The organism is Faecalibacterium hattorii (assembly GCF_003287455.1).
Classification (GTDB): domain Bacteria; phylum Bacillota; class Clostridia; order Oscillospirales; family Ruminococcaceae; genus Faecalibacterium; species Faecalibacterium hattorii.
Window position 1 is genome coordinate 1 of record NZ_PRLC01000020.1, and the last position, 51,251, is coordinate 51,251.

42 protein-coding genes, 4 tRNA genes and 1 other annotated feature are annotated in these 51,251 nt (G+C 61.0%); of the genes, 12 read left to right on the plus strand and 34 right to left on the minus strand.

What is annotated here, in order from left to right:
* Positions 1-144: 144 nt before the first annotated feature.
* The 8 genes from C4N23_RS12225 to C4N23_RS12260 all read right to left on the minus strand — a co-directional run bounded on the left by C4N23_RS12225 (position 145) and on the right by C4N23_RS12260 (position 10,186).
* The gene (locus C4N23_RS12225; protein WP_242983793.1) at positions 145-933 is read right to left on the minus strand and encodes a ComF family protein; all 789 of its coding nucleotides are present in this window, start codon (positions 931-933) and stop codon (positions 145-147) included.
* Positions 930-3,140 carry an S-layer homology domain-containing protein gene (locus C4N23_RS12230; protein ID WP_112146334.1) on the minus strand — a complete coding sequence of 737 codons (2,211 nt, stop codon included), beginning with the start codon at positions 3,138-3,140 and terminating at the stop codon, positions 930-932. The genes C4N23_RS12225 and C4N23_RS12230 overlap by 4 nt, the downstream gene beginning before the upstream one ends.
* 13 nt (positions 3,141-3,153) lie before the next feature.
* Positions 3,154-4,356, minus strand: coding sequence for an ABC transporter permease (locus C4N23_RS12235; RefSeq protein ID WP_112146336.1), 1,203 nt, complete (start codon positions 4,354-4,356; stop codon positions 3,154-3,156).
* On the minus strand, positions 4,353-5,108 hold the full coding sequence (locus C4N23_RS12240) for an ABC transporter ATP-binding protein (protein WP_112146338.1): 756 nt from the start codon (positions 5,106-5,108) through the stop codon (positions 4,353-4,355). Before C4N23_RS12240 ends, C4N23_RS12235 begins: the two co-directional genes overlap by 4 nt.
* Positions 5,109-5,119: 11 nt before the next feature.
* The gene (locus C4N23_RS12245; RefSeq protein WP_112146340.1) at positions 5,120-6,757 is read right to left on the minus strand and encodes an RND family efflux transporter; all 1,638 of its coding nucleotides are present in this window, start codon (positions 6,755-6,757) and stop codon (positions 5,120-5,122) included.
* A gap of 230 nt (positions 6,758-6,987) precedes the next feature.
* Positions 6,988-7,986, minus strand: coding sequence for a GGGtGRT protein (locus tag C4N23_RS12250; protein WP_055189925.1), 999 nt, complete (start codon positions 7,984-7,986; stop codon positions 6,988-6,990).
* A 17-nt stretch (positions 7,987-8,003) separates the two neighbouring features.
* On the minus strand, positions 8,004-8,705 hold the full coding sequence (locus C4N23_RS12255) for an iron-sulfur cluster assembly scaffold protein (protein WP_055189923.1): 702 nt from the start codon (positions 8,703-8,705) through the stop codon (positions 8,004-8,006).
* 260 nt (positions 8,706-8,965) lie between these two features.
* Positions 8,966-10,186 carry an MFS transporter gene (locus tag C4N23_RS12260; RefSeq protein WP_112146342.1) on the minus strand — a complete coding sequence of 407 codons (1,221 nt, stop codon included), beginning with the start codon at positions 10,184-10,186 and terminating at the stop codon, positions 8,966-8,968.
* A 110-nt stretch (positions 10,187-10,296) separates the two neighbouring features.
* On the opposite strand from C4N23_RS12260, the gene hisS reads away from it, so the two are divergent.
* Positions 10,297-11,538 carry a histidine--tRNA ligase gene (gene hisS / locus C4N23_RS12265; protein ID WP_055189919.1) on the plus strand — a complete coding sequence of 414 codons (1,242 nt, stop codon included), beginning with the start codon at positions 10,297-10,299 and terminating at the stop codon, positions 11,536-11,538.
* Positions 11,539-11,596: 58 nt separating this feature from the next.
* On the opposite strand, the gene C4N23_RS12270 is transcribed toward hisS, so the two are convergent.
* From C4N23_RS12270 to C4N23_RS12285, 4 genes are all read right to left on the minus strand, one after another.
* Positions 11,597-11,734 (minus strand): hypothetical protein, encoded by a 138-nt coding sequence (locus C4N23_RS12270; RefSeq protein WP_242983794.1) that lies wholly within the window; start codon positions 11,732-11,734, stop codon positions 11,597-11,599.
* Positions 11,735-11,782: 48 nt separating this feature from the next.
* Positions 11,783-13,081 carry a putative ABC transporter permease gene (locus C4N23_RS12275; protein ID WP_112146344.1) on the minus strand — a complete coding sequence of 433 codons (1,299 nt, stop codon included), beginning with the start codon at positions 13,079-13,081 and terminating at the stop codon, positions 11,783-11,785.
* A gap of 69 nt (positions 13,082-13,150) precedes the next feature.
* On the minus strand, positions 13,151-14,299 hold the full coding sequence (fucO, locus tag C4N23_RS12280; RefSeq protein ID WP_112146346.1) for a lactaldehyde reductase: 1,149 nt from the start codon (positions 14,297-14,299) through the stop codon (positions 13,151-13,153).
* A 324-nt stretch (positions 14,300-14,623) separates the two neighbouring features.
* Positions 14,624-15,283, minus strand: coding sequence for a GntR family transcriptional regulator (locus C4N23_RS12285; protein ID WP_112146348.1), 660 nt, complete (start codon positions 15,281-15,283; stop codon positions 14,624-14,626).
* A gap of 316 nt (positions 15,284-15,599) precedes the next feature.
* Between C4N23_RS12285 and C4N23_RS12290 the strand changes: the two genes are divergently transcribed.
* Positions 15,600-16,076, plus strand: a complete 477-nt coding sequence (locus C4N23_RS12290) for a Fur family transcriptional regulator (protein WP_055189910.1) — start codon at positions 15,600-15,602, stop codon at positions 16,074-16,076.
* A gap of 13 nt (positions 16,077-16,089) precedes the next feature.
* Positions 16,090-16,353 (plus strand) — a binding site (T-box leader).
* 59 nt (positions 16,354-16,412) lie between these two features.
* Positions 16,413-17,999 carry an asparagine synthase B gene (asnB, locus tag C4N23_RS12295; RefSeq protein WP_055189908.1) on the plus strand — a complete coding sequence of 529 codons (1,587 nt, stop codon included), beginning with the start codon at positions 16,413-16,415 and terminating at the stop codon, positions 17,997-17,999.
* A gap of 53 nt (positions 18,000-18,052) precedes the next feature.
* On the opposite strand, the gene C4N23_RS12300 is transcribed toward asnB, so the two are convergent.
* The 3 genes from C4N23_RS12300 to C4N23_RS12310 form a co-directional block, all read right to left on the minus strand.
* On the minus strand, positions 18,053-18,589 hold the full coding sequence (locus tag C4N23_RS12300; protein WP_055189901.1) for a TetR/AcrR family transcriptional regulator: 537 nt from the start codon (positions 18,587-18,589) through the stop codon (positions 18,053-18,055).
* 81 nt (positions 18,590-18,670) lie between these two features.
* Positions 18,671-19,189 carry a transcription repressor NadR gene (locus C4N23_RS12305; RefSeq protein WP_112146350.1) on the minus strand — a complete coding sequence of 173 codons (519 nt, stop codon included), beginning with the start codon at positions 19,187-19,189 and terminating at the stop codon, positions 18,671-18,673.
* 64 nt (positions 19,190-19,253) lie between these two features.
* Positions 19,254-20,612: an alpha-amylase family glycosyl hydrolase gene (locus C4N23_RS12310; protein ID WP_112146352.1), complete on the minus strand. Its 1,359-nt coding sequence runs from the start codon at positions 20,610-20,612 to the stop codon at positions 19,254-19,256.
* Positions 20,613-20,822: 210 nt separating this feature from the next.
* Between C4N23_RS12310 and glgB the strand changes: the two genes are divergently transcribed.
* The 5 genes from glgB (at position 20,823) to C4N23_RS12335 (ending at position 29,358) form a co-directional block, all read left to right on the plus strand.
* Positions 20,823-22,757 (plus strand): 1,4-alpha-glucan branching protein GlgB, encoded by a 1,935-nt coding sequence (gene glgB / locus C4N23_RS12315; protein WP_055189895.1) that lies wholly within the window; start codon positions 20,823-20,825, stop codon positions 22,755-22,757.
* Positions 22,758-22,896: 139 nt separating this feature from the next.
* Positions 22,897-24,828, plus strand: coding sequence for a hypothetical protein (locus tag C4N23_RS12320; RefSeq protein ID WP_112146354.1), 1,932 nt, complete (start codon positions 22,897-22,899; stop codon positions 24,826-24,828).
* Between the two features lie 26 nt (positions 24,829-24,854).
* Positions 24,855-25,835 carry a trigger factor gene (gene tig, locus C4N23_RS12325; protein WP_112146356.1) on the plus strand — a complete coding sequence of 327 codons (981 nt, stop codon included), beginning with the start codon at positions 24,855-24,857 and terminating at the stop codon, positions 25,833-25,835.
* 4 nt (positions 25,836-25,839) lie between these two features.
* Positions 25,840-27,105 (plus strand): 4Fe-4S dicluster domain-containing protein, encoded by a 1,266-nt coding sequence (locus C4N23_RS12330; RefSeq protein WP_112146358.1) that lies wholly within the window; start codon positions 25,840-25,842, stop codon positions 27,103-27,105.
* A gap of 213 nt (positions 27,106-27,318) precedes the next feature.
* Entirely contained in the window at positions 27,319-29,358 is a 2,040-nt protein-coding gene (locus C4N23_RS12335; protein ID WP_112146360.1) for an ABC transporter substrate-binding protein, read from the plus strand.
* Positions 29,359-29,413: 55 nt separating this feature from the next.
* Here C4N23_RS12335 and C4N23_RS12340 read toward each other — a convergent pair whose 3' ends face one another.
* From C4N23_RS12340 to C4N23_RS12430, 19 genes are all read right to left on the minus strand, one after another.
* Positions 29,414-30,277: a hypothetical protein gene (locus tag C4N23_RS12340; protein ID WP_112146362.1), complete on the minus strand. Its 864-nt coding sequence runs from the start codon at positions 30,275-30,277 to the stop codon at positions 29,414-29,416.
* Positions 30,271-30,999, minus strand: a complete 729-nt coding sequence (locus C4N23_RS12345; RefSeq protein WP_055189884.1) for an ABC transporter ATP-binding protein — start codon at positions 30,997-30,999, stop codon at positions 30,271-30,273. Before C4N23_RS12345 ends, C4N23_RS12340 begins: the two co-directional genes overlap by 7 nt.
* Positions 30,992-31,372: a GntR family transcriptional regulator gene (locus tag C4N23_RS12350; protein WP_055189882.1), complete on the minus strand. Its 381-nt coding sequence runs from the start codon at positions 31,370-31,372 to the stop codon at positions 30,992-30,994. Before C4N23_RS12350 ends, C4N23_RS12345 begins: the two co-directional genes overlap by 8 nt.
* A gap of 175 nt (positions 31,373-31,547) precedes the next feature.
* Positions 31,548-33,698 carry a polyribonucleotide nucleotidyltransferase gene (locus C4N23_RS12355; protein ID WP_112146364.1) on the minus strand — a complete coding sequence of 717 codons (2,151 nt, stop codon included), beginning with the start codon at positions 33,696-33,698 and terminating at the stop codon, positions 31,548-31,550.
* A 213-nt stretch (positions 33,699-33,911) separates the two neighbouring features.
* Positions 33,912-34,166, minus strand: coding sequence for a 30S ribosomal protein S15 (gene rpsO / locus C4N23_RS12360; protein WP_005933138.1), 255 nt, complete (start codon positions 34,164-34,166; stop codon positions 33,912-33,914).
* Between the two features lie 145 nt (positions 34,167-34,311).
* Positions 34,312-35,253, minus strand: coding sequence for a riboflavin biosynthesis protein RibF (ribF, locus tag C4N23_RS12365; protein WP_112146366.1), 942 nt, complete (start codon positions 35,251-35,253; stop codon positions 34,312-34,314).
* A gap of 22 nt (positions 35,254-35,275) precedes the next feature.
* On the minus strand, positions 35,276-36,160 hold the full coding sequence (gene truB, locus C4N23_RS12370; protein ID WP_055189875.1) for a tRNA pseudouridine(55) synthase TruB: 885 nt from the start codon (positions 36,158-36,160) through the stop codon (positions 35,276-35,278).
* Positions 36,160-37,137, minus strand: a complete 978-nt coding sequence (locus C4N23_RS12375) for a DHH family phosphoesterase (RefSeq protein ID WP_242983795.1) — start codon at positions 37,135-37,137, stop codon at positions 36,160-36,162. The genes truB and C4N23_RS12375 overlap by 1 nt, the downstream gene beginning before the upstream one ends.
* Positions 37,138-37,165: 28 nt before the next feature.
* On the minus strand, positions 37,166-37,543 hold the full coding sequence (gene rbfA / locus C4N23_RS12380; protein WP_055189871.1) for a 30S ribosome-binding factor RbfA: 378 nt from the start codon (positions 37,541-37,543) through the stop codon (positions 37,166-37,168).
* A 29-nt stretch (positions 37,544-37,572) separates the two neighbouring features.
* A complete protein-coding gene (gene infB, locus C4N23_RS12385) occupies positions 37,573-40,020 on the minus strand; it encodes a translation initiation factor IF-2 (protein ID WP_112146370.1) in 2,448 nt (815 codons plus the stop codon).
* Positions 40,017-40,397, minus strand: coding sequence for a L7Ae/L30e/S12e/Gadd45 family ribosomal protein (locus C4N23_RS12390; RefSeq protein WP_112146372.1), 381 nt, complete (start codon positions 40,395-40,397; stop codon positions 40,017-40,019). The genes infB and C4N23_RS12390 overlap by 4 nt, the downstream gene beginning before the upstream one ends.
* Positions 40,384-40,680: an RNase P modulator RnpM gene (gene rnpM / locus C4N23_RS12395; protein ID WP_055189867.1), complete on the minus strand. Its 297-nt coding sequence runs from the start codon at positions 40,678-40,680 to the stop codon at positions 40,384-40,386. The genes C4N23_RS12390 and rnpM overlap by 14 nt, the downstream gene beginning before the upstream one ends.
* Positions 40,681-40,712: 32 nt before the next feature.
* Positions 40,713-41,828, minus strand: coding sequence for a transcription termination factor NusA (gene nusA / locus C4N23_RS12400; RefSeq protein WP_055189866.1), 1,116 nt, complete (start codon positions 41,826-41,828; stop codon positions 40,713-40,715).
* A 31-nt stretch (positions 41,829-41,859) separates the two neighbouring features.
* A complete protein-coding gene (locus C4N23_RS12405; RefSeq protein ID WP_055189864.1) occupies positions 41,860-42,351 on the minus strand; it encodes a ribosome maturation factor RimP in 492 nt (163 codons plus the stop codon).
* A gap of 123 nt (positions 42,352-42,474) precedes the next feature.
* The gene (locus C4N23_RS12410) at positions 42,475-43,716 is read right to left on the minus strand and encodes an aminopeptidase (protein WP_055189862.1); all 1,242 of its coding nucleotides are present in this window, start codon (positions 43,714-43,716) and stop codon (positions 42,475-42,477) included.
* A 505-nt stretch (positions 43,717-44,221) separates the two neighbouring features.
* Positions 44,222-45,643, minus strand: a complete 1,422-nt coding sequence (locus C4N23_RS12415; protein WP_055189860.1) for a glycine--tRNA ligase — start codon at positions 45,641-45,643, stop codon at positions 44,222-44,224.
* A gap of 146 nt (positions 45,644-45,789) precedes the next feature.
* Complete coding sequence (gene rlmH, locus C4N23_RS12420) at positions 45,790-46,275, minus strand: 23S rRNA (pseudouridine(1915)-N(3))-methyltransferase RlmH (RefSeq protein WP_112146374.1); 486 nt, start codon at positions 46,273-46,275, stop codon at positions 45,790-45,792.
* Between the two features lie 7 nt (positions 46,276-46,282).
* Complete coding sequence (locus tag C4N23_RS12425; RefSeq protein ID WP_112146376.1) at positions 46,283-48,532, minus strand: DNA gyrase subunit A; 2,250 nt, start codon at positions 48,530-48,532, stop codon at positions 46,283-46,285.
* Between the two features lie 11 nt (positions 48,533-48,543).
* On the minus strand, positions 48,544-50,535 hold the full coding sequence (locus C4N23_RS12430) for a DNA gyrase/topoisomerase IV subunit B (RefSeq protein ID WP_112146378.1): 1,992 nt from the start codon (positions 50,533-50,535) through the stop codon (positions 48,544-48,546).
* Between the two features lie 208 nt (positions 50,536-50,743).
* Between C4N23_RS12430 and C4N23_RS12435 the strand changes: the two genes are divergently transcribed.
* The 4 genes from C4N23_RS12435 to C4N23_RS12450 all read left to right on the plus strand — a co-directional run bounded on the left by C4N23_RS12435 (position 50,744) and on the right by C4N23_RS12450 (position 51,250).
* A tRNA-Phe gene (locus C4N23_RS12435) sits at positions 50,744-50,819 on the plus strand.
* A 140-nt stretch (positions 50,820-50,959) separates the two neighbouring features.
* Positions 50,960-51,035: transfer RNA gene (locus C4N23_RS12440), tRNA-Gly, on the plus strand.
* A gap of 30 nt (positions 51,036-51,065) precedes the next feature.
* A tRNA-Asp gene (locus C4N23_RS12445) sits at positions 51,066-51,139 on the plus strand.
* 38 nt (positions 51,140-51,177) lie between these two features.
* Positions 51,178-51,250 (plus strand) — tRNA-Gly (locus C4N23_RS12450).
* The last annotated feature ends 1 nt before the right edge of the window (position 51,251 follow it).

The window sequence follows — 51,251 nt, forward strand, 5'->3', positions numbered from 1 at the left end:
GAGTGGCGAGAATCGAACTCACGGCCTCTTGAACCCCATTCAAGCGCGCTACCAAAACTGCGCTACACCCGGATATCTGTCAGCGTTCTGCCGCTCACAGCTCATTTAGTATACCCGACGAAGGCTGTTTTGTCAAGCACTTTTTCAATTTTCTTCCTCAGAATTTTCATGGATCTGCGCGGAGGGCTGCGGGCGGGCGTCGAACTCCACGGTGGCCAAGGCCACGGCAAAGATGCTCTGGGCACCGGCGGCCAGCAGAGCCTGTGCACACGCGGCGGCTGTTGCGCCGGTGGTGATGACATCGTCCACAAGGAGGACGCGCTTGCCCTCCACCTGCTCCGGGTCAGGCACGGCAAAGGCCCCGGCCACATTGGCCAGCCGCTCGTCGAGGGAAAGCCCCTCCTGCCGCCGGGCGGCATGGATCCGGACAAGGGCCTTGGGTTCCAGCGGAACCCCCACCGCGCGGGCGATGGGGCGGGCCATCCGCTCCGGGACGTTGTAGCCGCGTGCCCGGCTGGAAGCGGGCACCGGCACGATGCAGTCGTAACTCAGCGCAAGGCCCGGTACCGGCTGGACCTCCGGGCCGAAGGCACCCATCTTTGCTTCGCTGCCGAAGAGGAGCCGGGCCATCTCGGCCCCCAGCTCGTCGGCCGCCCACGGGGCCGCTTGGTACTTCGCCCGCAGCACGCCCCGCCGGACACAGCCCGCATAGCGGTAGGGAGCCGCCGCGCCCTCCAAACGGCCCAGATAGTGCAGCCCCGCCGAGAGGCGCATGGTCGGCTTGCGGCGCAGCGCATCCAGTTCCGCACAGCAATCGGGGCAGGGGCTCACCGTTCCCAGCACCCGGTCGCAAAAAGGGCAGCGGCGCGGGTAAAGCACCCAGCGCAGCTGCCGCAGTGTGCGGCAAACGCCGCTGTTCGATTTCAGGCTCAATCGTTCTTGACCGCGATGATGACGCGGACCTTCTTGCCCGCCGCACAGCCAAAGTTGTCGTACCAGCCGGTGAGCTTGTATTCGTCGGTGTTGACATAACTGAGCTTGGTGGGGTAATACTGGCCCTTGTACCACAGGTAGACCTGCGCGTCGTCGGCCATCTCATAGCGAGTGCCGCCCGACAGCACCGAGGCCGCGCCCACCCGGTCGATCTTCAGGGGCATCAACTGGACCATGGTCTTGATCGAGCCGGTGGTCTCCTGCCGGGCCGCAACGCCGCCCGCGATGACCGGGTACTTGATGGCCGTGGTGAAGCTGACCTGCGAACCGTTGACGTAGCAGACGTAAGTCGCGCCGCCGCCGATGAAGTTCAGGATCTGCTTGAAGGGGGTGCCGGTGATCTCCGCCACCTGTTTGAAGCCGATGCTCAGCAGCGAACCGGTGTTGCTGGTCAGCTTCTGCCACGAGGTCGAGAGGATATCGCCGGAGACGATGCCCCACAAGATCTCGCTGGTGGTGGGCACCAGCAGGTTCGACACCTGCCCGGCTACCGTGGCAGCGGTCGTGGTGGTTGTGGTTCCGGTCGTGCTGCCGGTGGTTCCCGCAGTACCTGTGGTGCCGGAAGCCGCACCGGTAGTGGTCTTCGTGGTAGTCGTCTTCGGGGTGGCAGCGGTACCGGAGGAATCGCCGCTGGTCTGGAAGCTGCCAATAAAGCTCTTGAGATCGGTGTAGTTGGCGGCGAGGTTCTTCACGTCGTCCAGCACGCCGTACTTCCACAGATCGCCGGTGACGTCGTTCAGGATCAGGCGGTCGATCTGGCCCGCCTCATTGACGGTGTAGTAGCGGACGTCGGAGCTGCTCAGTGTTACCCCCGATAGGCGGCTGGGACGAACCGTCCCAGCCACACCCTCCGAAGTCGTATCCAGAATTTCTACGTCGTCGGCAAGGGCGGCACTGCCCAGTGCCGTGGCTGCCTCGTTGATGGTGCCGCTGGTGGAGCGGCGGTCGATCCGCTCCACGTTCTCGCCGTCAGGGCTGACGGTGATCTCCACCAGCCAGCCCGCCGGGAAGTTCAGGCTCTTGTCCACATTCACGGTGCGGGTGATGCCGTCGGTGCAGTAGACAGCCACCTTCTGCAGCACGTCCGCTCCGTTTTCTTCGATCAGGCTGCGGGATGAGGACTGGACGACGCCATAGAAGACGCTGTCGGCCTCTTCGCCGGTCACGATACCGGCGGCCTCATTGTTCATGCCCAGCAGCAGGGTCACGACCTGACCCACGCCGCCGCCGTTCAGGGAGGACACCTGCGACGCCACGGCCGAGGAGCCGAGGGTGTAGGTGCTGCCCGCGACGGTCACCGAGGTGGGGGCGCTGGCGCTGGGGGAAACGGCCGTGATGCGGCCCGCCGCGCGGCGGGTGTAGATCCAGACGGTCTGTAAACTCTCGCTGTAGTAATACACATCGTATTGGTTCAACTCGGCAGAACCGGAGACCTTATCGTTGCGGTAGATGCTGGCCGGGGTGAAGGGAAGCTGGGTGGTGCCGTCCGCGATGAAGGGGCCCTTCAGGCTGCTCATCATGACGCTGGAGGTATCCACCTGACCGTTGGAGACGGTGAAGCCCAGCGAGGTGCCGTAGGCGCTGCCGCTGGCGGAGTTGGCCGTCAGGGTGTTGTACATCAGGATGGCGCACTCTTCATAGTTCAGCGCCTCGCCCTGCTGGCGGTCCAGCTGGTTGCGCAGCCCCAGCTCGCTGGCCTTGTTCAGCTGCGCTTGGGGGAAGGAGCCGCTCAGCTCGGTCATCTTATAGCCCAGCAGCTTGAGGACGGCTGTGACGGCCTCTTCCAGCGTCACGGCGTTGTCCGGGCGGAAGGTGCCGTCGGTGTAGCCGCTCAGCCAGCCCTGCTGCACTGCGATGCGGACATAGGGGGCGTAAGCGGAGGTGCCGGGAAGGTCCTTATACAGGGTGCCCACGGCCCCCTGCGAGCCGACGCTCTCCCGGAAGGTGGAGTAGGACACCAGCATCCGGGCAAAGGCCCCGCGGGTGACCACAGCGTTCAGGGCGGCGGTCTGGGTGGAGTCCATGCCGTTCAGGGTGATGGACAACTGGACGGCGGTGTTGGCATTGCCCGCAGCCGAAGCCGGGAGCGCCAGCATCGACACGGCAATGCTGACCGCGAGCAGGAATGCGAGAAGACGTTTTTTCATGAGGGAAACCTCCTTAATCGTAACGAAGGGCTTCGATGGGGTTGAGCCGGGCCGCCCGCTTGGCGGGCAGGTAGCCGAACAGCACGCCGATGAAGACCGAGATGCCGAAGGCCACTGCAATGGAGTTGAAGGACGGGCTGACCGTGACATCGATGTCCGACGAGATCATGGGCAGGACGTGGTTGGCTGCCATCGAGACGATGTAGCCCAGCACGATGCCCAGCACACCGCCCAGCGCGGAGGTGGTAGCCGCCTCCACAACGAACTGGGAAAGGATGACCCGCTCTTTCGCACCCAGCGCCTTGCGGATGCCGATCTCACGGGTGCGCTCGGTGACGGAGACGAGCATGATGTTCATGATGCCGATACCGCCCACCAGCAGCGAGATGCTGGCGATGCCGGTGAGGACGACGATGACCATGTTGATCATGTTGTTCATCTCTTCCAGCCACTCGCTCGCGCTGTAAACGTAGAAGGCGCTGTCGCTCTTGAACAGATCGGTCAGGTACGCTTCCACGACGGCTTTGGCCTCATTGGCCTTGCTTTCATCGCTCATGATGGCGATGTAGCTGCTGGCCATGGCCGTATTGGAAAGGCGCATTGCGATGGTGTAGGGCAGGTAGATGCAGTCATCGTCCGAGCCCTGCTGCATGGAGGTGTTGTTCACCTTGGCGTTCAGCACGCCCACGATGCGGAACTTGTAGGGCCCCAGCTTGATGGTCTGGCCCACGCCCCGCCCGCCGTAGGCCACGCGGTTGAGGTAATCGCCGATGACGCAGACCTGCTTGTTGTCCTTCATATCCATGTACTGCAAGCCGCGGCCTTGGGCGACGGTGTAGTTCTTCATGGAGGTGAAATTTTCGTCCACGCCGGCAACATTGCTGTAGCGGTAGGTCGTGGTACCCACCTTCGGGGTGTTGCTGCTGAAATCGATCTGGGGCGAGATGGACTGGATGAGGTCCGGGTTCTTGGTGCCGATGGCGTACACATCCTCCACCGTCACGGTGCGGGAGCCGTAGCCCCAGATGTTGATGGACAGGGTGTTGGTGCCCATGGCCGAGAAGCTGTCCCGCATACTCTGGGTCATGCCGTTGCCGAGGCCGACGATGACGATGACCGCCATGACGCCGATGATGATGCCCAGCATGGTCAAAAAGGTGCGGAGCTTGTTGCTCCAGACGTTCTGGATGGCCTGCCGGAAGGTCTCAACGATCATGCTTCCGCCTCCTTTTCTGCCGCCGGGGTCTCCGGCACCAGCGTCGGCTGGACGAAGGCCTCCGGCGCGTGGGAATCGCCGTCGTACACCACCCGGCCATCCTCCAAGCGGATGATGCGGTCGGCCTGTACGGCGATGGAATTGTCGTGGGTGATGAGGACGACGGTGTGGCCCTCCTCGTGCATCTGCTGGAGCATCGCCAGCACTTCGCGGCCGGTGTGGGAGTCCAGCGCACCGGTGGGTTCGTCGGCCAGAATGACCGCCGGGTTGCGCACCAGCGCCCGCGCGATGGAAACGCGCTGCTGCTGGCCGCCGGAAAGCTGGTTGGGCCTGTTCTTGACCTTATCGCCAAGGCCCACCCGCTCCAGCACCTCGCGGGCGCGGCGGTGGCGCACGGCGCGGGGGATGCCCGCATACACCAGCGGCACCTCCACGTTCTCCAGCAGGTTCAGCCGGGGCAGCAGGTTGTACTGCTGGAAGATGAAGCCCAGCATCTCGTTGCGGATGGCAGCCAGCTCGTTGCGGCTCATCTTGCCTACGTCCTTGCCGTTCAGCCGGTAGGTGCCGTGGGTGGGCACATCCAAACAGCCGATGATGTTCATGCAGGTGGATTTGCCGGAGCCAGACTGGCCGACGATGGCGACGAACTCGCCTTTGTCTATTTTCATGGTGATGTGGTCGGCCGCTTTTACCGTGGTGTCGCCCATCTGGTAATATTTGCAGACCTCATCAAATTCGATCAGAGCGCTCATCGTTCCTCCTATCAGAATATCATCATGCTGCTGCCGCTGCCGTCGTCATAGTAGTCGTCGGAACTGATGGAGTTGGGGTCGTAGCCAATGGTATCACCCTCCTGAATGCCGCTGACGATCTGGGTGTAGTCGTCATCGCTGACGCCGGTCTTAACGGCGACGTAGACGAAGCCCTCCGGGGCTTCCATCCCCTGCTCGGCGTTGGAAGCGCTGGGGGAATCCTGTGTGACGAGGACATAGCCGCCCCGCATCACCGCTGCGTTGGGCACGCAGAGGGCGTTGGTGGCCTCGGCCACCACGATCTCGGCGTTGGCGTTCATGCCGGGGCGCAGACCGTCGGTGTCGTCGATGCGGATGGTGACGGGATAGGTGGTGGTGCCGCCGTTGGCGGTGCCCTTCATGGAGACGCGGGTCACGGTGCCGACGTAGGTCTTATCCTGCACGGCGTCGGCGGTGATCTGGACCTTCTGGCCCACCGAGATGGAGCTGATCTGCAGCTCATCCACGTTGATACTCATTTCAAGGTAGCTCAGGTCGTAGACGATGCAAAGGGTATCGCCCGCCTTGGCCGCGTCGCCCGCCTTGGCATCCTTTTCGATGATGGTGCCGTTGATGGGGGCGGTGATGGTGTAGTTGTTCATGGCGTCCTGCAAATTCTGCATCGAGATCTCGGCGCTGCGCAGGGACTCGGATGCAGACTGGATGGACTCGGTCAGGTCATCGCCGGAAAGGCCGATGAGGATATCGTCCTTTGCGACCTCGGCACCCTCCTGCACGTTGATGGCAGTCACGGTACCGGCAGCCTGTGCGGTCAGGGTCCGCTCGGCCTGATAGCCGAAGACGGCGGAGCCGATGGAGCTGACGCCGTTGATGGAGGCGGTGGCTGCCTGTGCGGTGGTCAGGCCGCCCGCGTTGCGCACAGCAATGGTCACGGTACGGGTCAGCAGGTTGCCCGCGCTCAGCGCGTCGGTGCCGGTCACGGAGGTGACAGTGCCGGTCAACTGCTCAAAGGTGCCGTCCAGCGTCACGTCGGCGCTCTGCCCCACCGAGAAATTGGCGGCATCGGCGGCGGGGAACTCCAGCGTCAGCAGCATCTTGGAGCTGTCGCGGATGACAGCCACCTCCTGCCCGCTGGTCACCTCGTCGCCCTTGTTCACCTTCAGGCTGCTCACGGTGCCCGCCACTTCGGCGCGGACATACTGGCGGTCCACGACCTTATCGTAGCTGCGCTGGGCTTGCTGCATGGCGATCTCAGCCTTTTCGAAGTTGGTGGAAGCGTCCGAGCTGTCGATGGTGTAGAGCACGGTGCCCTCATCCACGGTGTCTCCCTCTTCTATGGTGCTGGTCAGCACCTTGCCGTCCACCAGAGACTTCACGGTGTAGGTGTTGGCCGGGTTCAGCGTACCGGTGCCGCTCAGGGTGTTGGAAACGTTCCGGTACTCCGGGGCCGCCTCCGTATAGCTGGCGTCCACGCTGGCGGGTTTGGCCTGTTTGGGCCAAAGCAAAAAGGCACCGCCCGCCACGATGACACAGACTGCCGGCACCAGCAATTTCCAATTCTTCTTCCAGAACGCGGCAGGGCCCTTGCCCGCTGCTGCGGCTTCGGGCGCTTGCGCTTCCGGGTTGTCCTTCTTCTTTTTCCAGTTCATGATCACTGTTCCTCCTATATTGGTCCGGGTCGGCCGTTCCGCCCGGCGGATTCCAGATATGTATAAGTGTAGTGTATCGCATTTTTTCAAGTTGCACAAGCGTCCAAATTTCATTTCACCATTTTTTCAACAAAAAAGTAAGGTTTTGTGGAATTTCTGCCCCATGAAACGCAAAAACGGCCTCCCGAAGTACTCCGGGAGGCCGCGAAAACGCTTATTTCAGGATGAACTTAGGCGTTTGCCTGAGCAGCAGCAACAGCGCAAGCGACGGTTGCACCGACCATGGGGTTGTTGCCCATGCCGATCAGACCCATCATCTCAACGTGTGCGGGCACAGAAGAAGAACCAGCAAACTGAGCATCGCCATGGACGCGGCCCAGAGAGTCGGTCAGGCCGTAGCTGGCAGGACCAGCGGCCACGTTATCGGGGTGCAGGGTACGGCCCGTGCCGCCGCCGGAAGCGACGGAGAAGTACTTCTTGCCGTTCTCGATGGCCCACTTCTTGTAGGTGCCGGCAACGAGGTGCTGGAAGCGGACGGGGTTGGTGGAGTTACCGGTGATGGAGCACTGGACGTCCTCCTTCTTCATGATGGCAACACCCTCCATGACGTCGTTGGCGCCATAGCACTTGACGGCTGCACGCTCGCCGGTGGAGAAGGGGATCTCCTTGACGACGGTCAGAGTCTGGGAGGGGATGTCATACTCGGTCTGCACATAAGTGAAGCCGTTGATACGGGAGATGATGTAAGCAGCATCCTTGCCGAGGCCGTTCAGGATGACGCGCAGGGGGGTCTTGCGGACCTTGTTTGCGGTGCGGGCGATGCCGATCGCACCCTCAGCGGCTGCGAAGGACTCGTGGCCGGCGAGGAAAGCGAAGCAGGTGGTGTCCTCGCTCAGCAGACGAGCGCCCAGATTGCCGTGGCCCAGACCGACCTGACGCTGCTCAGCGACAGAGCCGGGGATGGTGAAGGCTTCCAGACCCTCGCCGATGGCAGCAGCGCACTCGGCAGCATCGGTCAGGCCGCGCTTGACGGCGATGGCAGTGCCCAGAGTGTAGGCCCAGACTGCGTTATCGAAGCAGATGGGCTGCACGCCGCGGACGATCTTATCGCAGTCAATGCCCTTTGCGAGGAGCATCTCGTTGCAAGCGTCCAGAGATTCAAGGCCGTTGGCCTTCAGGCATGCCTCGATCTTCGGCATGCGGCGATCCATAGATTCAAAAGTTGCCATGAGTTGTTCCTCCTCTCTTATTCCTCACGCGGGTCGATGTACTTGACGGCGCCCTGATCTGCGCTGAAGCGGCCGTAAGTGCCCACGTTCTTCTCATAAGCCTCATTGGGGGTCTTGCCGTGACGGATGTCCTCCATCATCTTGCCCAGCTTGACGAACTGGTAGCCGATGACTTCGTCGTTCTCGTCCACAGCCAGCTTGTTGATGTAGCCCTCGGTCAGCTCCAGATAACGGACGCCCTTCTCCTTGGTGGAGAAGATGGTGCCGGTCATGGAACGCAGACCCTTGCCCAGATCGTCCAGACCTGCGCCGATGGGCAGACCGTCCTCAGAGAAAGCGGTCTGGCTGCGGCCGTAAACGATCTGCAGGAACAGCTCGCGCATTGCCACGTTGATGGCGTCGCAGACGAGGTCGGTGTTCAGGGCTTCCAGAATGGTCTTGCCGGGCAGGATCTCGCCAGCCATAGCGGCGGAGTGGGTCATGCCGGAGCAGCCGATGGTCTCGACCAGAGCCTCTTCGATGACGCCGTTCTTGATGTTCAGAGACAGCTTGCAGGTACCCTGCTGAGGTGCACACCAGCCAACACCGTGGGTGTAGCCGCTGATGTCCTTCACTTCATAGGCCTTGACCCATGCACCCTCTTCGGGGATGGGAGCCGGACCATGCTTAGGACCTTTGGTGATCGGGCACATATTCTGTACTTGCTGCGAATAGGTCATAATCATACTCTCCTTTTGACAAATTGATGCCATGCAGCAGGGGGGCTCCCCCGCTGTTTGCATTTGACCGGCTGCCGCTGCTCTCATCAGCGCCGCCGGTACTACCACGCATGATTTTATTATAGAGAACCTTGGCGCAATTTGCAAGACGTTTATGACAATTTTCCCGCAAACTTTTTGACGGTTATACGTAGCTAACCGCCACATTTTATGCTTTTGCCCTCTTGATTGATAATTTTTTGTCAGCTTTGCTCAAAGGCTTAATTTTCTTTAGGCGGGCGGGGCGGTTGGACGGGCTGCAGCGCCCAGATGGCCGCAAAGCCCGCCGCCGCACCGCCCATGGCCAGCCAGTGCCGCCCGGTTTCCAGCCCCCAGAGGTTTGCCGCAAAGGGGAAGGCAAGGCTGCCCACGCTCTGCCCCAGCGCCAGAAAGCCGTAGTTGACCCCCGCATGGGGCAGACCGAACAGGTCAGTGGAAAGGGCGGGCAGCACCGCCGCCAGCGCCGAATAGCAGAACGTCAGGCTGGCATACACCGCCACCACGGCCCAGCCCTGCGCGAACAGAAAGGCTGCGGACAGCCCCAGCGATGCCCCGAACAGGATCAGATCAGTGGGGCGGCGGCCGATCTTATCGCTGAGCATCGGCATCAGCAGCCGCCCCGCCGCGCTGCCCACGCTGCCCAGCACCACGCTCCAGAGCGCTGCCGTCTCGTCCAAGCCCCGCTCCATCCCCAGCTTCAGGATGATGGGGCTGAACAGCAGCACCGCCGGGGTGGAAAAGCAGACTGCCCCGGCGCAGAGCCAGTATTGCTTGGTGCGGAGCATCTGCAAAGGGGCCAAATCCAGCGGCGGAGCCGTTTTTCCTTTGCCCTGCTGTTCCGGCTTCGGCTTTTCGGGCGGCGGGTCCACCAGCAGCATGCTGCCCCCAAAGCAGACCGGCAGCGTCAGCGCCCCCAGCGCCCAGAAAGCCCCCCGGATGCCCTGCACCGGCCCGAAGCCCTTGAGCGCCGTTCGGACAAAGACAGTCAGGAACGCACCGGAAAGTCCCACCGCCCCGCCGATGACGCCGGTGGCGAGGCCCTTCCGGCCCTTGTACCACTTCTGGGCGCAGGACTGAATGGACGGGTACAAGAACGCCGTGCCCAGCCCCGCCGGGATGCTGAACACCCCAAAGAAAAAGCCGCCCTTCTCCCCCGGCAGGAGGGCCGCCGCAAAGAACCCGCCGCAGAGCAGGGCCGTGCCCCAGAGCGCCGCGCAGCGGGGGCCTTTCCGGTCCTGCAAAAAGCCGCCGATGACACACCCGACGCCGAAGGCCGCGATCAAAATGCCAAAGGCATACCCGGCCCCCTGTTCGCTCAGGCCATACACCTCCATCACCGGCTGCTGGAACACGCCCCACGCTGCGGGCAGACCCGTCAGCACCTGAATGGCCGCTCCTGCCGCCAGAATGGCCCACGAATGTTTTTGGGAAAGCTTCTGCATCTGTCTCACCTCACCCTTTAGTCTGCCCTTTTTGATTGACAAACGAACAGATTCTTTTATAATTAGAGTGATTGGGAAGAATTTGAACCGTAAAGAGAGGAATTGCAACCATGAAAACACAAGCATTGAAAGGGATGCGTGACCTGCTCCCCGCCGAGCAGACCCTGCGCGACTACATTCAGGGCAAGATTCTGGAAACTTACCGCGCTTCCGGTTTCGAGCGCATCTCCACCCCCATGCTGGAGGATATGGAGAACCTCGACAAGTCCGACGGCGGCGACAACCTGAACCTGATCTTCAAGGTGCTCAAGCGCGGCGATAAGCTGACCAGCGCACTGGGATCCGGCGACCCCAAGCAGCTCTCCGATATGGGTCTGCGCTACGACCTGACCCTGCCCCTGAGCCGCTTCTATGCCGCCAACAAGGACAAGCTCCCCCACCCCTTCAAGGTCATCCAGACCGACCGCGTCTTCCGCGCCGAACGCCCCCAGAAGGGCCGCCTGCGGGAGTTCGTCCAGTGCGACATCGACATTCTGGGGGATGAGTCCCCCAACGCCGAGGTCGAGCTGATCGATGTGACCACCCGCGCCCTGCTGAACATCGGCTTCACCGGCTTCACGGTCAACATCAATGACCGCCGCATCCTCCGCGGGATGCTGGAGAGCATGGGCTTTGCCGCCGACACGCTGGATTCCGTCTGCATCACCTTCGACAAGATGGACAAGATCGGTGCCGACGGCGTCAAGGCCGAGCTGACCGAAAAGCAATTGCCCGAAAACGCCATCAACGCGCTGGCTGATTTTATCGCCGCCGGGGAGGTCACGCTGGACGCCGTTGCTTCCCGCTGCGCCGACCCCGCCATCGCCGACGACCTGAAGTACGTCCTCGCCACGGCCAACGCCATTGCGGGCGGCCGCTTCTCGGTGGCCTACTGCCCCAGCCTCGTGCGCGGTCAGGGCTACTATACCGGCATGGTGTTTGAGATCACCTGCCCGCAGTTCAGCGGCGCAGTCGCAGGCGGCGGCCGTTACGACAACATGGTAGGCAAGTTCCTCGGCACGCAGGTGCCCGCCGTCGGTTTCTCCATCGGCTTCGAGCGCGTCTGCGGCATCCTGCTGGAGCAGGGCTACCAGATCCCCGGTGCCAAGCAGAAGATCGCGCTGCTCTACGGCAAGGAGGCCGACTTCCCCGCCGTCCTCGCCAAGGCCGCTTCCCTCCGCGACTGCTACAACGTCACCATCCTGCCGCAGGGCAAGAAGCTCGGCAAGCAGCTGGGCCAGCTGGAAGCCGCCGGTTTCGCCGGTGCTGCTTTCATGGACAAGGACGAAGTGAAGCTCTTCGCACAGCAGTAAAATTTTATAAAACGCAAAACCCCCGCCGTCGGCGGGGGTTTTTGCTATCCAAGATCGATCACATCGCAAACTGTGCGGCGCAGAAGGCGGCGTAGATGCAGAGCATCAGGACGCCCTGCCAGCGGGAGAGCCTGCCCTTCAGCAGGGCGGGCACGGTCAGGAGGAGCATGACCGCGAACATCACGGGCAGGTCCATGACCAGCGAGGAGTTGATGCCCGCGATGGTGGCGTTCTACAGCAGATTTTACTCGGCTTTTTCCACTTTTTTGGCGTTGGGATAGATGCGCTCCATCCGCGCGTTGTCAAAATGAGCGTCCAGAAAAACCGCCAGCGGGGTCGCTGCTTCCACGCCGCTGGTGCGGGCGTCGTACCGGGCCAGCGCCAGCGTCGACACCCCCATGTTCACCGCCATGAAGACGGCCAGTGCCGCCGTCATCCATGGGCGGATGTGAGTCTTCAGTTTGTTCATCCCCTTGGCCACCAGCGGGTAGCCATACCGGATCCATGCCACGGCCGCGATGCCCCAGAAAAAGCAGTACAGCAGGTTGATGCGGCCGCCAAGGTTGAACTTGAAGCCGCTGTAATCCCAGAACACGGTGCCGAACAGCAGCTCAGTGACGGCGCTGCACACATACTCATACGCGCCGCCGAGGATGACGCCAAACCAGAAGATGCGGCTCTCGCTCTTGCGCTCGCTGCCCCGCAGCAGGACGGCAGCCAGCACCAGCGCCAGCCCCCACACCACGCTGAAGGGGCCCCACACAAGGCTGGACCGGCTCATCCAGACCCCCGCCGTGACCCGGCAGAAAATGGTCTCCACCACGTCGCCGAGGAAAGCTCCCACCACGAACAGCCAGACAAGGTCGGAAAAGCTCATGGCCTTTTCGGCGGTGGTGGTCGGCTCCGGGCGGGCCGCTTCGGGGTAGGCTTTCTGGATGCGGCGCTCCACGCTGGCCGCGATCTTCTGCTGGAGGCGGCTCTTCCCCTTGCCCAGCTCCTGCCCCAGCTGCTCAAGGCGCGGGTGCTTGGCCGCATACCGCTCCACGACCACCGCTGCGCTGATCTGGTCGAGGGCCGCAATGCTCATGCTGACCCAGATCGCAATATGGAAAAGCAGCGGCGGGAAAAAGGCACAGAGCCGCAGCAGCAGGTCGTTGCCCCAGCGGACGCTCACCGCGCCCAGCACACCCCACAGCACCGAATATTGGAGGCAGACGTAGCCGTCAAGGTTGAACTTTTTGCCGGAGTAGTCCCACCAGCGGCGGTGGTGCACCCGCTCCAAAAATTTCGCCGTGACCCACTCCACCACCGTCGCGATGAGGAAGCTGCCCGCGAACAGCGCCAGCCAATTGGTGCGCAGGTCGGCCAGACCCACCGCCAGCAAGACCCCTGCCGTGCCATAGACGAAGCAGAACGGGCCGGACGCCATGCCGCGGTTGGTGAACTGGCGGCCCTTAATGGTGGCCACGACCGTCTCCCCCACCCAGCCGAGGAACGAGTAGACCAGATAAATGACGCTGAGGGTATAGAAATTCAGATTCATAGGACTCCTTTCTCAGAGAAGCAAAAAGGGGGCCGGGAACTCCGGTTCCCGGCCCTTTCTGCTTCTCGGTTACAGCTGGCTCTTGTACAACGCGACAATCTCTTCCACGCTGGTATCACGCGGGTTGCCGGGGCGGCAGGCGTCCGCATAAGCGGACTCGGCGAGGAACTGGATGTCCTCTTCCTTCAGGATGCCCCGCAGGTTTGCGGGGATGCCCACATCGGCAGAGAGCTGCTTGACGGCGGCGATGGTAGCATCGGCGGCCTCGGCATCGTTCATCTCGTCGATGCCCTTCACGCCCATGGCCTTGCCAACGGCGCGGTAACGCTCCCCGGCAACGTCCTTGTTATATTCCAGACCCACCGGCAGCAGGATGGCGCAAGCCACACCGTGCGGGGTATCATACAGGGCCGACAGGCCGTGTGCCATGGAGTGCACAATGCCCAGACCCACGTTGGAGAAGCCCATACCGGCGATGTACTGGCCCAGAGCCATGCCCTCGCGGCCTTCCGGGGTGTTCTGGACAGCGCCGCGCAGGTTCTCGCTGATGAGCTTGATGGCTTCCAGATGGAACATATCGGAGATGGTGCAGTGGCCCTTGGTGATATAGCCCTCGATGGCATGGGTCAGCGCGTCCATACCGGTAGCGGCGGTCAAGCCCTTGGGCATGGAAGCCATCATGTCGGGATCAACGACTGCGATCTCCGGGATATCGTTGGTATCGACGCAGACGAACTTGCGCTTCTTTTCCACGTCGGTGATGACGTAGTTGATGGTGACCTCCGCTGCAGTACCGGCGGTGGTAGGCACGGCGATGGTGAAGACCGCGTGCTTCTTGGTGGGAGCAACGCCTTCCAGAGAGCGGACGTCGGCGAATTCGGGGTTATTGATGATGATGCCGATGGCCTTTGCGGTATCCATGGAGGAGCCGCCGCCGATGGCGACCATGCAGTCCGCTTCTGCGGCCTTGAACGCAGCCACGCCGTCCTGCACGTTGGCGATGGTGGGGTTGGGCTTGATCTCGCTGTAAACAGTATAGGCAAAGTTTGCAGCATCCAACAGGTCGGTGACTTTCTTGGTGACGCCGAACTTGATCAGGTCCGGGTCAGAGCAGACGAAAGCCTTCTTGTAGCCGCGGGCGGTCAGTTCGGGAACGATGTTCTCGATGGCACCGTGGCCATGGTAGGAGATCGTATTCAGAACAATGCGGTCAGCCATAGTTTATATCCTCCAAATCCATTTGCCCCGCACCGAGCGGCAGGGCATTTCTTTGCTTTTACTGTACCACATTGTTAAATAACTTTCAATGTCAATTTCTTATGATTTCTATGAAATTTTTTATGCCAAAATAACAAAAATGCCCCGCTACCCTAGGCAGCGGAGCACTCCATTTCACAGTTTTTAATAACTTTCTCAGCCAGTATTCTCAAGACCGACCTGCCAAGGGCTCCCCTAGTAGGAAAGACTCCCCCGGCCGGGGGAGGTGGCGTGCAAACGCCAGAAGGGGACGACTGGCGAGCCGTAGGCTCGACTGAGAGGTTTTTACCAAAGACGAATGACTTTAATGACACCCTCGGCCTTATCGCGGGCCAGCTCCAGATGGTGCTGGAGAGCATCGGCGGCGGTGTCCCAGTTGTCGTTCAGGGCCGCGTCGAGGATCAGCAGATGCTCCTCGCAGGTCTGATCCTGATTGATCATGCTCACCTTGCCGGTCATGATGCGGAAGCGGGTGTTCAGGCCGGTGATGCGGTCATAGGCCGAGCGCAGGTACTTGTTGGGAAGGCTGCTCATCAGCAGCGCGTGGAAGTCGTCGTCCGACTTGCAGAAGTCGTCGATGCGGTCCGGGTGGTGCATCAATTCCTTGTAATTTTCCAGCTCCTGCCGGGGGATCAGATTCCCGTAATTGCGCAGCGCATAGGGCTCCACCAGCAAGCGCATCTCGAACATGCTGTGCACGTCCTCTTCGGTGATGCCCGAAACCATCAGGCCCTTTTTGGGCAGGATGGTGATCAGACCCTCCTGCTCCAAGCGCCCCAGCGCATCCCGCATGGGGGTGCGGCTGATGTTGCCCATCTCCGCACAGAGCTTCTGCTCGTTGAGAAACTCATTGGGACGGTACTCGCAGTTCAGGATCTTTGTTTTCAGATATTGGTAAGCCTGCAGCTTCAAACTGGGCTTGGTCTGGGGTTCCATCTCTTTCATCTTTTCAATCTCCTAATCGAACAGAGCGTCTCAAGTTCTGCTCCAAATTTTGCTCAGCACAACACAAAGCCGCCCGAAGGCAGCTTGTATCCCTAAAATAATCCAAGCCATCTCATACAGATATTATCACACAACCGGTCAATCTTTACAAGAGTTTTTCCAAAAGATTGGGAGCTTTTCCGTTTTGTACAGAGATCATGCCCGATATTCCCGCAATTTTGACAATGTTTTTTGTGCTTGTCGCCAACTTCCGTGTCTTGTTTTGCATCAATGAATAAATTGTGGTACACTTGGTGCAGAAAGGAAGGCGGATATCATGGCAGGACGCGGCGGCTACAACACCAAGACCCGTCAGCTCATCTTGGATTATCTCATCAACAACCGGCAGCACGCGGTCAGTGCGTCGAACATTCTGGAGCACTTGGAGGCCGAGGGCGCCAGCCCAAACCCCACCACGGTGTACCGCTACCTCGACAAACTGGCGGGCGAGCAGCGCATTATGAAATATGTGGCGGACAAAGGCGAAAAAGCGGTGTTCCAGTACGTTGACGAGGGCCGCCACTGCCGCGAGCATCTGCACCTCAAGTGCGTGCAGTGCGGGCGCATCTACCACCTCGACTGTCACTTCATGGACGAAGTGCGGGCGCACCTGATGGCCGAACACGGCTTCACCCTTCAGTGCGAGGGCAGCGTTTTGTACGGATTGTGCCGCTATTGCGCACAAAATCAGGCCAAACCGGAGCAGACCGCACAAAAATGCGATTGCTGTGTTGACACGGACAAAAAGCCGTGATACAATTCAGGCAAGAAAAGCGTTGACCGGGAAAAGTAAGGTTCAACCGCTCTTTTTCAGAGAGCGCGGGCGGGTGGAAGCCGCGCAGAGAGCCGAACCCGAACGAACCCCCGTGAGCTTCCCCCTGAACCCGCGCAAGGCGTACAGTAGGGGCAGACGTCCGTCGCTCGTTATCGCGGCAGTGCTTTCAACGGGGAGAGCGCACAAAAGTGACTGGTATGCCCTGCGTACCGGTAATTTAGGTGGCACCACGGATACGGCAGCATTCGTCCTAGCAATGGGAGGAAGGCTGCCGTATTTTTGTTTTCCTCGAAGCATCTGAGAGGGGTAAGAAATATGTGTTGTGTAATGGGCTATACCGGGCACGATCTGAGTGCCGACAAGTTCAAAGAGTATCTGCTGCGCACCGTGATGCGCGGGCCGGACGACCAGCGGGTCGTGGAAGGGCCTTTCGGCCTGATGGGCTTCGGGCGTCTGGCCATCATGGGCCTGACGCCGGAGGGAATGCAGCCCTTCTACCGCGGGGCGGACTGTGTGGTCTGCAACGGCGAGCTGTACGGCTTCCGGTTCGAGAAGGAGATCCTGAAGCGCCGGGGCTACAAGTTCCAGTCCGACTGCGACTGCGAGATCCTGCTGCCGCTTTATTATGAGTACGGCCTCGACATGTTCCGCCACATGGACGCCGAATTCGCACTGATCCTGTACGATTCCCGCAAGGACCGGCTCATTGCCGCCCGCGATCCCATCGGCATCCGGCCGCTGTTCTACGGCTACTCCAAATCCAGCCACCAGATCGCCTTTGCCTCCGAGATGCAGAACCTCATCGGCTGGTGCGACGACATCCGGCCTTTCCCCATCGGCAGCTACTACTGCGACGGCCGCTTCGTCCGCTACGAGGACATCGCCGATGTGCCCGCCCCCATGCAGGACGACATGCCCACCATCCTGAAGAACATCCGCGAAAAGCTGATCGCGGGCGTGGAAAAGCGGCTGGACGCCGACGCCCCCGTGGGCTTTCTGCTCTCCGGCGGCCTCGACTCCTCGCTGGTCTGCTCCATTGCGGCCAAGAAGCTGGGCAAGCCCATCCGCACCTTCGCCATCGGCATGGACACCGACGCCATCGACCTGAAGTACGCCCGCCAGACCGCCGAGTACCTCGGCAGCGAGCACCACGAGATCATCATCAACCGGGATATGGTCATCAACAGCCTCGAAGAGGTCATCCGGCTGCTGGGCACATGGGATATTACCACCATCCGCGCCAGCATGGGCATGTACCTGCTGTGCAAGGCGATCCACGAGCAAACCGACGTCCGCGTGCTGCTGACCGGTGAAATTTCCGACGAGCTGTTCGGCTACAAGTACACCGACTACGCCCCCACCGCCGACGCCTTCCAGCAGGAGAGCCAGAAGCGCATCCGGGAGCTGTATATGTACGACGTTCTCCGCGCCGACCGCTGCATCTCCTCCAACAGCATCGAAGCCCGTGTCCCCTTCGGCGACCTCGATTTCGTCCGCTACGTCATGGCCATCGACCCGGAAAAGAAGCTGAACAGCTATGGCAAGGGCAAGTATCTGCTCCGCAAGGCCTTTGAGGGCGACTGGCTGCCGCCGGAGATCTTGTGGCGCGAAAAGGCCGCCTTCTCGGATGCGGTGGGTCACAGCATGGTGGACGACATCAAGGAATACGCCGACAGCCTCTACACCGACGAGGAGTTCCAGCTCCGCCGGGCAAACTATTCGGCCCACTGTATGCCGTTTACGAAGGAGAGCCTGTTCTACCGCGAAATTTTCGAGAAATATTATTACGATCAAAGCCGAACCATCGTCGATTTCTGGATGCCCAACAAGGCATGGCCCGGCTGCAACGTCAACGACCCCTCCGCCCGTGTGCTGGCAAACTACGGCGCTTCGGGTGTGTGATCTTCTCCCCAAGCAAAAGGAGCTTCCGGCGGCTGCCGGAAGCTCCTTTTGTGTTATACGGTGATTCTCTGGGCCGCTTTCGCGATCTCGGCCAGAAGATCGACGAGGTGTTTTTCGTCCATCTGGCTGCTGTTGTTGGCAAAGGCGTAGAAACACCCCTGCACGCAGAAGGAAAGCAGGATGCCCCGCTTGGGGTCGGCGGCAAAGGTCGGGTCCTGCGCGGTCAGCCGCTCCCGCAGCCCCTTTTCGATGCAGTTGGCGAAGATGCCCTGCCGCGAACCGGAGAACAGGATGTTCACGGCCTGCCGGTTCTGGACAAAGGCCCGGAACAGGTCGCGGGTCAGCGTCTCGGTCTGGGCCACAGTCAGCTTCACAGCCAAAACGCTGGCCAAGATGTCCTCAATGAGCTTTTTCTCCAGCTGGTCGGACAGCGCGTAGATATCCTCATAGTGGGCATAAAAGGTGGATTTGTTCACGCACGCCAGCGCACAGAGATCCTTGATCTTGATCTTTTCCAGCGGCGTTTTTGCCCGCAGCTCCAGAAAGGCCTTTTCGATGGCACGGTCGGTTTTTTCGATGCGGATGTCCAAAAATAATCCACCTCTTTCCTCATTTGGTCGGATATCCAACGGTTTTCGTGTTTTGCTGATAGACAGAACTGCTCGGTTTTGTTACTCTTTTTTATACAGGATCCCTGCTTTTTCCAGTGCCGCTTTAATGCGGTGGAAGGACGCTTCGTCCGGGCAGCGGAGAGTGTGCAGATGCACGCCGCCGGTCATCCGGCTGAGCAGCCCTTCGGGGGTGTGGGCCGCCTGTTCAATGAAATTGTCCACGTCATACCGGCTGGCAAGGTTCAGGTTGCCCCGCAGTTCGCCGTAGAGCGGATTTTCCACGGCCACATCCACCACGGTGCCGCCCTGATCCACCACGGCGTACAGCTCGGTGCGCATCTCGTCGGTGGTGCGGTGGACACAGGCCAGAATGCCGGTGTACCCGCCGGGGGCCGGGTGGAACTGATAACCGCGGGGCGTGGCCTCGATGGCAGCGCCCCCCGCCCGGAGCAGGGCCACGTCGCCCACCACGATCTGCCGGGAGACCCCCAACTGGGCCGCCAGCACGCTGGCGCTCACCGGCGCGTCGGCCTCGCTCAGGCGTTTCAATATCACTTCTCTGCGCTGTGCAGCATTCAAGGCACGGTCTTCCCTTCCGCTTATGATACTTTTATAATAGCAGACCCCGCCGGAATGTGCAAGCTTATTTCAGGCGGAGCAGGGTGGCGTAGTTGGAGGGCAGCTGCACCTTCATCCGGCCCCACTCGATGTCCGTCAGGATGGGCTGGCTGCCCACGCAGTCCGCCAGCAGATCCTCGGCCCCGGATGCTTCCACCGGCAGTTGGAACTCCAACTGGGCAGGGCTGTCGCCGTTGTTGAAGACAGCCACAACGGCCTTGCCGTCCAGCACACGGGCAAAGGCATAGCACTGGGTGGTCAGGTGGAGTTCCTTCACCTCGCCCCACGTCAGTTCCGGGCACTCAGCCTTGAGCTTGCCCAGCGCGGCATATACGCTGGTGACGGGATTCTCCGCATTGGCGTTCTCAAAATCCTTCAGGTCGAGGCAGGGGCGGAGCGGCCAGTCGCTTCCCCACTCTTTTTTGCCCTCGATGCCAAATTCCGAGCCATAATAGATGGACGGAATGCCCCAAAGCGTATATACTAGAAGGGCAATGTGGCGGATGTGAGCCCGGTTGCGCAGCTTGTTGGGCAGCCGCTCAACATCGTGGTTGTCCGAGAAGAGGTAGAGCCGGGTGTCGTGGCACAAACCCTGCAGCCGGCGCATGGTATGCGCGATCTCGAAATAGTTGTGGTCGTTGTGGCCGCTCCACAGGCCCTTGTGCAGCTCATAGTTGGTCACGGAGTGGAGCATTTCGGGGTTGGCCCAGCGGCTGTAATCGCCGTGGATGACCTCGCCCATCAGCCAGAACTCCGGCTTGATCTCGTTGGCGAGGCGGCGCAGCCCTTTCATGAAGTCGAAGTCCAGCACGTCGGCCGCATCCAGCCGGATGCCGTCGATGTCGAATTCATGGACCCAGAAGCGGATGGTGTCGAAGTGGTAGTTCTGCACCTCCGGGTTCCGCTGGTTCAGCTTGACCAGCAGGTTGAAGCCGCCCCAGTTGCCGTAGGAGAAGCCGTCGTTGTACTCGTTGTTGCCCCAGAAGTTGATGTCGCAGAACCAATCCTTATACCGGGCGTTCTCGCGGTTGGCCTTCAGGTCTTGGAACGCAAAGAAATCCCGGCCCACATGGTTGAACACGCCGTCCACGATGACCTTCTGGCCGCGGGCGTGGCAGTTGGACACGAACTGCTTGAACTCCTCGTTGGTGCCAAGGCGGCGGTCCACAAGGCGGTAGTCGATGGTATCGTAGCCGTGGGAGCCGCTCTCGAACAGCGGGCCGATATAAATGGCCGTGCAGCCGAGGTCTTTATAAGCGTGTTCGGCCCATGCGTTCAGCTTTTCAAAGGCACCGGGCGTGGGCTGGCCGTCGTTCTCGTGCGCACAGCCGCACAGCCCCAGCGGATAAATGTGATAAAATACAGCGTTGTCATACCAAGCCATCGTTTTTGTCTCTCCCATTCTAGCAAGCGTTCCCGCCCCCGCCCCATGCGGGGGGCAGGGATAGTATAGCATATTTTTTTCGCAAAGTGTGGAAGTTTGCTATTTTTTGTACAAAGTTTCCTTTAAAATCAGCAAGTTTGACGATTTTGTTTTTGATTTCTTAGTAACTATGACAAAAATCGTTTATCGTAGAAAAAAGGAGTTTTTGGCATGGAATTTCCTTCGATCGATCGTTCGTTTTTTCTGGGTGCGTGCTTTGACGCCTACCGCACCCTCGGCGCACACCCCTGCCGCGGCGAGCGCGGTGAAGAGGGCTGGCGGTTCGCCGTCTGGGCACCCGGTGCTGTGGCCGTGGAGGTCTGCGGCGGGTTTGACGGCTGGGGTCCCGGCGTGCCCATGCAGCGGGCCGAGACCGGCATCTGGAACGGTTTCGTCGCCGGGCTGCAGGAGGGCGAGATGTACAAGTTCCGCATCCACGGCAGGGACGGCAGCACCGTGATGCGGGCCGACCCCTACGCTTTTGCCACCGAGCTGCGCCCCGGCACGGCCAGCATCCTGACAAAGCTCGATTTCCCCTTTGACGACGCCGCATGGATGCAGCGGCGGGACAAGTGCCGCAACCTGCCCCTGAACATCTACGAGCTCCACGCGGGCAGTTGGAAGCACACCCCCAACTCCACCCGCGAGGACGGCTCCGACGGCTGGTACAACTACCGGGAGCTGGCGCGGGAGCTCATCCCATGGCTGCTGGACCACCGCTTCACCCATGTGGAACTGCTGCCGTTGGCCGAGCACCCCTTTGACGGCAGCTGGGGCTACCAGACCACCGGCTACTTCTCGGTAACCAGCCGCTACGGCTCCCCGGCGGACTTTGCCGCCTTCGTCAACGCCTGTCACCGGATGGGCATTGGCGTCATCATGGACTTTGTCCCCGTCCACTTTGCAGCCAACGGCGACGCCCTCGTCAACTTCGACGGCACCCACCTCTACGAATACGACAGCGATGTGGGCCACAGCGAGTGGGGCACCTGCAACTTCAACTACTACCGCCGGGAGGTATGCAGCTTTTTGAACAGCGCCGCCGCCCTGTGGATGGATGTCTACCACTGCGACGGCATTCGGATGGACGCCATCTCCCGTGCACTCTACTGGCAGGGCGACCCCAACCGGGGCGTGAACGAGGGTGCCGTCACCTTCCTGCGGAACCTGAACCATGGGCTGAACGAACGCTTCCCCACCGGCATCTACACCGCCGAGGACTCCACCAACTTCCTGAAAGTCACCGCCCCCACCCGCTACGACGGCATCGGCTTCGACTACAAGTGGGACATGGGCTGGATGCACGACACCCTCGACTACTTCGCCACCCCCTTCGGCCAGCGGCCGGATGCCTACTGCAAGCTGACCTTCAGTATGCAGTATTTCTACAACGAGCTGTATCTGCTGGCCCTCAGCCACGATGAAGTCGTCCACGGCAAAAAGACCATCATCGACAAGCTCTGGGGCACTTACGAAGAAAAGTGTGCCCAGCTCCGCACCCTGTATTTTTATATGTTCACCCACCCCGGCAAGAAGCTGAATTTCATGGGCAACGAGCTGGGCCACTTCCGCGAGTGGGACGAAAAGAAGGAGCTGGACTGGGGCCTGATGAAGTACCCCTTCCACGACAGCTTCCAGAAATATTTTGCCGAACTGGGCCGCCTCTACGCCACCGAACCTGCCCTCTACGACGGCGAGTACAACCCCGGCTGCTTTGAGTGGGTGGCCAGCGAAAGCCGGGACGAGGGCGTTTACGCATGGCTGCGCAAGGGCGCGGGGCAGACCATCCTCTGCGTGATGAACACCCAGAACACCGCCCATAAGAAGTTCCCCCTCTACCTCAAGTTCCCCTGCGCGGCGGACGAGCTGCTGAACAGCGAAGCCCCCCGCTGGAACGGCGCGGACAAGAGCCGGACCAAGAGCTTCCACACCACAGACGGCGGCGTGTATGGCCGGGACTACACCCTTGCCCTCGACCTGCCCGCCATGGGCAGCCGGATGCTCCGCCTGACGCCGGAGGCTCCCCACGCCGACGCGGCACGGGCTTCCGCCCGGAAAGCCGCTGCCGCCAAGCGGAAAGCCGCCGCAAGCGTTTCCAAGAAGTAATCTTTGTGCAAAACTATCCCGTCTGCTGAAAATGCGGCGGGATATTTTGCGTTTCAGCGCCCGCATGGCCTTGCCAGCCGGGGCCGGAACCGTTATACTGTAACATGAAATATCAGGTTTTTTCGAGAGGTTTTGTCTTATGCCAAAAACACTTTCTTCCCAACAAGCAAAACCCGCCCTCTCCCTGTGGAGCAAGGGCGGCATCGGCCTTGGCCTCGGCGCGCTGGCGCTGGTGGTCATTGGCCTTGTCTTCCCCACCGGGGGGGCCTTCTTTCCGCTGGTGAGCCTGTGGTGCAGCTGCGTGCTCTTTTACGGGGCGCTGTGGGTGCTGCGGGTGGCCCATGTGGAACTGAACTTCTTCCACCGGGCCGTCCTCGTCGGCCTCTGGGCCGCAGCGGTGCTCTACTTCTACTGGGCGCTGGGGCGGCGGCAGTTCATCTATGCGTGGGACTACGTCAACTACATCGTCAAGCAGTACAGCGCCGAGACCGCCTTTGCCCAAGGCCCGGCGGCGGGGTTCGCGTACATCTTCGGTTCCTTTGCCGATGACTACACCAACTTCATCACCCTCTTCACCGAGTTTCCCTTCTGCCTGACGGCCCGCACCGGCGACAGCTACGCTTTCGCGCAGGTGTTCTGCGTGCTGCCTACCCTGATGGTCCTGCTGGCGGGCCTGACCGTGAAGATCGGCCAGATGCTCCATGTGAAGAACCGGTTCTACCATTTCCTCATCGGCTTTTCGTGGGTGCTGACCTTCCCGTTTCTGCGGATGAGCGCCATGCTGGCCCAGCCGGACTGGTTCGGCCTCATCTTCGCCTTTGCCATCCTGCTGCTGACGCTGGACTACCGGTTCGAGAAGCTGGAGCCGGGGCGGTTCGCCCTCATCTTCCTCGCCACTGCGGCCATCATCCTGACCCGCCGGTGGTATCTGTACTTTGTGGTGGGCTATTACTTCTCCTATGCGCTGCTCCTTTTCGTCAGCAGCGGTAAGCTCGCCAAAGCCGGGGACAAGGCGCTGGCCCTGCGCCGGGTGCGCAACCTTGTGCTGTTCGGCCTGTGTGCCATGGTGGCCATGGTGGCCCTGCTCTGGCCCATGGTCAGCAAGATTCTGGCCTTCGATTATTCCGACCGCTATTCTTACTACAATGTGGGCGGCCTTGTCACCGAGCTGTATTACCACGCAATGCGCACTGGTCTGCTGAACTTCGTGCTCATCCTGTTCGGGTTCTGGCTCTGCTTCCGGCGGAAGCTCTTCGCCCTGCCCGCGCTGGCCCTGAGCGAGCTGGCCCTGAGCATGGTGCTCTTCACGCGGGTGCAGAACTCCGGCTCCCATCAGATGCTGCTCTACCTGCCCGCCTACGTCATCCTCTTCTTGGTAGGTGCCGCCGGGCTGGCCGAGAGCATCGACAAGTTCAAGGTGCCCAAGCTCTGCTACTGGGCCTTTACCTTGGTGTTCGCCGTGTCGGTGCGCTGCTCGCCGCTGACGGTCATGGCCCTGCCGGAGCTGGTCATCCACACCATCCATCCGGCCAGCCTGACCGAGTACATGCACTTCGACGAGCTGACCTATGACCGGAAGGACCTCAGCCAGATCCAAGCCGTCACCGAGTGGCTCACGGCCCACCTCGGCGAGGGCGACACCGCGTACATGATCCCCGACGACATGCTGTACAACCCCGGCCATCTGCGGAACTGTATGCTGCCGGAACACCCGCTGGACGGCAAACTGCCGGACAGCTTCTCGGTGCCGGGCACCCACACCTTCCCCATGGGCTTCTTTGAGGCGAAGTATGTCATCACGGCGGACCCCTTCCCCTCAACGCTGGCCCCGGATACGGAGCTGGGCCATAGGTTCAACGCCAAGTTCATCCAGCTGCGGGACGAGACCCACACCCTCGCCGCCACCTTCGATATGGGCAACGGCTACACCTTCTCCATCTGGGAGCGGGTCGAAGCCCCCACCCGCGAGGAAGTGGAGACCTATCTGCACGTCTTCGACGCCGAAAACGCCCAGTATCCCGAAATGTTCTCGCAGGTCACGGAAGGCTGGCTGGCCGCACACGGACTGTAAATGAACGTCAAAAGGAGTATTACAAAATGGAGAGTAATCAGAACAATATCCCCGAAGTTAAGCTCGGCCAGTACAAGGGGCTGGCCGTCACCCGCCATGTGCGCGGCCTTTCGGAAAAGGCGCTGGACATCGAGATGGTCCACCAGACCCGGCTCCATGCCTCCTACCACAACTCCGAGGAGGGTGCCAAGCGCGGCAGCCGCGTCCTGCTGGATTTTGCGGGCTTCATGGACGGCAAGGAGATCCCCGACAGCCGGATGGAAAAGGTCATGGTCGTGCTGGGCGACGGCAAGCTGATGCCCGCCGCCGAGGATGCCATCTACGGCCACAAAGCCGGGGAGACCTTCCGGTTCGACTTCATCTACCCCGCCGAGTTCCGGGTGCCGGAGCTTTCCGGCAAGACGGCTCAGTTCGAGATCAAGCTGCACTCGGTGGCCGAAAAGACCACCCCGGAGCTGACGGAGGACTTCGCCAAATCGCTGGGCTATGCCTCCCTCGCCGCCATGCGGGAGGCTGTCCGCGCCAAGAAGATGAAGATCCACGAGGACGCCGCCGACCGCGCCGCCGGGCAGAAGCTGCTGGAGATGGCCGGGGCCAACCTGACCGTCGCCGTTCCGGAAGCGGCACTGGACCGCGCCGCCGACAACGAGATGAAGCTGCTCACCCAGCGGCTCTCCCGCAGCGGCATCAGCATGGAGCAGCACTGCAAGAACAGCCGCACCACCGCCGACGCCCTCCGTGCCGGTTACCGCGCCGATGCGGAGCGGAAGATCCGCACCATGTATGCGGCCCGCGCCATCGCCGAGGCCGAGGGCATCACCGTCCGCACCGAGGAGGTCAACAACGAATACCGCCGCCTCTCCGTCCAGCAGGACACCCCGGAGGCCGATATCCGCCGCGTGCTCACCCCGGAGACGGTGGCCGCCGCCCTCGCCGCCCAGAAGGTCCAGCGCTTTTTGCTGGACAACGCCGTCGTGGCCTCGGTCATGGACGCTGATAAGGAGTGATTCGATGAGTATCTTTACGCGCTACGCCATGGATGCGCTGATGAAGACCACCCACCCGGAGATCAACCGCAAGCAATGCTGGAACCTCCACCCTCACCGCACCCCCTGCACCGCCTGTAAGGACATCTGCCCCTACGGTGAGGAGATCTTCACCCGCCCGAACCTCGTCAAGGACTGGGATCCCTGCACCGACTGCGGCCTCTGTGTTTCGGTGTGCCGCAGCGGCTGCATCGCCCCCTCGCCCGAACAGGTTCAGCGGGACACTGCCCCCGCCGACAACGACAACGATACCGTCTGGATCGGCTGCGAGAAGAGCACCCGCAAGAACACCCTCGTCCGCTCCTGTGTGTCGGCGCTGTCGTGGGAGGCGCTGGCCTACCTTGCCCTGAACAAGAAGGTCGTGCTGGACCTGACCCCCTGCGGCGAGTGCGAGAACGACATTTGCGCCGAGCACCTGCGCAAGGAGCTGACCCGGCTGGTGGAATTTTTCGGCCAGCCCCTCTTCGAGGCCCGCTTTACGCTGGCCTACGAGCAGGACGAGGCCCCCTTCCACAACAAGGAATACTCCCGCCGCGAGATGATGGAGCAGGTGACTGCCGGCTCCAAGGCGGGCACCAAGCAGCTGCTGCGGATGCTGCCGGGTCTGCGCAGCGACGATGAGAGCGCGGTGGATTTCCGCCTGATGCTCCACCAGCGCACCAAGCAGCTCAAAGCCGTCAGCAAGACCCCGCTGAAGTACGGCTACCACCTGCCCAACTTTACCGAGAAGTGCTTCGCCTGCGGCCGGTGCGAGAAGGCGTGCCGCGCCGGGGCCATCAAGTTTGAGGACCTGCCCGACGGCCAGACCCGCGCCGTCATCACCCCGTGGAAGTGCAGCGAGTGCGGCGTCTGCGTCGCCACCTGCTCCAACGGCGGGCTGGACGGGCTGAAGCTCCGCCAGCTCACCACCCTCGGCCCGGTCAGCGTCTACAAGTGCACCAAGACCCTCTGCAGCGAGTGCGGCAAGCCCATCGCGCCGGGCTGCAAGGACGGCATCTGCTCGGTCTGCCGCATCAAGATCCGCACCAAGAAGCGGCAGGAGGAGGCTGTAGCCAAGGCCAAGGAGCGCCAAGCCGAACGGGAGGCCAAGCGCGCCGCCGAGGAAGCCGCCAAGGCGCTGGCCGAGGAGGTCAAGGCAGAAGAAACAGCCGCCGCCGAGACCGCAGCGGCCCCTGCTGCCGCAGAAACCGCCCAGACCGCAGAGCCCATCGCAAATATTGTAAAAGAGTGATCCTTGGCAGATTCGAAAAAGAATTGACGCCGGGGCGAAACAATGCTATACTTTCTGTAACCACACGGCTGTGGTCGGAGGTACTGGTTACAAAGGCGTAACGGATGTGTTTCCGTTACGCCTTTTTTGTCTTCCTCCCCGTTGATGGGAAACAGCGGTGCCCGGCCGTGCCGCTTTCAAAACATGAAACACGAAGAAAGAGGGATTTTTATTATGGCAACTTCGATTTCTCGCCGTCAGTTTCTCAAGGCAAGCGGTCTGGCAGCCGCAAGCGCCTGTGCAGCCGGTCTGCTGAGCAGCTGCGGCGGCGGTTCTTCTGCGGGCAGCACCGGCGGTTCCGCCTCCGGCTCCGTCGATACCACCAAGTACACCATCCTGTACTCCAGCCAGCCCGCTACCCTGAACTATCTGACCACCGCCACCGATCTGGAAATGGTCGTGGGCGCAAACTGCGTGGATACCCTCGTCGAGTACGACAACAAGGGTGTCATGCGCGAAGGTCTGGCGACCAGTTGGGACTGGGATGCCGACACCCTGACTTGGACCTTCCACCTGCGGGAGGAGAACTGGGTGGACAACAACGGCGAGGTCGTGGCCCCTGTCACCGCACAGGACTTCGTAGACGCACTGAAGTACGTCCTGACCCCGGACTACGCTTCCTCCAACGTCGGTCTGGTCACCGCCTATGTCGCCGGTGCCGAGGACTACTACAACTACTACGTCTATCTGAACAACGCCAACACCGGCGTGGTGGACGACGACGGCACCACCTACACGGCCGACGCCAGCGGCGTGGTCACCGTGACCTCTTCCGACGGCACCGCTGAGACCTACTCCCCCGTGGACTTCGACACCGTCGGCATCAAGGCCGTGGACGACCACACCCTGACCTACACCCTGACTTACGACTTCCCCGGCTTCCTGAGTCTGCTGTGCTACCTGCCCTATGAGCCCGCCTACGGCCCGCTGCTGGAAGAGATGGGCGACCAGTACGCCACCTCTGCCGAGACCATGTACAGCTGCGGCGCCTTCTATCTGGCCGAGTACGAGTCTCTGGAGACTTGGATCATGAAGAAGAACCCGGAGAACTACGACGCCGACAACGTCTTCATCGAGACCATCAGCCGCATCTACAACGCCGAGGCCGCCGTCAACGGCCCGGAGATGATCAAGCGCGGCGAGATCGACGAAGCCACCATCGGCTCCGACATCCTCGACAGCTGGCTGTCCGACGACACCACCAAGAGCATGGTCTCCATGGACCGCCCCAACACCAACTACACCTACTTCTACATGTTCAACTTCATGCCCTTCGCCCACGAGTTCTCCAACTGGAGCGTGGAGGGCGTGGACGCCGAGTATGAGCCCGAAAACTGGGCGAAGGCCATCAACAACACCAACTTCCGCAAGAGCTTTTTGTACGGCATCAACAACGCCGTCACGCTGGCGGTCTCCGCACCGGAAGGCTACGACGGCTACAAGCTGAACACGATCACCCCGCCCAGCTTCTGCGCCACCACCGACGGTGTGGACTACACCAAGTGCGGCGATCTGGCCGACATCACCGAGTTCTTCGACGAGGCCAAGGCCAAGGAGTTCCGCGACGCTGCCGTAGAGGAGCTGACCGCACAGGGCGTCACTTTCCCCATCAAGGTCCAGCTGCCCTACAACCCCTCCTCGACCGATTGGGACAAGCAGTGTCAGGTCTTCAAGCAGCAGTTGGAGGGCGTGCTGAACGACGGCTTCGACTTCATCGATGTCGTCATCACCGAGGGCCCGGCCGACAGCTTCCTGTCTGCAGTCCGCCGCAACGGCAAGTTCGAGTTCCTGCTCTGCAACTGGGGCGCCGACTACTCCGATCCGGAGACCGAGACCGACCCGTTCTATCAGGCTGAGGGTTCCCGCGGAATGCGCTACGCTTATCTGCGCACCGGCGTGGAGGACGGCTTCATCACCGGCGACACCGCCGATGCCATCATGAAGTACATGACCTCCATCGAGGCCGCCAAGCAGATCACCGACGACATCGGCGCCCGTTATAAGGCTTTCGCGGATGCCGAGGCCCTGCTCATCAATAACGCGCTGGTCATCCCCCGCGGCATGAGCGTGCCCGCCTACCTCGCCACCCGCCTGAACTACTGGGAGGGTCAGTACGCTTCCACCGGCTTCTCCAACAAGCGCCTGAAGGGCATCCATGTCCTCGACCACTACATCTCCATGGAGGAGTACGAGGCCAACCGCGACGCCCGCTGATCTCTGACATCTGACAAAAATGGCTTCCGGCACAAGGCCGGAAGCCATTTTTTTGTTATTCGAGATTCAGTTTATGTTTCATCAGCCAGCGGGTCAGGCAGAAGTAGACCGCCGCAATGGCCACAGTGAAGACGAAGCAGAACAGGCAGCTGGCCCCCTGCCCGAAGGCCGCCGCTATATAGTGCATCACCGGGGCCCCCTCGCTGCCGTTCGAAACATCCACGAGCTTGTAGGTCACATCCACGAACAGGGCCGCATCGTTCGTGCCCAGCAGCTTATCGATTTGGTTCTCCACGATGTTCATCCCGATGAAAGCGAGGATGCCCGCCACCATCGTCTGCTTCTTGAACTGGTGGGCGATCATACAGGCGGCGTAGACGCAGAGGATGAGGCTGGCCAGCCGGGCCAGATTGATGAGGATGGTCCACACCATTGCCACCCAAAACTCCGGGCCCAGCTCCTCGTACAGCATCTGCCACAGCTGCTTCCATCTGTCCCAACTCAATGTGCCGAGAACTTCCGCGTCCAGCACACCGATGCTGACCATCACCGTGATGCAGACGACACCCACAAGGCCGCTGCACAGCACCCAGACCATGCTGGTGAGGAGCTTGGAGAGGATGAGCTGGGTCTCGGTCACGGGCAGGGTGTGCATCAGGTAGCCCTCCCGGCCCAGCAGGTTCCGGCAGAACCGCTGCACCGTGTTCACGAAGCAAAGCACCGCGATGGCAAGGATGACCGAGACATACACGATCATCAGAATCACTTGGAGATTCTGGAAGCTTGTGCTGTGGGCCAGCGCGTGTTCCTGCCGGAAGGTCACCCCCAGCACCACGCTCAACAGCGCCAGCGCCAGATACAGCCCGAAATACAGGCGTTTCGTGGCCTTGAACTCATATTTCAGCAATTGTTTCAGCATTTGAATACCTCCCGGAAATACGCATCGACGCTCATGCCTTCAGTCTCGCGGATGTCATCCACGGCGCGGTGGGCAAAGATCTTGCCGTCCTTCAGGAAAACGGCCTCGTCCAGCACCGGCTCGATGTCCTCGATGAGGTGGGTGGAAATGACCACCGTTGCGTCCTTGCTGTAGTTGGAAATGATGGTGTTCAGGATATAGTCCCGCGCGGCGGGGTCCACGCCGCCGATGGGCTCATCCAGCAGGTAGAGCTTGGCGGCGCGGCTCATGGCCAGCACCAGTTGGACCTTTTCCTTATTGCCTTTGGAAAGGGTCTTGAGCCGGGCCTTGGGGTCGATGTTCAGCCGGGCCAGCATTTCGTTGGCCTTGGCGGCATCGAAGCCGATGTAAGCTTTGGCTTCGCTGGGGGTGCCGTAGAAATCGCGGAACATGTTCACCAGCTCCTCCACCCGCATCCAATCGGGCAGCCAGTCGGCATCCGGCAGGTAGGAGACGATCTCCTTCGTCTCCGGGCCGGGGGTCATGCCCGCGATTTTGAGGACGCCCGCACTGGGCTGCAACAGACCGTTCGCCAGCTTGATGAGGGTCGTTTTGCCGCTGCCGTTGGGCCCCAGCAGCCCCACGATGCGGCCAAAATCGAGGCTCAGGTCGATATTGTCCAGCGCCGTCTTCTCTTTGCCGTAGGTCTTGGACAGGTGCTCACAGGTCAATACTTTACTCATGCTGTTCTCCCTCCGTTTCGTTCCAGCGCTCCAGCAATTCCGTAGTCTGCTGGGGCGTATAGCCGATGCTGCGCATCTTTTCTAAAAATTCAGCGGCCATGTTCCGGGCGGCCTCGGCCCGCAGCTGTTCGATCAATTCCGTGTCCTCCGTTACAAAACGGCCATTGGTCCGCTCGGTGCGGACAAGGCCCTCGGCTTCCAGTTGGGCCAGCGCCCGCTGCATCGTGTTGGGGTTGACCCCCGCTGCCGCGGCAAGGTCGCGCACCGAATCGAGGTGGCCGCCGGGCGGGTAGGTGCCCGCTAAGATCTTGGCTTTCAGCCGCTCCACCAGCTGCGCGTAAATCGGGCGGCTGGCATCAAACTGTTCGCTCATCTCTGTCTCTCCTTGTGTCATTGTGTTAAGCGCTTAATACAATAATATACCGTTTTGGATTTTTGTCAAGGGGTTTCCGCCAAAATTTCAAAAAAACGCAAAAAGCCCCCGGAAGGGCAGACAGCGTACGCTGTGCTTCCCCTCCGGGGGCTATCGTATGCAGTTTTCGGGGCGCTTAGTTCTGTTCCTGCTGCTGGGCAGCCTTCTTGGCTTCGAGGGCCAGAATGGCGTCGCGGCGGCTCAGGTTGATGCGGCCCTGCTGGTCGATGTCGGTGACCTTGACCACGATGGCGTCGCCCACAGCAACCACATCCTCCACCCGCTCGACCCGCTTGGTGTCCAGCTTGGAGATGTGGACGAGGCCTTCCTTGCCCGGTGCGATCTCAACGAAGGCGCCGAAGTTCATCAGGCGGGTGACCTTGCCCTTGTAGATGGCACCGATCTCCGGGTCCTCCACGATGGTCTTGATGGTGAAGATGGCGCGCTTTGCGTCCTCCTGATCCACCGCGGAGACGAAGACGTGGCCGTCCTCCTGCACGTCGATCTTGCAGTTGCAGGTGGCGCAGATGTCCTGAATGACCTTGCCGCCCTTGCCGATGACGTCCTTGATCTTGTCGGTGGGGATCATCATGCTGAACATCTTGGGAGCCCAGCGGCTCAGCTCGTGGCGCGGCTCGGCAATGACGGGCTTGATGATCTCATCGAGGATGTACAGGCGGCCCTTGCGGCACTTCTCGAAGGCCTCGGCGATGATATCGTAGGTCAGGCCGTCGATCTTGATGTCCATCTGGATGGCGGTGATGCCCTTGCGGGTGCCGCCCACCTTGAAGTCCATATCGCCGTGGAAGTCCTCCACGCCCTGAATGTCCAGCATGGTCATCCAGCGGTCACCCTCGGTGATCAGGCCGCAGGAGATGCCCGCGACCGGAGCCTTGATGGGCACACCGGCGTCCATCAGAGCCAGCGTGGAGCCGCAGATGGAAGCCTGAGAGGTGGAACCGTTGGAAGAGAGGACCTCGGACACGCAGCGGATGGTGTAGGGGAACTCCTCCAGAGAGGGCAGCACGGGCACGAGAGCGCGCTCCGCCAGTGCGCCGTGGCCGATCTCGCGGCGGCCGGGGCTGCGGGGTGCGCGGGCCTCGCCGACGGAGTACGGCGGGAAGTTGTAGTGGTGGATGTAGCGCTTGGTCTGCTCGTCGGTCAGGTCATCCATGAGCTGATTGTCCTTGGTGCCGCCGAGGGTGCAGGTGGTGAGCACCTGCGTCTGGCCGCGGGTGAACATGCCGGAGCCATGGACGCGGGGCAGGATGCCGACTTCGGCAGCCAGCGGGCGGATCTCGTTGATGCCGCGGCCATCCACGCGCTTGCCCTCATCCAGCAGCCAGCGGCGGACGACGTACTTCTGCATCTTGTAGCTGACGAGGTCGAGGTCGGCGTCGGTCAGGTCGGGATACTCCTCGGCGATCTTGTCCATGATGGGCAGCAGAGCGGCGTCGCGCACGTTCTTGTCGTCGGTATCCATGGCAGCCTTGAAGTCGTCGAGGTACTTGTTCTGGATGGCGTGGTAGACGTCCATATCCAGACCGACGACTTGGAAGTCGATCTTCGGCTTGCCGCGCTCGGCAACGATCTGGTTGATGAAGGTGATGATCTTCTTGATCTCCACGTGAGCGGCCTTGATGGCGTTCAGCATGGTGTCCTCATCCACCTCGTTGGCACCGGCCTCGATCATGACGATCTTATCCATGGTGGCGGCAACGGTCAGGGCGAGGTCACTCTTCTTGCGCTGCTCCTGCGTGGGGTTCAGGACGATCTCGCCGTCCACCAGACCCACCTGCACACCGCCGATGGGGCCGTTCCAAGGGATCTCAGACACGGCGGTGACGAGGGATGCGCCGATCATGCCGGCGATCTCCGGGCTGCAATCGGGGTCAAGGCTCATGACGGTCATGGTGATGCAGACATCGTTGCGCATCTCCTTGGGGAACAGCGGGCGCATGGGGCGGTCCACCACGCGGCTGGTGAGGATGGCGCGCTCACCGGGGCGGCCCTCGCGGCGCATGAAGCTGCCGGGGATGCGGCCAGCGGCGTAGAGCTTTTCCTCATACTCCACGTTCAGGGGGAAGAAATCCACACCTTCGCGGGGCTTGGGGCTCATGACGACGTTGCACATCACGCAGGTCTCGCCGTAGCGGATCAGGGCGCTTGCGTTGGACAGTCCGCACATCTTGCCCATCTCTGCCTTGAACAGGCGGCCGGCCAGCGTGGTCTCGTAGACCTTGTAGTTCTCAAAGGTCTCCTTACGGGAACCAAATTCGATTGCCATTTGGTTTGCCTCCTTTGTCCTTTTAGCGGTTTTTATCTTCCAAAAGGCTGCCCGCCGCGCATCATAGCAATAAATCCAGCGCCCGTGCCGCTGCCCCAAAAAGGCTTTGCACAGGCGTTCGATTTACTGCTGCAACACGCAGCAGCGGCCGTTTGTTCCACAAAAAAGCAAAGGGCAAGCACCACATACGCGGTACCTGCCCTCTGTTTTCTATTACTTACGCAGACCCAGAGTTGCGATCAGAGCACGGTAACGCTCGATGTCCTTCTTCTGGAGGTAGGCCAGCAGATTGCGGCGGCGGCCAACCATCTTCATCAGACCACGGCGGCTGTGGTGATCGTTCGGGTTCTTCTTCAGGTGCTCATTCAGCTCGTTGATGTGAGCGGTCAGCAGAGCGACCTGAACTTCGGGGGAGCCAGTATCCTTCTCGGTCAGAGCGACTTTGGCCATAACTTCCTGCTTGTTCATAGTAACAGTACCTCTTTATAAAATTTTATTTGCCGGCGGCACAGAATGCGGGAAAACGGTACTCCCGGAAACGGGCATACTCCCAGCCCCGTGCTGCGGTAACAAACTTAGTATAACAGAACCGGATGTAAAATGCAAGAAAAATTTATCCATTCTGTGCTTTCTTTTCCGGTTTTGCGAAATATTCCTGCGCCCGCCGGGCTGCATGGTGGATGCAGTCCTTCAGCTCCTCCAGCGAGTCGAACTTTTTGCTGGGGCTGAGGTAGGCGTGGAACTCCACCACCGGGTCGGCACCGTAGAGGTCGCCGGAGAAGCCGGGGATGAAGGTCTCGCAGGTCACTTTGGAGGTGTCGTTGTTCACCGTGGGCCGGGTGCCCAGCCCGGTGGCCGAGGGATACCACTTCTCCCCGATCTTGGTGCGGGTGATATAGATGCCGAAGCGCGGCAGCTGGAACCCCTGCGGATAGATCTGGTTGATGGTGGGCACCCCCAGCGTGTGCCCCAGCCCCGCGCCGTGCTGCACCGCAAAGCGGATGGCGTAGGGCATCCCCAGCATGGCATTGGCCGCCGGGATGTCGCCGCCCTCCAGCGCGGTGCGGATGCGGGTGGAGGACACCGGCTTTTCCTCAAACTGGGTCATGGGCACCACGACGACCTCCACCCCCAGTGGGGCGCAGAGCCTGCGCAGCAGGTCGGGGGTACCGGCCGCCTTGGCCCCGAAGGTGAAGTTCTCGCCGCAGAACAGTGCCTTGGCTTGGCAGTCCTGCACGATGCCGTACACGAACTGTTCCGGCGTCATGGCGCGGATCTCCTCGAACTGGGGGCAGAGGTAATACTCCACCCCAAGGCTGGCGATCAGGGCGTGCTTGTCCTCGGTGGAGAGCAGACGCTTGCCCTTCATTTTGTTGTCGGCGGGCAGTTGGAAGGTGAACACCGCCGGTGCCGCGCCGTGGGCCTTGGCCCATGCCACAGCCCCGTCGATCACCGCACGGTGGCCGATGTGGATGCCGTCAAAAAAGCCCATGGCGACGGCGGTGCCGCCTTCGTGTTCCAGCGCCAGCGGCGAAAGAGAGGATAGGATCTGCATTGGATTTTCGTTCCTTTTTCTATCAGTTTCGCTCCACAAAGAGCTTTTCGACCTTGAGCACCCCGCCCACGATGTTGGCAAGGCCCAAGAACTGCCCGGCCTCGTTCCGGACGCGGTAGCGCCCGTCGGCGGCGGGGTAGCGGCTGGTGGGGCAGCCGTTGTAGAGGTGCTGTTCCACCTTGGGGGCCACCGTCAGCAGCGGGAGCGATCCGAACACGCTCTCCACCGGGAGCATCAGCGCTTCCAGCGCGGCGGGGCCTTCGTTCTTGGCCGCTTGGATCTCTTCCAGCGTGTGCGCATCGGCCTCGGTGTAAACGCCAGCAGCCACCCGGCGCAGCGCGCTCATAGTGCCCTTCTGGCCCATGGCGGCGGCAATGTCCTCCAGCAGCACCCGGATATAGGTACCCTTGGAGCAGCGTACCGTCAGCTCGTATTCGTTCTCCGCCGGGCTGCCGCCGTACTCTAGGCTGAAGATTTCGATGGGGCGGGCTTTCCGCTCCACCTCGATGCCCTGCCGCGCCATTTTGTAGAGCGGCTGGCCGTTGATCTTGACCGCCGAGTACATGGGCGGCGTCTGCATCTGGGTGCCGACGAACTGCGGGAGGACTTCCAGCAGCTCCTTCTCCCCTGCCGTGACCGGGGCCGTTTCCAGCACGGTGCCGGTCACGTCGCCGGTGTCGGTCCGCGCACCCAGCTTGAGCACGGCGCGGTAGGCCTTGGTGTGGTCGAGCTGCAGGTCAACGGCCTTGCTGGCCCCGCCGCAGAACACCGGAAGCACCCCGGTGGCCATGGGGTCCAGCGTGCCGCTGTGGCCCAGCTTCCGGGTGCCGAGGATGCCCCGCAGCTTGGCGATGACGTCAAAGCTGGTCCAGTCCGTCGGCTTATCGACGATGAGAATGCCCTGCATTATGCGCCCTCCTGCGGCGCATCCAGCACCGCTTCCACCTCGGCGAGGATGGCGCTCTTGGTGTTGTCGAGGTTGCCCAGCAGTTCACAGCCCGCTGCGCGGGTGTGGCCGCCGCCGCCCAGACGCTTGGCGATCTCGCACGCATCCACGCCCTTGGCAGTGCGCACGCTGATGCGGTAGCTGCCGCCGGGCTGCTGGCGCAGGGTCAGGCCCACCTTGACGCCCTCGATGCTGATGGGCAGCCCCGTCAGCTCTTCGAGGTCGGCGGGGTCCACTTTGCTCTGCTCGATCTCATCGCGGGTGAGGTAGATAAGGGCGCAGCGGCCATCCAGATGATATTCCAGATGGTTCCGCGCGATCCGCTCCGCCTCCATCCGCTCGCGAGGCTTGGTGTCGAAGAGCAGCGTGTTCAACTCTTCGACCCGCGCCCCTGCCTCCATGAGCTTGGCCGCGATGATGTGGGTGCGGGCCGTGGTGGAGGAGAACTTGAAGCAGCCGGTGTCGGTGGACAGGCCGGTGTACAGGCAGTTGGCCATGTGGGCCGTCAGATCCACGCCCATGGCGCAGATGACGTCGTACAGCAGCTCTGCCGCCGCAGCGGCATGGCCGTCCAGCAGGGTATATTCCGCGTAGCCGCTGTTGCCCGCGTGGTGGTCGATGCAGAGATCCACATGGCGGGAGAACTGCGGCATCCCGTTGTTTTCGCCAAAGAGCTGGACGCTTGCCACGTCCACCGCCACGACGATCTCCGGCTCGAATTCGCCCTTGTACAGGCGGGGGTTGGTAAACGCATACCGTCCGGGGATGGTGTCGGAGCAGAGCACCGCCGCTGTTTTATCCAGCGCACTGAGCGCATAGTACAGGGCACTGCCGCAGCCGATGGTATCGCCGTCCGGGTTTTTGTGGCACAGAATCAAAACGTTGTCCGCAGCAAGGAGCTTTTCGGCCATCTGCTGCACATTCAGTTGTTCTGTCATCCCATGATCCATCCTTTCCGCAAGGCTGTTATTCCTCGGTCTCCGACGGCTCTTCGCCGCCGTTCACATTCAGCTCGCGGAGCAGCTCATTGATGTGGGCTGCGTAGGCGGCACCGTCATCCTCCACGAAGATGAAGCGCGGGGCCTTGCGGATGTGCATCTTCTTGCTGACCTCGGTGCGCACATGGCCCGCCGCGCGGTTCAGCGCTTCGATGGCGGGCTTGGGGCCGTCCGGGCGGCCCATCACGCTCACGTAGACCTTTGCCACATCGAGGTCGGGCGTCACGTCCAGACGGGTGACAGTCAGCAGACCGCCCTCCAAGCGCGGGTCCTTCAGCCGCCCGATGATGGCGATGAGCTCACGCTTCATGTCTTGGGCAAGACGCCCCATATTTTTTTGAGACATTCAGTTTCTCCTCTAACATAATAAACCACTTAGTCGCGGTATTCTTCCATCTTGAAGGCCTCGTACACGTCGCCCTCCTTGACATCCGCGAACTTCGCCAGCGTAACGCCGCACTCGTAGCCCTCGGCCACTTCCTTGGCGTCGTCCTTGAAGCGCTTCAGAGATGCGATCTCGTCCTCGGTGATGACGATGCCGTCACGGACGACACGCACCTTGCTGTCGCGGGTGATCTTGCCGCTGGTGACACGGCAGCCGGCAACGGTGCCGACGTTGGAGATCTTGTAGACCTGACGGACCTGCAGCTCGCCCAGAGAGACCTCGCGGAACTTGGGAGCCAGCATACCCTTCATAGCGGCGGTGACATCGTTGATGGCATCGTAAATGACGCGGTACATCCGCATCTCGACCTTGGTGGCCGCAGCCTCTTCCTTCGCCACGTTGTCGGGGCGGACGTTGAAGCCGATGATGATGGCGTTGGAGGCGTCAGCCAGATCCACGTCGGACTTGCTGATGGCACCGACACCTGCGTGGATGACGCGGACGCGGACCTCGTCGTTGGAGATCTTTTCGAGGCTCTGCTTGACGGCCTCGGCAGAACCCTGCACATCCGCCTTGACGACGATGGCCAGCTCCTTCATATCGTTCTGGGCCATCTGGCTGAACAGGTTATCCAGCGTGACCTTCTGGAAGGCGGAGAACTGCTTCTCCTTGGCGGCAGCGATGCGCTGCTCGGCCAGCTCACGGGCCAGACGCTCGTCGGCAACGGCCTCGAACAGGTCGCCCGCTTCGGGAACGGCGGTCAGGCCGGTGATCTCCACAGGGGTGGAGGGGCCGGCATTCTCCAGCATCTGACCCTTATCGTTGCGCATGGTGCGCACGCGGCCCACGGCGGTACCGGCGATGATGACATCACCGGCGTGCAGGGTGCCGTTCTGGACCAGAATGGTGGCGATGGGGCCCTGACCCTTATCCAGACGGGCCTCCACGACAGCACCCTTGGCGCGGCGGTTGGGGTTCGCCTTCAGCTCCATGACCTCAGCTTCCAGCGCGATGCGCTCCAGCAGGTCGTTGATGCCCATGCCGGTCAGTGCGGAAACGGGGATGCAGGCGACATCGCCGCCCCAGTCCTCGGTAATGATGCCGTACTTGGTCAGGCCTTCCATGACCCGCTCCGGGTTGGCGGTGGGCTTATCCATCTTGTTCATGGCCACGATCAGCTTGACGTTGGCAGCCTTGGCGTGGTTGATGGACTCGACGGTCTGGGGCATGATGCCGTCATCGGCAGCGACGACCAGAACCGCGATATCGGTCATGTTCGCGCCGCGGGCACGCATGGAGGTGAATGCCTCGTGGCCCGGCGTGTCGAGGAAGGTGATCAGGCTGTCGTTGACCTTGACCTGATAAGCACCGATGGCCTGTGTGATGCCGCCGGCCTCGCCCGCGGTAACGTTGGTCTTGCGGATGGCGTCAAGGATACTGGTCTTGCCGTGGTCAACGTGGCCCATGACGCAGACGACCGGCGGACGCTCCACCAGATCTTCGGCGGCGTCCTCTTCCTGCGTGAACAGGCGCTCTTCGATGGTGACGTGGACTTCGTGCTCGACCTTGGCGTGGAACTCCTCCGCCAGCAGAGAAGCGGTGTCGAAATCGATGACGTCGTTGATGGCGTGCATCTCGCCCATCTGCATAAACTTGGCGATGACCTTACCGGCCTGCTGCTTCAGGCGGGCAGCCAGCTCACCGACGGTGATCTCGTCGGGGATGGAGACCTTCAGCTGCGCGTTGCGGGCCTTTTCCAGCTGGATGCGCTGCAGACGCTCGAACTCGGTCTCGCGCTTGCCCTTCTGGAACTGCTGGCGCTGGCGCTGGCCGCGCTGGGTGAACTTCTGCTTGTTGCCCTGCGGGGTCGGCTTGCGGCGGTTCTCGGTGTTCTTGGTGGAAGCCAGATCATCGTAACGAGCATCGAAACGATCCACATTGACATCCACGGTGCGGGTATCGACGGTAACCTGACTGTCCTCGCGGCGGACGGAGACGGACTGGGCCGGGGCAGCCGTTGCCTTGGCACCGGTCTCGCGGGCCAGCTCGCTCAGGGAGACGGTCTTCTCCTCGCGCTTTTTGTGCTGCTCGTTCTTCTTCTCACCGTGCTTCTTGTTATTGTTCTGGGCAGCGGGTTCGGCCTTCTTTTCGGGCTGAGCGGGCTTTTCGGCCTTGGGCTGCTCGGCCTTCTTCTCTGCCTTCTTGGGCTCAGCCTTCTTCTCCTGAACCGGCTGCTTTGCGCTGTTCAGGTATTCGGTCAGGTCGGCCACGCTGTTGTCCTTGCTGAATTTCTCCAGCAGGTAGTTCAGCTCGTTCTCCTCCAGAGTGGAGCTGTTCTTCTTGCCGGTGCTGCCCATGGCGGCCAGCTCATCGAGGACCTTCTTTGCCGAAACATTCAGGTCCTTTGCAAAATCGCTTACTTTATATTTTACGGTCATTCGCTCATATCCTCCTCATTTTTGATTGCCCCGCAGTCCGAAAGACGGTCAAAACAGAGCTTTGCGAGGTTGCGGTCGGTCACGGCGTACACCGCCACCGGTTTGCGGCTGATATCGGCCAGCCGGTCCTGCGTCAGCGGCATGGTGATCACGTCCACGAGATCACCCACTGCGTAGTTCAGCCGCTGCACGGTCTTGGCGCTGGCGTCGGATGCCACCATCACGAGCCATGCCTTGCCTTTGACGCATGCATCCTCCACGGCATCGAAGCCCATGGTCAAGGCCCCGGCCTTGCGGCAGAGGCTCACGGCCTGATACAGCGCTTCCTGCGGGGGCAGGGCGGGCTTTTCGGGGGTGTTGTTCTTATGCTTCGCCATTCTGCTCTGCCTCCTTTGCAGCACCGGCCAGCTGCGCGGCCAGTGCGTCATACACTTCGGCGGGAACCGGCTGCTCAAAGCAGCGCTCCAGCGCCTTTTTCTTCTTTGCCTTGGCCAGACAGGCCGGGTCCGGGCAGAGGTAGGCTCCGCGGCCGGGCTTTTTGCCCACGAGGTCGATGCTGATCTCGCCGCTGGGCGCACGCACCACCCGCACCAGTTCCTTTTTGGGGCGGCTGGTCATACAGCCGATGCACTGGCGGGCAGGGATCTTCTTTTGTGCCATCCGATTTCCCTCCTTCGGCGTGGGGCGGCGGATTATTCCGCAGTCTCCTCGGTCTTAGGCTGTTCTGCCTTGGGCTCTTCCTCACCGTAGTAGCCGCTTTCGGGGCGGATGTCGATGTTGTAGCCGGTCAGGCGGGCGCACAGGCGGGCGTTCTGGCCCTTGTTGCCGATGGCGAGGCTCAGCTGCTGGTCGGGAACGGTGACGCGGCAGGAGCGGGTCTCGCCGGGCAGCAGCTCGACCTTGAGGACCTTAGCGGGGCTGAGGGCAGCGGAGATGAACTCAGAGACGTCCTCGCTCCACTTCACGATGTCGATCTTCTCGCCGCCCAGCTTCTCGACCACAGCGGCCACACGGTCGCCGTGGGGGCCGATGCAGGCAGAAACGGGGTTGACGTTGGGGTCCTTGGACCAGACAGCCATCTTGGTGCGGGCACCGGCCTCGCGGCTGATGGCCTTGACTTCCACGGTGCCGTCGTAGATCTCCGGCACTTCCAGCTCGAACAGACGCTTGACCAGACCCGGATGGGTGCGGCTGATCATGACGCGGGCGCCGCGCTCGCCGCTGACGACGTCCACGACGTAGACCTGCAGGGTCTCGCCCTCGGTGTAGACCTCGCCGGGGACCTGCTCGTTGCGGGGCAGGATGGCCTCGCCGCCCTTGCCCAGATCAAGGGCCACGATGCCCTTTTCGTTGTCCACGCGGGTAACGGTGGCCTGAATGATATCGTGTGCGCGGGACTGGATCTCGCTGAGCTGCTGGCTGCGCTCGGCCTCGCGGATGCCCTGACGGATGACGTGCTTTGCAGTCTGAGCAGCGATGCGGCCGAAGTCCTTGGTCTTGAGGGGGGTCACGACGCGGTCGCCGATCTCGTAGCTCTTGCGGAGCTTCTGAGCCTCGGTCAGGCCGATCTCGGCGTGCTCGTCGTACCAATCCTCATCGGCAACGACGTTCTGCAGCAGGGCCACATTGAACTTGCCGGTGGCGGGGTCGATCTCGACCATCACATTGTCGTCCTCGACCTCGTAGTTCTTTTTGACGGCGATCACGATGGCGGCCTTGATCTTCTCGATCAGGTACTCCGCAGTGATGCCGCGCTCGTGCTCCAGCATGGAGAGAGCTTCAAAAAATTCATTATTCGCAGCTGCCATTTTTCGGGTTCCTCCTAATTTTTTCTCTTTTTCAATCAAACAGATCCTCGTCGTCGCACAGACGCACGGTGCTGGCGGCCGACGCTTCAAAGTTCACAGTGCCGTTCTCCGTCTCGACCGTAATGGTATTCCCTTCGCGGCCGGTCAGGATACCGGAAAACTCTTTGGTGCCGTATTCGTTGGCGCGGAACAGCTTCACGCTGATCTTCTGCCCCTTGACGGCCTCGTAGTGCTCCGGGCGGGTCAGTTTGCGGCCCAAACCGGGGCTGCCCACCTCCAGATAATAGCTCTGCTCAATGGGGTCTGCCTCATCGAGGATGGGGTCCAGCGCATGGGAGACATCGGCGCAGGTGTCGGTGTCCATGGTGGTGCCGTCCGTCTTGTCGATCAGGACGCGAAGATACCAGTCCGGACCTTCTTTCTCAAACACAACATCCCACAGGCGCAGCCCCATGCCCTCCACGGTGGGGCGGACAAGTGCTTCGACTCTCTGGGCGGTATTGCCGCCAGACTGCTTCGCCATAAAAAACCTCCAAACAAACAAGAAACGCGGACCTTGCGGCCCACGTTCCATAAAAGTTATATCGTACAAATAGAATATACCATACTCCGGCAAAATATGCAAGCGCTTTCGTTAAAAAAGCTGTTACAGCACCCACACTCCGTCTTTGAACAGCTCCACGGTGCGGCCGTCGCGGCACTTGCCGGTGATGTGGCTGTCTTCGGCACCGATCATGACATCCTCATGGATGGCAGACTGGTTCATGCCGCGGGCCAGCAGCTCTTCCTTGGTCAGGGCCGTGCCGCCCTCGGTGGTGCCGGGATAGCTGGCACCGAAGGCGATGTGGCAGGCCGCGTTTTCATCGAACAGGGTGCTGTAGAACAGCGCACCGCTGCGGTTGATGGGACTGGAAGCGGGCACGAGGGCCACTTCGCCGATGCTGCGGGAACCGGCGTCGGTGTCCAGCAGCTGCCCCAGCAGCTCCGCCCCCTCCTCGGCCCCGTGTTCGACGACCTTGCCATCCTGAAAGGTGACATGGAAGCCCTTGATGAGCTGGCCGTTAAAGACATAAGGCTTGGTACCGTAGACCACGCCGTTCACCTTATCCTTGTGGGGCGCGGTGAAGACCTCCTCGGTGGGGATGTTGGGCAGGAAGTCCACGCCCTTTTCGTTCTTGCTGCCGGCGCTTTCCCAGCGGGCCTTTTCGGCCAGACCCACGGTCAGGTCGGTGCCGTTGGAGCTCTGGAAGCGGACGCTTTCGAGGTCGAAGGCGTTCATCTTGTCCCGCAGGGTCATCAGACGGTCGAGATGAGCCTTCCACTCGCCCACCGGGTCGCCGCCGGTCACACGGCAGACGTCAAAGATGAGCTGCCACAGCTTTTCGATGGCGGCATCGGTGTCGAGTTCCGGGAACATCTTCTTAGCCCACGGGGCGCTGGGCATGGCGGCGATGGACCACTGGACGCGGTCGTTCATGGTGTACTCCCGCCACGGGGCCATGAAGTTCCGGTTCTCCGCATTCACGCGGCCGATCTTGCCGCTGTCCAGCCCGGCGTAGACCTCCGGGTCATCGGCCAGCAGGTGCAGCACACAGACGCCGCCCTCGCTCTCGGCGTAATCCAGATAGCGGCGCAGCTGGTAGGGCTTGTTGTCGGTCAGCGCGCTCTCACTGCCCAGCTCCATCCGGGTGCGAGAAACAGCATTGTCGCTCCAGTCCACCTGCACATCTCGTGCACCGGCCTCAAAGCCGCTGCGCACGCACAGCCGCGCCAGCGGGGCCGCTTCCAGCGGGCAGCGGATGATCAGAGTCTGGCCCGGCTGAGGGTTCACGCCCACCCGGACGATGAAATCGGCGTATTTTTTCAAAAGTTCGTTGAAGTTTTCCACGATACAGCCTCCTGCGGTGTAAAAATCGATTTGAGTCTAGTATACCTTTTTTGTGTGCCGCTGTCCACTCTTCCAAAACAAAAGACGCCTCGGCCTGTTGAAAACAGTCGAAACGTCTGGTATACTGACTTTTGAGAATGCTGCCCACATACGGCATGCGGTCCGTTCACCTTTCCGGCCTTGCGTCGGGGAGGCAGACAATTTTTATGCACCCCCGACGTTTTATGCGGAAGGGGGGATGCTTCATGACGCTCTTGGAGACTTTAGCTCTGCTGACGCTGCTTGCAACCGTCGGCTTCGGCATGTTCGACATCGCATGGAAGATCTTTACACATAAAAAGTGACCGCCCAGCTCCCAACTCGTGCGGTCACTTTTTATAGTTGACATGCCGGAAAGGTGCTGACCGTCTGCCGGGCAGCATTCTCTTCGTCTATTTATACTATACCACAGCCCCGCCGAAATTGCAACGGCGGGGCTGATTTTATCGCTCTGAGATCAAAAAACTCAGAACTCGATCTTGCTCTCGATGTAGCTCTTGAGCTCGGAGATGGGCATACGGACCTGCTCCATGGTGTCGCGGTCGCGGACGGTGACACAGTGGTCTGCCACGATGCCCTTGGCCTCGTCGCCGACGGTGTCGAAGTCCACGGTGATGCAGTACGGAGTGCCGATCTCGTCCTCACGGCGGTAACGCTTGCCGATGGAACCGGTGTCGTCGTAATCGACCATGAAGTACTTGCTCAGCTCGTTGCGGATCTCCATGGCCTTCTCGCCCAACTTCTTGCTCAGGGGCAGGACGGCGCACTTATAGGGAGCCAGAGCCGGATGCAGACGCAGCACGGTGCGGACATCCTCCTTGCCCTTGGCATCCACGAGGTGCTCCTCGTCGTAAGCCTCGCACAGGAAGGCCAGCGCCACACGGTCGCAGCCCAGAGAAGGCTCGATGACGTAGGGGATGTAGTGCTCGTTGGTCTCGGAGTCGAAGTACTCCAAGCTCTTGCCGGAAGCCTCCTGATGGCGGCTCAGGTCGTAGTTGGTGCGGTCCGCAATGCCCCACAGCTCGCCCCAGTCGGTGAACGGGAAGGCATACTCGATGTCGGTGGTGGCACGGCTGTAGAAAGCCAGCTCGGCGGGCTCGTGGTCGCGCAGACGCAGGTGCTCCTTCTTGATGCCGAGGCTCAGCAGCCAGTTTTCGCAGTAATCCTTCCAGTAAGCGAACCACTCCAGATCGGTGCCCGGCTTGCAGAAGAACTCGCACTCCATCTGCTCGAACTCACGGGTACGGAAGGTGAAGTTGCCCGGCGTGATCTCATTGCGGAAGGCCTTGCCCACCTGACACACGCCGAAGGGCAGCTTGCGGCGGGTGGTGCGCTGGATGTTGGCGAAGTTGACGAAGATGCCCTGTGCGGTCTCCGGGCGGAGATAGCAGGTGGAAGAGCTGTCCTCGGTGACGCCGATGGCGGTCTTGAACATCAGGTTGAACTTGCGGATGGGGGTGAAGTCATGCTTGCCGCAGACGGGGCAGACGATATCCTCGTGCTCGGCGATGAACTTGTCCATCTCGTCAAAGCTCATGGCATCGACGTTGACCTCCGGGTGCTCGTCCCCGATGAGCTTGTCGGCGCGGTGGCGTGCCTTGCAGGCGCGGCAGTCCAGCAGCGGGTCGGAGAAGCCGGCGACGTGGCCGGTGGTGATCCAAGTCTGGGGGTTCATGATGATGGCCGCATCCAGACCAACGTTGTAAGGGCTTTCCTGCACGAATTTCTTCAGCCAAGCCTTCTTGACGTTGTTCTTGAACTCAACGCCCAGCGGGCCATAGTCCCAGCTGTTTGCAAGGCCGCCGTAGATCTCGGAACCGGGGAAAACATAACCACGGTTCTTGCAGAGATTGACGATCATATCAAGGGTCTTTTCGCTCTGTTCCATTGTAATAACATCCTTTCCGTCCGCGGCTGGCTTGCCGTGTCGTGTGTGTTTGGGCGGGCAGCTTTCCCAACTGCCACATAGCTATACTGTACCATGTTTCGCCCGGCTTGTAAAGCAAAAGCGGGCGGAAACCGCCCGCTTTTGCTCTACTTATGATATTTCATGCCGGCGTTGATGGTGCAAGCGCGGTAGATCTGCTCCGTCAGCACAAGGCGGGCCAGTTGGTGCGGCATGGTGATGCGGCCCATGCTGAACTTGAGGGCGGCCGCCTTTTTCACCTCGTCGGCAAGGCCGTGGGACGAGCCGATGACAAAGGCCACATCTCCTGCCCCGCTGCCCGCACGGTCGGCGAGGAATCGGGCCAGCTCCTCGGAAGAGATCTGCCTGCCCTCAATGCACATGGCCACGATGGCCGCGCCCTTGCGGACGTTGGAGAGGATGGCCTTGCCCTCCTTTTCCAACGCCTTTTTCACCACAGCATCGGAGGCGTTCTTCTCCTCGATCTTCTCTTCCGGCAGTTCGATGATCCGGAACGACGCAAACGCCGCCAGCCGCTTCTGGTACTCGGCCACGCCCTCGGCGAAATATTTCGCATTCAGCTTGCCGACACAAATCAGGTCAATATTCTGCATAATTTCCTCACAGTAAACTCAGCTGCTCCCCTTCATCCTCAGCACGAACCAGCGCCCCGGTGGCGGGCAGACTGCGGACGCGATAGCGATGGGGGTTGGCCAGCTCCAGCGTCTCCGCCGGGACCACCGACGTGATGTGCTGGTTCTTTTTCAGGGTCACGACCGCCACGCCCTGACTGTCGCGGGTGGCCTTGGCGCTGATCTGCGCCGTGCCCACCAGCAGCATCCGGCCCGCGCTGGTGCGGATGGCCAGCTCTGTTTCTTCGGGCAGGAAGACCATCTTCGCCAGCGGCTCCTTGTCGCAGTAGGCCTTGAGCAGCTTGCGGCGGTTCAGCTTGGTGGCGTAGGACGCCAGCGGGATCTTCGCGCACTTACCGCTCTCAAAGAAGAAGAGCATGAAGCCCGCATAATCGCCGGTGATGACCATGGCAAGGATGTTCTCGCCCTCGTCCATGCCGAGGCGGCCGGGGATGAAGATGCCCATCTGGGCCACCTTGCCGTCTTCCAGCTCGTTCAGGCGCACCTTGTACACCTGCTGCTTGTCGGTGAAGAAGAGCGCTTCCACGTTGTTCCGCGTCTCGACCTGCTGGATGATCTCGTCGCCCTCCTTGAGCTTGTGGGCACCGGCGGTGCGGAGGCTCTGGGGCGGGATCTTTTTCAGGTAGCCCTCGCGGGTGAAGAAGACGGTGACCGGGTAATCCGGGATGGTTTCTTCCTCGGCACCGCTCTCCTCCTCCGGCAGGTCGTACAAAATCTCGCTGCGGCGGGGCTGGGCGTACTTTTTGGCAACTTCCGTCAGCTCCTTGATGATGATCTTTCGGATGCGGGCGGGCTTTTCGAGGATATCCTTCAGGTCGGCGATGTCATTTTCCAGTTGCTCGATCTCGCCCGTCCGCTTGAGGATATATTCCCGGTTCAGGTGGCGCAGCTTGATCTCGGCCACATAGTCCGCCTGTACTTCGTCGATGCCGAAGCCGATCATCAGGTTGGGCACGACCTCGGTCTCCTCCTCGGTGGTGCGGATGATGTGGATGGCCTTGTCGATGTCCAGCAGGATGGCGGCCAGACCCTTGAGCAGATGCAGCCGCTTTTCCTTGCCGTGGAGGTCGTAGTAGGTGCGGCGGCGGACACACTCCATTCGGAAGGCCGTCCACTCCTGCAAGATCTCCCGCACGCCCATGACGCGGGGCTGGCCGGAGACGAGGACGTTGAAGTTGGCGCTGAAGCTGTCTTCCAGCGGGGTGGTCTTGAACAGCTTCGCCATCAGCTTTTCCGCGTCCACGCCGCGCTTGAGGTCGAGGGTGAGCTTGAGGCCGTTCAGGTCGGTCTCGTCGCGCATGTCGCTGATCTCTTTGATCTTGCCGGTCTTGACCAGCTCGGCGATCTTGTCCATGATGGCTTCCACCGTGGTGGTAGGCGGGATCTGGGTGATCTCGATCATGTTCTCGCCGGGCACCACGGTGTAGCGGGCACGGACCTTCACGCTGCCGCGGCCGTACTCGTAAATTTCCCGCATCTGGGCTTCGTCGTACAAGATCTGGCCGCCGCCCACGAAATCCGGGGCGGGCATGGTGGTGGAGATGTCGTGCTTGGCATCCTTTATCAGGGCGATGGTGGTGTTGCACAGCTCCGCCAGATTGAACGAGCAGATATTGCATGCCATGCCGACCGCAATGCCCAGCGTGTTATTGGCCAGAATGGTCGGGAAGGTGACGGGCAGCAGGGTAGGCTCGGTGGTGGAGCCGTCGTAGTTGGGGACGAAATCAACGGTCTCCTTGTCGATGTCCCGGAACAGCTCCTCGCAGACATTTTCGAGCTTGGCCTCGGTGTAACGGGAAGCGGCGCAGGACATATCGCGGCTGTAAGCTTTGCCGAAGTTGCCCTTGCTGTCCACAAAGGGCACGAGCAGACTTTCATTGCCGCGGCCCATGCGCACCATGGTGTCATAGATGGCGGCGTCGCCGTGGGGGTTCAGGTGCATGGTGCTGCCCACGATGTTGGCCGATTTGGTGCGGGCGCCTTTCAGCAGCCCCATCTCGTACATGGTATAGAGCAGCTTGCGGTGGGCGGGCTTGAAGCCGTCGATCTCCGGCAGGGCGCGGGAGACGATGACGCTCATCGCATAGGGCATATAGTTGGTCTCCAGCGTGCGGGTGATGGGGTCTTCCAGCACGCTGCCAGCGTTCAGGATCTCAACACCGTCGCCCAGCTGCGGGCGGACGGGTTTGAGAGACTTTTTTGAAGATTTTTTTGCCATTGTTTACCTCTTTAAGACACATCCAAATCATCCAGATACTCTGCGCCATGCTCGGCGATGTGCTCCTTGCGGCCGGCGAGGTTATCGCCCAGCAGCAGGTCGAACACGCGGGCGGTCTCCTCCACGTCGGTGGGCAGCACCTTGATCAGGCGGCGGCTCTCCGGGTTCATGGTGGTCAGCCACATCATCTCCGGGTCGTTCTCGCCAAGACCTTTCGAGCGCTGGATCGTGTACTTTTTGTCGCCGATCTCTTTCAGGAAGGTGGCCTTCTCCGGCTCGGTGTAGGCGAAGTAGGTGTGATCCTTGGTGGTGATCTCGTACAGCGGCGACTCCGCGATATAGACGTAGCCCTCGTTGATGAGGGTCGGCGTCAGGCGGTAGAGCATGGTCAGCACGAGGGTGCGGATCTGGTAGCCGTCCACGTCGGCATCGGTACAGATGACGATCTTGTTGTAGCGCAGGTTGTCGAGATTGAAGGTGGCCAGCTCCTTGTTGTGCTTGCCGCCCAGCTCCACGCCGCAGCCCATGACCTTGATGAGGTCCACGATGACGTCCGATTTGAAAATGCGGGCGTAGTCGGCTTTCAGGCAGTTCAAGATTTTGCCGCGGATGGGCATGATGGCCTGATAATCGCTGTCCCGGCTCTGCTTGACGGCGCCCATAGCCGAATCGCCCTCGACGATGTAGAGTTCTCTGCGGGAGGCGTCCTTGGTGCGGCAGTCCACGAATTTCTGGACGCGGTTGGCGAGGTCGATCTGGGTGGAGAGGGTCTTTTTGATGCTCTGGCGCGTTTTTTCGGCGTGCTCACGGCTCTGCTTGTTGACCAGAACCTGCTGGCAGATCTTCTGGGCCTCCTCCGGCTTTTCGAGGAAGTAGACTTCCAGATAGTGCTTCAAAAAGTCGGTCATCGCCTGTGAGACGAACTTATTGGTGATGGCCTTTTTCGTCTGGTTCTCGTAGCTGGTGCGGGTGGAGAAGCTGGACGAGACGTAGACGAGGCAGTCCTGCACGTCTTGGAAGCTGATGGCGCTCTCGCCTTTTTTGTAGAGGTTCTTGTCCTTCAGGTACTTGTTGATCTGGTAGACGAAGGCCGTGCGCACCGCGTGTTCCGGGCTGCCGCCGTGTTCCAGCCACGAGGAGTTGTGGTAATATTCCAGCAGTTGTACCTTATTAGAGAAGCAAAAAGCTGCGCTCATCTTGACCTTGTATTCCGGCTGGTCGTCCCGGTCGCGGCCGACGGCCTCGCTCTCACAGCTGAACACCGGGGTCAGGCTGTCCTCGCCCGCAGTCTCGGCCACATAGTCAGCGATGCCGTGCTCGTAGTACCAGCTCTCCTTCCACGCCTTGCCGGTGGCGGGATCCTTCTCCTTTTCGTCGGTGAAGTTCAGCGTCAGCCCCGCGTTGACGACGGCCTGACGGCGCAGCACATCTTTATAATAGCTGCCGGGCACATCGATGTCCGTAAAGACCGCGTCGTCGGGCTTCCAGTGGATGATGCTGCCGGTGCGGCGGCCCTTGTAGGGTTCCTTCTGCAAGCCGCCTACATTCTCGCCCTTCTGGAAGTCGAGGTGGTAGTGGAAGCCGTCGCGGTAGATGTCGGCGGTCATCCATGCGGACGAATACTGGGTGGCACACAGGCCCAGACCGTTCAGGCCAAGGCTGAACTCGTAGTTGTCCTCGCCCTCGCCGTATTTGCCGCCCGCGTACATTTCACAGAACAGCAGCTCCCAGTTGTAGCGGCCCTCGCCGTTGTTCCAGTCCACGGGCATACCGCGGCCAAAGTCCTCCACGATGACGCTGCCATCCTTGCAGCGGGTGACGTTGATGGTGTCGCCGTGGCCGTCGCGGGCCTCGTCGATGGAGTTGGAGACGATCTCAAAAATAGAATGGGCGCAGCCCTCCACACCGTCCGACCCGAAGATGACGGCCGGGCGTTTGCGGACGCGGTCCGCACCCTTTAATGAAGTAATGCTTTCGTTACCGTATTCCTGTTTTCTTGCCATGTTTACCCTCCCGGCCCGCATATTGCAGGGGGCCGTATTCTGTCTAACATCTTATTAAACCATAGGTTGTGCTCCTTTGTCAAATCCATTTTCACAATATTCCACGTTCAAACGCTTTTTTCAGGAATAGTCTGATTTTTTTCAAAAAAATTTGCAATTTCCTCTTTACAAATCCAGAATTTCGGGTATAATAATCATCGTCCGGTGCGCCTCTGTAGCTCAGTCGGTAGAGCAGGGGACTGAAAATCCCCGTGTCATTGGTTCGATTCCGATCGGAGGCACCACGTCGAAAGTCCTGCGGCTTATCAAGCAGTCTTGCGAGCAAGACCGCAGTGATAAGCGCCAGACTTTCTCCTTTTCCCCACAAACCTTTGCTTCGCAAATCTTTGCGGGGGCCCCGATAATGCGCAAGCATTATCAGTATGCGGCCGTAGCTCATCTGGTAGAGCGCCACCTTGCCAAGGTGGAGGTAGCGAGTTCGAGCCTCGTCGGCCGCTCCATATTGGGGCGGAAATATCCGCTCCGGATATGGCCCGGTAGCTCAGTTGGTTAGAGCACCAGCCTGTCACGCTGGGGGTCGTCGGTTCGAGCCCGATCCGGGTCGCTTCTTCCTAATGGTGCAGGGATAAATGCACCGAATATGCGGCCGTAGCTCATCTGGTAGAGCGCCACCTTGCCAAGGTGGAGGTAGCGAGTTCGAGCCTCGTCGGCCGCTC

Excerpts from the sequence above, each read along its gene's own strand:
- C4N23_RS12230 (WP_112146334.1), bottom strand. The coding sequence starts at position 3,140 with ATGAAAAAACGTCTTCTCGCATTCCTGCTCGCGGTCAGCATTGCCGTG.
- C4N23_RS12235 (WP_112146336.1), bottom strand. The coding sequence starts at position 4,356 with ATGATCGTTGAGACCTTCCGGCAGGCCATCCAGAACGTCTGGAGCAAC.
- C4N23_RS12240 (WP_112146338.1), bottom strand. The coding sequence starts at position 5,108 with ATGAGCGCTCTGATCGAATTTGATGAGGTCTGCAAATATTACCAGATG.
- C4N23_RS12245 (WP_112146340.1), bottom strand. The coding sequence starts at position 6,757 with ATGAACTGGAAAAAGAAGAAGGACAACCCGGAAGCGCAAGCGCCCGAA.
- C4N23_RS12250 (WP_055189925.1), bottom strand. The coding sequence starts at position 7,986 with ATGGCAACTTTTGAATCTATGGATCGCCGCATGCCGAAGATCGAGGCA.
- C4N23_RS12255 (WP_055189923.1), bottom strand. The coding sequence starts at position 8,705 with ATGACCTATTCGCAGCAAGTACAGAATATGTGCCCGATCACCAAAGGT.
- C4N23_RS12260 (WP_112146342.1), bottom strand. The coding sequence starts at position 10,186 with ATGCAGAAGCTTTCCCAAAAACATTCGTGGGCCATTCTGGCGGCAGGA.
- hisS (WP_055189919.1), top strand. The coding sequence starts at position 10,297 with ATGAAAACACAAGCATTGAAAGGGATGCGTGACCTGCTCCCCGCCGAG.
- C4N23_RS12270 (WP_242983794.1), bottom strand. The coding sequence starts at position 11,734 with ATGGACCTGCCCGTGATGTTCGCGGTCATGCTCCTCCTGACCGTGCCC.
- C4N23_RS12275 (WP_112146344.1), bottom strand. The coding sequence starts at position 13,081 with ATGAATCTGAATTTCTATACCCTCAGCGTCATTTATCTGGTCTACTCG.
- fucO (WP_112146346.1), bottom strand. The coding sequence starts at position 14,299 with ATGGCTGACCGCATTGTTCTGAATACGATCTCCTACCATGGCCACGGT.
- C4N23_RS12285 (WP_112146348.1), bottom strand. The coding sequence starts at position 15,283 with ATGAAAGAGATGGAACCCCAGACCAAGCCCAGTTTGAAGCTGCAGGCT.
- C4N23_RS12290 (WP_055189910.1), top strand. The coding sequence starts at position 15,600 with ATGGCAGGACGCGGCGGCTACAACACCAAGACCCGTCAGCTCATCTTG.
- asnB (WP_055189908.1), top strand. The coding sequence starts at position 16,413 with ATGTGTTGTGTAATGGGCTATACCGGGCACGATCTGAGTGCCGACAAG.
- C4N23_RS12310 (WP_112146352.1), bottom strand. The coding sequence starts at position 20,612 with ATGGCTTGGTATGACAACGCTGTATTTTATCACATTTATCCGCTGGGG.
- glgB (WP_055189895.1), top strand. The coding sequence starts at position 20,823 with ATGGAATTTCCTTCGATCGATCGTTCGTTTTTTCTGGGTGCGTGCTTT.
- C4N23_RS12320 (WP_112146354.1), top strand. The coding sequence starts at position 22,897 with ATGCCAAAAACACTTTCTTCCCAACAAGCAAAACCCGCCCTCTCCCTG.
- tig (WP_112146356.1), top strand. The coding sequence starts at position 24,855 with ATGGAGAGTAATCAGAACAATATCCCCGAAGTTAAGCTCGGCCAGTAC.
- C4N23_RS12330 (WP_112146358.1), top strand. The coding sequence starts at position 25,840 with ATGAGTATCTTTACGCGCTACGCCATGGATGCGCTGATGAAGACCACC.
- C4N23_RS12335 (WP_112146360.1), top strand. The coding sequence starts at position 27,319 with ATGGCAACTTCGATTTCTCGCCGTCAGTTTCTCAAGGCAAGCGGTCTG.
- C4N23_RS12340 (WP_112146362.1), bottom strand. The coding sequence starts at position 30,277 with ATGCTGAAACAATTGCTGAAATATGAGTTCAAGGCCACGAAACGCCTG.
- C4N23_RS12345 (WP_055189884.1), bottom strand. The coding sequence starts at position 30,999 with ATGAGTAAAGTATTGACCTGTGAGCACCTGTCCAAGACCTACGGCAAA.
- C4N23_RS12350 (WP_055189882.1), bottom strand. The coding sequence starts at position 31,372 with ATGAGCGAACAGTTTGATGCCAGCCGCCCGATTTACGCGCAGCTGGTG.
- C4N23_RS12355 (WP_112146364.1), bottom strand. The coding sequence starts at position 33,698 with ATGGCAATCGAATTTGGTTCCCGTAAGGAGACCTTTGAGAACTACAAG.
- rpsO (WP_005933138.1), bottom strand. The coding sequence starts at position 34,166 with ATGAACAAGCAGGAAGTTATGGCCAAAGTCGCTCTGACCGAGAAGGAT.
- ribF (WP_112146366.1), bottom strand. The coding sequence starts at position 35,253 with ATGCAGATCCTATCCTCTCTTTCGCCGCTGGCGCTGGAACACGAAGGC.
- truB (WP_055189875.1), bottom strand. The coding sequence starts at position 36,160 with ATGCAGGGCATTCTCATCGTCGATAAGCCGACGGACTGGACCAGCTTT.
- C4N23_RS12375 (WP_242983795.1), bottom strand. The coding sequence starts at position 37,137 with ATGACAGAACAACTGAATGTGCAGCAGATGGCCGAAAAGCTCCTTGCT.
- rbfA (WP_055189871.1), bottom strand. The coding sequence starts at position 37,543 with ATGTCTCAAAAAAATATGGGGCGTCTTGCCCAAGACATGAAGCGTGAG.
- infB (WP_112146370.1), bottom strand. The coding sequence starts at position 40,020 with ATGACCGTAAAATATAAAGTAAGCGATTTTGCAAAGGACCTGAATGTT.
- C4N23_RS12390 (WP_112146372.1), bottom strand. The coding sequence starts at position 40,397 with ATGGCGAAGCATAAGAACAACACCCCCGAAAAGCCCGCCCTGCCCCCG.
- rnpM (WP_055189867.1), bottom strand. The coding sequence starts at position 40,680 with ATGGCACAAAAGAAGATCCCTGCCCGCCAGTGCATCGGCTGTATGACC.
- nusA (WP_055189866.1), bottom strand. The coding sequence starts at position 41,828 with ATGGCAGCTGCGAATAATGAATTTTTTGAAGCTCTCTCCATGCTGGAG.
- C4N23_RS12405 (WP_055189864.1), bottom strand. The coding sequence starts at position 42,351 with ATGGCGAAGCAGTCTGGCGGCAATACCGCCCAGAGAGTCGAAGCACTT.
- C4N23_RS12415 (WP_055189860.1), bottom strand. The coding sequence starts at position 45,643 with ATGGAACAGAGCGAAAAGACCCTTGATATGATCGTCAATCTCTGCAAG.
- rlmH (WP_112146374.1), bottom strand. The coding sequence starts at position 46,275 with ATGCAGAATATTGACCTGATTTGTGTCGGCAAGCTGAATGCGAAATAT.
- C4N23_RS12425 (WP_112146376.1), bottom strand. The coding sequence starts at position 48,532 with ATGGCAAAAAAATCTTCAAAAAAGTCTCTCAAACCCGTCCGCCCGCAG.
- C4N23_RS12430 (WP_112146378.1), bottom strand. The coding sequence starts at position 50,535 with ATGGCAAGAAAACAGGAATACGGTAACGAAAGCATTACTTCATTAAAG.